The following is a 57117-nucleotide window of genomic DNA, read 5'->3' as shown; positions in this document are numbered from 1 at the left end:
TTGCTTGAGGGACAGGTTGCGCATGCGCTGTTTTTAGTTTTTTTGTAATCGGCCGCAAGAAGTTTTAGATTTCTTGCCCACAGGCGGCGTCGGTCCCTGGTGAAGGGCGACCCGCGTGCGGTATCCTGCCGGCTTTCGGGCAGGTAAGGCGTGCGGCAGGCGCCGTCGCACGCATGACGGCGCGGCAGGATCTCGGGCGGAAAGGCAAGCGGATGTCGACAGGTTCACCGGCACTCGGATCGCGGCTCGATGCATGCCTCGCCGAGGCTGTCGCGGCGGAGCCGCACTTGGCCGACACCGCCGCCGTGATCGCCGCGATCGCGGCGGCCTCCATCGACATCAGCGAGGTCATCGGGCGCGGAGCGCTCGGGGGCGACCTCGCGGCGGCCGGCGAGCACAACAGCGACGGCGACGTGCAGAAGGCGCTCGACGTGATCGCCCACCGGCGCGTCACGGAAGCCCTCCAGGGCGCGCCCGTCGCCGAGGTCGCCTCCGAGGAGGCCGAGGGCGTGATGCACCTCAACGCCGGGGCGCCGCTCGCGGTCGCGATCGACCCGCTCGACGGCTCGTCGAACATCGGCGTGAACATGGCGGTGGGCACCATCTTCGGCATCCGCCCGGCCGTGACCGCCGAGGGCGACCCGATCGCCTCCTTCACCACGCCCGGCACGGCGCAGACGGCGGCCGGCTTCGTCACCTACGGGCCGGCCACGGCGCTGATCCTGACGCTGGGCCACGGCACCCAGGTCTACGTGCTCGACCGTGCCGAGCGCGCCTTCCGCCTGACCCATGCCGCGCTCGAGGTGCCGGCGGCCGCCAAGGAATACGCGATCAATGCCTCGAACGCCCGGCACTGGGACGGCCCGATCAAGGCCTACATCGAGGATTGCCTGCGCGGCGCCGAGGGCCCGCACGACAAGGACTACAACATGCGCTGGCTCGGCTCGCTGGTGGCCGACGCGCAGCGCGTTCTGATGCGCGGCGGCGTGTTCCTGTACCCCGGCGACGGGCGCAAGGGCTACGCGCAAGGGCGCCTGCGCCTGCTCTACGAGGCTGCCCCGATCGCCATGCTGATGGAGCAGGCCGGCGCCGGCGCCACCGACGGCGAGCGCCGCATCCTCGACATCGCCGCCGCCGGCATCCACGAGCGCGTGCCGCTGGTCTTCGGCTCGGTCGAGGAGGTCGCCAGCGTCGCCAAGTACTACGACGGGCGCAACCACGCCGCCGGGCGCTCCCCCCTGTTCGGGCAGCGCGGGCTGATGCGCTCGTGACCTCGGGACACGCCCGGTAGCAGCATGTCGGCGCGGCATCCGATCATCTCGGTCACCGGTTCCTCGGGGGCCGGCACGACCTCGGTGCGCAACACCTTCGAGCAGATCTTCCGGCGCGAGGACGTGTCGGCGGTCTACATCGAGGGCGACGGCTTCCATGCCTTCGACCGCGAGACAATGCACGCGATGATGGCGGCGGAGCCGACGCTGTCGCACTTCGCGCCGCGCGCCAACCTCCTGCCGGAGCTCGAGGAGGTGTTCCGCACCTACGGCGAGTCCGGGCGGGGCCGGACCCGGCACTACGTCCACGACGTCGAGGACGCCGCGCGCTACGGGCGGCCGCAGGGCAGCTTCACCGAGTGGGAGGATTTCGCGCCCGGCTCCGACCTGCTGTTCTACGAGGGCCTGCACGGCTGCGTCGTCGACCAGACCCTGGACCTCGCGCGCTACCCCGACCTGAAGATCGGCGTCGTGCCGGTGATCAACCTCGAATGGATCCAGAAGCTGCACCGGGACCGGTCGTTCCGGGGCTATTCGACCGATGCGGTCACCGACGTGATCCTGCGGCGGATGCCGGATTACGTGCAGACCATCTGCCCGCAATTCTCCTGGACCGACATCAACTTCCAGCGGGTGCCCACGGTCGACACCTCGAACCCGTTCATCGCCCGCTGGATCCCGACGGCCGACGAATCGATGGTGGTGATCCGCTTCAAGGACCCCAAGGGCATCGACTTCTCGTACCTGCGCTCGATGCTCGAGGGCAGCTTCATGAGCCGGGCCAACTCGATCGTCATCCCCGGCGGCAAGCTCGACCTCGCGATGCAGCTCATCCTCACGCCGATCATCATGCAACTCGTCGAGCGCAAGCGCCGGCTCGCCTGACCGCACGGGTCGTCGCGGGCAAAAAGTCCGGCTGTTTTGGCCGGGCTTCCCCACCCCTCATCAGCCCGCGCGAGGGCGTGTCGGCCCCGCGCGTCTCGGAACCTGCCGCATGCCAAAGGCCATCATCGCCCCCTCGATCCTGTCGGCCGACTTCGCACGGCTGGCGGAGGAGACCCGCGCCGTGGACGCGGCCGGCGCCGACTGGATCCATCTCGACGTGATGGACGGGCATTTCGTGCCCAACATCACCTTCGGGCCCCCGGTGGTGAAGGCCTTGCGCCCGCACACGAAGAAGTTCTTCGACGTGCACCTGATGATCGCGCCGGCCGACCCCTACCTCGCGGCCTTCGCGGACGCCGGCGCCGACGGCATCACCGTCCACGTCGAGGCCGGGCCGCACAGCCATCGCTCGCTCCAGACCATCCGGGGCTTGGGCAAGCGCACCGGCATCGCGCTCAACCCGGGAACGCCCGCCGCGATGGTCGAGCCGCTGCTCGACCTCGCCGACATGGTGCTGGTGATGACGGTGAACCCGGGCTTCGGCGGCCAGAGCTTCCTCGGAAGCGCGCTGGAGACGGTGGCGCGGGTGAAGGCGATGATCGCGGGCCGCGCCATCGATATCCAGGTCGACGGCGGCGTCGACGCCGAGACGGTCGGCCGTGCGACGGCCGCCGGCGCCAACGTGTTCGTCGCCGGCAACGCGGTGTTCAAGGACGGCCCCGACCGCTACGCCGAGCGGATCGCCGCGATCCGCGCCGGCGCCGAGGCGGCGAGCGGCCGGGCGATCCGATGCTGATGGCGACCTCATGCTGAAGGCGCTGATCTTCGACGTCGACGGGACGCTGGCCGAGACCGAGGACCTGCATCGCCAGGCCTTCAATCACGCCTTCTCCGAGCTCGGCCTGCCCTGGCACTGGGACCCGGCGTGCTACGCCGACCTGCTGACGGTGATGGGCGGGAAGGAGCGGCTCGCCCACTACGTCGCGACCCGCCACGGCGATGCCGCGGGCCTGCGAGCGCGCATGCCGGAGATCCACACCCGCAAGACCGCGATCTACGGCGGCCTCGTCGCGGAGGGCGCGCTCGCGCTCCGCCCAGGCGTCGCGAGGCTGATCGCCGAGGCGCGGGCGGGCGACGTCCGGCTCGCGATCGCGACGACCACCACCCGCGCCAACGTCGACACGCTCCTCGCCGTCAACTTTCCGGCCGGCGACCGCCCCTTCGACGTGATCGCCTCGGGCGACGAGGCCGCCCGCAAGAAGCCGGCCTCCGACATCTTCGATCTCGCGGTGCAACGCCTCGGCATCGCGCCGTCGGAGGCGATCGCGTTCGAGGATTCCGCCGCCGGCATCCGCTCGGCGCTCGATGCCGGCCTGCCGGTGCTGGCGACCCGCAGCCGCTACACCGAGAGCCACCGCCTCGACGGCGCGTTCTCGGCGGTGTCGGATCTCGGCGAGCCGGGGCATCCGCACCGGCACGTCTTCGGGTTCGCGTGGGCGGACGGGGTCGTGACGCTCGCGGGCCTGAGGGAGTGGCACGCGAGCGCCTGACCCGTCAGTCGCGACAGGCGAGCCGGCGACCGGCCGACTGCCGGCGCGCATCGTGCCGCCCCTGCGCTTCCGTCGCGAACAGCGTCGTCCCCGCGACGAGGCCCAGTGCCGCGGCAAGGCCGAGCTTCAGCCATTTCGGGTCGGCGGCGGCGACGTGGCCGACGGCGCGGTCGTCGAAACGGCCATGGGCGCCGGGATCGGTGTCCACCGGCTCGTAGAGGTTGTCGGCTCGGTGCTTGTTGGCGCGCACGCTGGTCATCTCCCCGCGATATCCGTGACGGGCGAGATACCCGTCGATCCAGCCCGGGATCACCATGTTGCCGACGATCGCCTTCCAGGCCGACGTCCCGATCCAGAGCTCGCGCGGCGCTGCCTGCGCGGCCGCGTAGACGTGGCGGGCGATCGCCTCGGGCTGGTAGATCGGCGGCACCGGCTCGAGCTTGCGCGGCAGCACCGAGCGGGCCCAATCGAATTGCGGCGTGTTCACCGCAGGCAGCTGCACCATCGTCAGCCGTACCTTGCTGCCGTCGTGCAGCAATTCGCTGCGCAGCGAGTCGACGAAACCGCGCACCGCCGCCTTGGCCGCGCAATAGGTCGCCTGCAGGGGGATCGAGCGGTAGGCCAGGGCCGAGCCGATATGGACGATGGTGCCGGAATCCTTGGGCACCATGTGCTCGAGCGCGGCGAGCGTGCCGTGGACCTGGCCGAGATAGGTCACCTCGGTGACGCGACGGAACTCCTCGGCGGAGGTCTGCTGGACGGGCGCGTAGACCGTCACCATCGCGTTGTTGACCCAGACGTCGATGCCGCCGAACGCCGCGACGACCTCGGCGGCCGCCTGGCTCACCGCGTCCGCGTCGGCGACGTCGGCCGCGAACGCCATCGGGCGTCCGCCGGCCCGCACCACGTCCTCGATCGTCCCGTGGAGGCCGGCCTCGCCTCGGGCGATCAGGCCGACGTTCCATCCATGCCGGGCGAACTCGCAGGCGACCGCCCGGCCGACGCCGGCGCTGGCGCCCGTGACCACGACCGTCCGTTTCCGCTCAACCTGTTTTCGCATTCTGTCCTCGTCGGCGCGCCGGTCGGCCGCGGTTCGTGAACGCCCGTCGCCGCCGATCTTTCCGTCGTCGGCCGATCGCGTTCCCGTGTGCCGCCCGCGTTGCCTCCCCGCGCCGCACGCGCGTATAAACCGCGGCATCCCCGCCCGGCGGCGTCGAGGGCGCGAGCCCTCCGCCGCCAAGACCCAAAGAACGCGCGACGCCATGGCCGGCCATTCCCAGTTCAAGAACATCATGCACCGCAAGGGCCGGGTGGACGCCGTCCGCTCGAAGCTCTTCGGGAAGCTCGCCCGCGAGATCACGGTGGCGGCCAAGCTCGGCCTGCCCGATCCGGCGATGAACGCGCGCCTGCGCGCCGCGATCATCGCGGCCCGCGCCGAGAACGTGCCCAAGGATAACATCGAGCGGGCGATCAAGAAGGCGGCCGGTGCCGACGGGGAGACCTACGAGGAGATCCGCTACGAGGGCTACGGCCCGGGCGGCGCCGCGCTGATCGTCGAGGCGCAGACCGACAACCGCAACCGCACGGCCTCCGACGTGCGCTCGGCCTTCACCAAGTCCGGCGGGAGCCTCGCCGAGACCGGCGCCGTCGCGTTCATGTTCGACCGCGTCGGGGTGGTCGGCTTCGCGGCCTCGGTCGCCGACGCCGACACGATGCTGGAGGCGGCGATCGAGGCCGGCGCCGACGACGTGCGCTCGGACGAATCCGGCCACGAGATCACCTGCGCGCAGGACTCCTTCGGCGAGGTCACCAAGGCCCTGGAGGCGCGCTTCGGCGAGCCGACCCGCACCGGCCTCGTCTGGAAGGCGCAGAACACGATCGACGTCGACGACGAGACCGGCGAGAAGCTGATCCGCCTCGTCGAGGTGATCGAGGACCAGGACGACGTGCAGAACGTCTACGTCAACTTCGCCCTGTCCGACGCGCTGGTGGCCAAGCTCGAGGCCTGAGGCGTGGGCGTCAGCGGGGCGAGGCCGCCCCGCTGCGGTCGCAGCGGTAGGGCGCGACCCCGATCGCCGGGTCCTGCAGCACGCGGCCGCCCGAGGCCTCGCAGCGGACCTGGAAGGAATCGTGCGGCCCCCAGAAGCTCCAGATCGTGAACATCGGCAGCACCATCATCAGGCAGACGCTGCCGATGACCATGCCCGCCGCCCAGGCGTTGCCGCGCAGCGGTTTCGGCGGCTCCGGCCGCATCGGCGGCATCGGCGCGAGGAAGGCCAGGGTCGGCACCAGCCAATCGAGGGTGTTCATCCGCCAGCCCGCCCGAGGTTTCGGCCCGCATCGTGGCGCGCCGCGAAGCCGACGGTAGTTCGATCGCCTCAGTTTCGAAAGTCGGCCAGCCGCGACCGTTTGGCGAAACCCTTCGTTCACGCTATGTGCTCAGACAGAGCCGGTACGGCGTTCCGGCCGTGCGGCCAAGGTCCGGTTCATGACGCCCATCCGCATCCTCGGCATCGATCCGGGCCTGCGCCGCACCGGCTGGGGCGTCGTGACGGTGACGGGGGCGAAGCTCGCCTACGTCGATTGCGGCGTCGTCACCTCGGACGGCGACCTGCCGCTGGCGCTGCGCCTGCGCGAATTGCACGAGGGCATCACCCGGGTCGTGCGGGACTTCTCGCCCAACGAGGTTTCGGTCGAGGAGACCTTCGTCAACAAGGACGCGCAGGCGACGCTCAAGCTCGGGCACGCCCGCGCCATCGCGCTGCTGGTGCCGGCGCTCGCCGGCGTGCCGGTGTTCGAGTACGCGGCGAACCTGATCAAGAAGTCGGTCTGCGGCTCGGGGCATGCCGAGAAGGCGCAGATCCAGGCGATGGTGCGCTTCCTGTTGCCGAAGGCCGAGTTCAAGCTGGCGGATGCGGCCGATGCGCTCGCCATCGCCATCACCCACGTCAACCATCGCGGCGCCCATGCGCTCAAGCGCGCGAACCCGCCGCCCGGCGCGGCCGGGCCGGGCGCCGCGCGGATCGCGGCGGCGTTGGCCAAGCTCGGCTGAGGCAGATCAGTTCACCGCCTTGAACTCGCCTTCGAGGCGCAGGACGACCTCGTCGCCGAGCATCGGCAGGTAGGCGTCGATGCCGAAGTCCGACCGCTTCAGCACGGCGCGGCCGTCGAAGCCGACGGTGTAGGCCTTGTCGACGGGATGGATGCCGGCCTGGTTGAAGGTCGCGTCGAAGGCGACCGGCTTGGTGACGCCGCGCAGCGTCAGGTCGCCGGTGACGCGTGCCGTGGTCGGGCTCGTCGCCTCCACCGCGGTGGCGGCGAAGGTCGCGCTCGGGAACTTCGCGGTGTCGAAGAAGTCGGGCGTCTGGAGATGCGCGTCGAGCTTCGGGTTCACGCCGGTGATGCTGTCGGTGCCGATCGTGACCTTGAGCCGGATCTTGGTCGCGTCCTTGGGGTCGAGGGTCGCGTCGCCGGTGACGTCGGTGATCTGCCCGTAATAGGTCGAGAAGCCGAGATGGCTCAGCGACCAGGTGATCTTGGCGTGGTCGGGATCGAGGCGGTAGGTGCCCGGCCGGACCTGCGTCGGGTCGGCGCTGGGGGCAGTCGCGGTGTCGGCGGCCCGCGCCGGCGAGAGGGCGAGCGTCAGGGCGAGGAGAAGCAAGGGTCCGCGCATCGGGATCGCCTGGGTTGTAACCGACCGTTTCCCTGCCCTGATCCCACGAAGCTCGGCCGCTCTCAAGACTGGCCTGCAGAAAGACTCGCCACGGTTCGCCGGATGGCGGCGATGCGCGGCATTCTGTAGGCAGCGGACGGCACGCTGGACGCGGCGGCGCGAATGATCGGGATCTCATGATCGGGAAGCTCAAGGGCGTGGTCGATTCCTACGGCGAGGATTTCGTCCTCCTCGACGTCCAGGGAGTCGGGTACGAGGTGCATTGCTCGGCGCGCACGCTCCAGCGCCTGCCGAAGCCCGGCGAGCCGGCCGTCCTTTCGATCGAGACGCATGTCCGCGAGGACATGATCCGCCTCTACGGCTTCCGCTCGGATGCCGAGCGCGAGTGGTTCCGCCTGCTCCAGACCGTGCAGGGCGTCGGCTCCAAGGTCGCCCTCGGGCTGCTCTCGGTGCTGGAGCCGCCTCAGCTCGCCTCGGCGATCGCCATGGGCGACAAGACCGCCGTCGCGCGTGCGCCCGGCGTCGGCCCGCGGCTGGCCGCCCGGCTGGTGGCCGAACTCAAGGACAAGGCGCCGGCCTTCGCGCCGATCGATCCGGCGCTCATCGCCCTGTCGGGCGCGGTCGAGAACCGCTCCGCGCCCCAGCCCGTCGCCGACGCGATCTCGGCGCTGGTCAACCTCGGCTACGCCCAGCTCCAGGCCTCGGCCGCGGTCGCCGCTGCCTTGAAGGCTGGCGGCGAGGACGCCGAGGCGAAGGTTCTCATCCGGCTCGCGCTGAAGGAGCTGGCGCAATAGGGAGCCGCGAAACGCGACGACGCGATCCGATCGTGCGCTCGTGATCGCCGGAGCCTTGACCCATACGGTGCCGGATGGCATGTGGCGTTCGCTAACACGTTGAAAACGCTCAGTTTTCAAGAGTTCTAAACTGGCGACGGTCGAGGACCGGGACGACGCACGGTGAGCGCTCTCGAACGATTCGAAGGCGTCGAAGGAAACGAGCCTCCAGCCATCGGGTTTTGGATCGTATGATCGTCTGTTCCTGCAACGTCCTCTCGGATGGCGCCGTGCGCGGGTGTCTAGGCCCGGGTCCTGGCTGCCCGCGCACGCCGGCCCAGGTCTACGCCTGCCTCGGCTGCAGCCCGAAATGCGGGCGTTGCGCCCGCACGATCCGCTCGATCATGCAGAACGCCCTCGGCGCCGCGGCGCTCGAGGCGGGACAGGACGCCCATGCCTGCGCGACGGGTTGCGCAACCGGCTGCAGTTTGGGAAAGGTCCAGCCTGCAGAGGAGGGGATCGCCGCCTGAGGCGTAGCCCGGCTTTTCCCTCGCTCGGCCAAGGGGAGAACGGGTTTCATGAAGGGCGACATCAAGGTCATCGAGTATCTCAACCGCGGCTTGCGCAGCGAGCTGACCGCGGTGAGCCAGTACTGGCTCCACTTCCGGATGCTCAACGACTGGGGCTACATCGACCTCGCCAAGTTCTGGCGCAAGGAATCGATCGAGGAGATGAACCACGCGGACCGGTTCGTCGACCGGATCCTGTTCCTCGACGGCTTCCCCAACCTCCAGGAGCTCGATCCCCTGCGGATCGGCCAGAACGTCGAGGAGATCATCGCCTGCGATCTCGCCGCCGAGTGCGAGGCCCGCGCGCTCTACCTCGAAGCCGCCAAGTACTGCGATTCGATCAACGACCGGGTGTCGAAGCGCCTGTTCGAGGATCTGGCCGAGGACGAGGAAGGCCACATCGACTTCCTCGAGACCCAGCAGGAACTGATCCGCCAGATCGGCCTGCCGCTCTACGCCCAGCGCCACGTCGGCGGCCTGGAGCCGATCGCCCCCGAAGCCGAATGAACGGGAGGCGGGATCGCCGGGGACCCCCGGCGATCCCGCGCGATGCTCAGTAGAGCCGGGTGCGGTAGGCCTCCTCGGTCGAGCGCTCGGCATCGGCGACGCTCACGGTGCCGGTCTGCTCGGCGAGGATGCGCCCGAGGCTCGGGAAGCTCTTGCGCTCGACCTGCGCCTCCGGCGACCACAGCTTGGCCCGCATCAGCGCCTTGGCGCAGTGGAAGAACACCTCCTCCACCGCGACGCGCAGACCCGTCACCGGGATCTTGCCCTGGGCGACCAGGGGCGCGAGCATCTCGGCCGACGTGACCAGCGCCGCGCGCCCGTTCACCCGCAGCGTCTCGTCGATGCCCGGCACGAAGAAGATCAGCCCGACCCCGGGATTGCCGAGCACGTTGCCGAAGCTGTCGACGCGGTTGTTGCCGCGGCGGTCCGGGATCAGCAACGTCGCGTCGTCGAGGATCCGGACGAAGCCGGGAGCGTCGCCGCGCGGGCTCGCGTCGGCCCGGCCTTCCGCGTCCATCGAGGCGAGCACCAGGAAGGGCGAGAGCGCGATGAAATCGCGGGCGAAGTGATCGAGCCGCGGGAGCACCTTGTGCTCGGCCATCGGCCTGATCGCGCCGACATGCGTGCGCAACGCCTCGGGAACGCCGAGAATCGTGTCGTCGATCGTCCCGTTCAAGCGGCATCCTCCGGGTTCGGGCCGTCGCGGCCCTCTGACATGGCCTCGAGCCGGCCGGCACGCGCGAACGCCGCGCGAGACCGGACCGGCTCCGACCGAGCCTGCATCTCGGCCCCGGGCTGCACAACCCGCGCCACGGCCTGGCGACGGCCGACGCCGGTGTCCGTCGATGTCGTCGGCAAACCTGCATCGGAGTCTTGACGGCGCGACCGCCGGCCCTTGATCCTCGCCGCGACGATCGAGAGGCAGGGCGCATGGCCGAATCCGCATCGAACGAACGGCTGCCCCCGGCGCTGCTCGGCACGCTGGCCCTGCCGGTGATCGCCGCGCCGCTGTTCATCGTGTCGGGGCCCGACCTCGTGATCGCCCAGTGCCTGTCGGGCATCGTCGGGTCGTTTCCCGCGCTGAATGCCCGGCCGGCCGAACGCCTCGACACCTGGCTGTCGCTCATCACCGGCACGCTCGCCGCGGCGCGGGCGGCCGAGCCGACGCGGCGGATCGCGCCGTTCGCGGTCAACCAGATCGTCCACGCCTCGAACGACCGTCTGGCCCGGGACGTCGCCGCCTGCGTCGCCCACGCGGTCCCGATCGTCATCACCTCGCTCAGGGCGCCCGACGCCGTGGTGCGGCCGATCCACGGTTACGGCGGCGTGGTGTTCCACGACGTCACCACCGTCCGGCACGCGGAGAAGGCGCTGGAGGCCGGCGTCGACGGGCTGATCCTGGTCTGCGCCGGAGCGGGCGGGCATGCCGGCACGCTGAGCCCGTTCGCCCTGCTCGGCGAGGTGCGGCGCTTCTACGACGGGCCGATCATCCTGTCGGGGGCGATCACCACCGGCAGCGCGATCCTCGCCGCGCAGGCGATGGGCGCCGACCTCGCCTACATGGGCACGCGCTTCATCGCGACGGCGGAGGCCAACGCCGCCGACGGCTACAAGGCGATGATCGCGGAAAGCGCGGCCGCCGACATCCTCTACACCCCGTTCTTCACCGGCGTGCCCGGAAACTACCTGAGCCCCAGCATCCGCGCCGCCGGGCTCGATCCCGAGAGCCTGCCGGATGTCGACAAGAGCGCGATGAACTTCGGCAGCAGCCGGGCGAAGCCGTGGCGCGACGTGTGGGGTGCCGGCCAGGGCGTCGGGACGATCGCGGACGCGCCGCCCGTGGCGGACGTGGTCGCACGGCTCGCGCGCGAATACGCGGCTGCCCGCGCACGCCTGGGGGCCGCAGCCTACTCGGCTGCCTGAGGCCAAGGCAGTCGCCGGTTTCGGGCGGCCTGCACATCCGGACCGTCCGCCTCGGCCAGTTCCGTCCGGCTGCGGCCGTTGCGCTTGGCGCGGTAGAGCGCGAGGTCGGCCCGGCGCATCAGGTCGTCGAAACGCTCATGTCCCGGCGTGCTCACCGCCACGCCGATGCTGCAGCTGACCTCGAGGTGCGGCAGCATCGGCAGGCGCAGGGCGGCGAAGGCGCGGCCGAAGCGGACCGCCTCGCGCCGGGCGGCCTCCGGGGTCTGAGCCGGGATCAGGCACGCGAACTCCTCGCCACCGAGCCGGCCGAACGCGCGATCGCCCGGCAGCAAGGCCCGCCCCAGGGCGCAGAAACCGACCAGCACCCCGTCGCCGACCGCGTGGCCGTAGGTGTCGTTCACACGCTTGAAGTGATCGAGGTCGAACAGCAGCAGCGCGCTCGGCGAGGGCCGCGCCAGCATCGCCTCGGCCTCCAGCACGAAGGCGCGGCGGTTGGCGATGCCGGTCAGCGGATCGACCGATGCGGCGAGCCGCTGTGCCCGCTCGGCCCGCTCCTTGGTCAGCGCCATGAACGTGAAGGCGAGGGCGATCGTGAACAGCATCGCGGCAAAGCACAGGATCGCGACCCAGCGCGATTGCAGGGCGTCTGGGCTGGTCGGCAGGGGGGCGAGGAAGGCTGCGGGGATCCGGACCGCGTAGCAGAGCCCGTAGATGCACAGCAGGATCATCGCGGGGTAGCGCGAGACCAGCCGCTCCGCCCGGCCGCGCCAGATCTCGTAGGCGCTCGCCGCGCAGAAGAGGGTCGCGATCGACGAGGCGAGGACAACCCGCGCCGCGATCGAGCCGTAGAACGCCGGGACGAGGCAAGCCGTCGCGAAGGCGCCGCCGCTCAGGATCGCGATCGACAGGCGCAGGCTCCGCCCCTCGAAGGCCCGCACGCCGCTCCAGATCAGACCGTAGGCGGCGATCATCATCGCGTTGGCGACGCCGATGGAGAGCCAGTCGGGGATCGTGCCGCGCAGGGCCAGCCCGCCGGAGGCGATCGCGCCGACGAGGTGCGCGACGCCCCAGATCGCCAGAGCGTGCGTCCGACGTGCCTGGACCCACGACAGCACGAAGAGTACGCCCACGAGGAACGTGAGGACGAAGGTCACCAGTAGAAGGGTCGCGATGTCGAGACGCATGGTCCGCTTGACGTCTCCCGACGATCACTCCGATGGCCGAGACCACACCTGCGATACGGCACCCGAGACTGAGCACAACATCAAACTAGAGCATAAACAACATCTAAACGCCCGTATCAGACCTGACTGATATCAAAACTCCATAACATAGGTTATCGGGATGACGGGCCAAATCCCTCATCCGTCGCCACGCTTGCTCCCCGTCGGCTCCAGCGGCGTGATCCGCAGGGTCGTGATGCGATTCTTCGCCTTGCGCAGGACCTGGAAGCGGAAGCCGTGGAAGTTGAAGGCGGTTCCCTGGTCGGGGATGGCGCGCGCCTCGTGGATGACGAGCCCGGCGATGGTGGTCGCCTCCTCGTCCGGCAGGTTCCAGTCCATCGCCCGGTTGAGGTCGCGAATCGGCACGCCGCCGTCGGCGTTGACCGAGCCGTCGCCCTGCGGCCGCACGCCCGAGACGGCGACGTCGTGCTCGTCGGCGATGTCGCCGACGATCTCCTCGAGGATGTCCTCCAGGGTGATGAGGCCCATCACCTCGCCGTACTCGTCGACGACGAGGGCGAAGTGGGTCTTCTTCGAGAGGAAGGCCTTGAGCTGGTCGCGCAGGCTGGTGGTGTCCGGCACGAACCAGGTCTCGAGCGCCAGCGCCTCGACCTTGAGGCCGGACGCGTCGCCGCCGGCCGCGTCGAGGGCCCGGAGCAGGTCCTTGGCATGCAGCACGCCGACGACGTTCTCCGTGGTGCCGCGCCACAGCGGCATCCGTGTGTAGGGCGAGGCCAGCACCTCGCGCACGATCTCCTCGGAGGGCAGGTCGACGTTGATGATCCGCATCTTGGTGCGGTGGACCATCACCTCCGAGACAGAGAGGTCGTTGAGGTCGAGCAGGCCGCCGAGCATGTCGCGCTCGGCCTTGGCCACCCCGCCCTCGCGGTGCAGCAGCGCGACCTGCCCGCGGATCTCCTCGGTCGGCGACAGGATCGACTGGTGGTCGCCGATCGTGACGCCGAACGGGCGCAGCATCAGCCGCACCAGGCTCTCGATCGCGAGCGCCGCCGGGCCCATCACCGCGACCGCGAAGGCGACGGGGCGGGCCATCATCAGGGCCGCCTTGTCGGGCTTCGAGATCGCGAGCGTCTTCGGCAGCACCTCGGCGAAGACGATCACCAGCACCGACATGCCGACGGTGGCGTAGATGACGCCGCTCTTGCCGAAGACCGCGGTCAGCACGCTCGTCATGAAGGCGGAGGCGCCGATCGCGACGATGTTGTAGCCGATCAGCATCGCGCCGATGAAGCGCTCGCGGATCGCCAGGATGCGGTTGACGATGCCCGCCCGCGCATCCCCCGCCTCCTCCAGGGAATGCATCCGCGCGCGGGACGCGGCGGTGAAGGCTGTCTCCGCGCCCGCGAAGAAGGCCGAGAGCAGCAGCGAGATCACGACGATGCTCGCGGCCAGCCAGAGGTCGGTGTGGGTTTCCATCGCGCCGGGTTTTCAAGCTCGCAAGTGACCGCGCATACGGCTCGATGCGCAACGCTCGGCTCGTCCTATACCAATGGCCTCCGCCCGCGACGGTCAAATGTGGCCGCGGGCTCGGACCGCAGGCTCTTAACGTCCTATTCCACTGTCTGTGTCAGTTTCTCGGCGAGCACCGGGAGCCTTCCATGAAAAGGTCTGCGGAACGCCCGCAAGACGCAACGTGGTACCTCATCGGCGGCACCGTCGTGGTCTCGGCCGTCTGGATGGCGCGAGTCGGCTTGGCGTTCGACTGGAAGAGCGCCATCGTGCCGGTCCTCGCCTGCCTAGCGCTGGCCGGCGGTGTCGCGGTCTACAGCGTCTGGCGCCCAGACGAACGGTTGGCCGGTTGCCTGAACGCGACGGCGCAATTGATCGCGCTGACCGTCGTGGGTGAACCGTTGTCCTACGCGGTGGCGTGCAGCGGCGGACCCGCTTGGGACGCGACGTTCATGGCTTGGGACCGCATCCTGGGTCTGGATTGGCAGGCCTACCTCGCCTTCGTGAACGCGCGGCCTTGGCTGGCGAAGATCAACACGACGACCTACCAATCAGTCATGCCGCAGCTCATCGTGGTCGTCGTGGGGCTGAGCCTTACCGGCCGTCTGGAGGCCTGCCGGACGTTTGTGCTGGCGGTAGCGCTCACGGCCATCGCCGCGATAGCAATCTCGGGCCTGATGCCGGCCGAGACGGTGTTCATGCATCTCGGCCTATCCCAGGCCACTGCTCCGAACGTCCCCTTCATCGACGACACCCACATCCTGGCCCTACGCGACGGAAGCCTAAAAGTCGTCTCGCTCACTGATGGGCAGGGCATCATCGCGTTCCCAAGCTTCCACGCTGCGCTCGGGGCGATCCTGGCACGCGCCTTCTGGCACCTGCCCTGGGCACGGTGGCCGGGCCTGTTCGTCAACCTTGTCATGGTCGTTGCGACGCCGGTCTCCGGAGGGCACTACTTCGTGGATGTTTTCGCGGGGCTCGGCCTCGCCGGCTTAGCGATGGCGACCGCAAGCCTCGTCGAGCGGCACGGAGGCATCGCCCCGGCTTTCGGAAAGCGAATCGGGGCGGCGATCACGCCTCGATCTGCAGCTCGTCCTGCAGGAAGGCGCGCACCGCGTCCCGCTCGATTCCCGGCGCGATGAAGCTCCGGCCGATGCCGCGGGCGAGGATGAAGGTCAGCGCGCCATCCTTCACCTTCTTGTCCTGCGCCATCGCGTCGAGCAGCGCGTCGGCGTCGCCGCAGCCGCCGGGCACGGCCTGGAGGGTGGTCGGCAGGCCGGCGAGCGCGAGGTGGTTGGCGACGCGGCCCGCATCCTGGCCCGCGCACAGGCCGAGACGGGCCGAGAAGCGGAACGCCAGCGCCAGCCCGATCGCGACGCCCTCGCCGTGGACGAGGCGGGCCGACTCGTAGCCGGTGAGGCGTTCCAGCGCGTGGCCGAAGGTGTGGCCGAGATTCAAGAGGGCGCGCTCGCCGTCCTCGCGCTCGTCGCGGACGACGACGCCGGCCTTGGCGCGGCAGCAGATCGCCACCGCCTCGTCGCGGTCCGGCCCGCCGGAGAAGATCCCGCGCCAATGGGCCTCGCACCAGTCGAAGAAGCCGGCATCGCCGATCAGCCCGTACTTGGCGACCTCGGCGTAGCCCGCCCGCATCTCGCGCTCCGAGAGCGTGTCGAGGGTCGCGGTGTCGGCGAGCACGAGGCGAGGCTGGTGGAAGGCGCCGATCAGGTTCTTGCCGAGCGGCGAATTGATCCCGGTCTTGCCGCCGACCGAGGAATCGACCTGGGCGAGCAGGCTCGTCGGCACCTGCACGAAGCGCACGCCGCGCCGCAGGGTCGCCGCGGCGAAGCCCGCGAGATCGCCGACGACGCCGCCGCCGAGGGCGACCACGAGGTCGCCGCGCTCGACCTTGTGGGCGAGCAGGCCGTCGCAGACCGACGCGTAGGTCGCGTAGGATTTCGAGGCCTCGCCCGGCGCCACCGCGACGAGTGCGGAGCGCAGGCCCGCTTCCTCCAGGCTCCTTCGCAGGGCGTCGCCGTAGAGCGCCGCGACGGTCTCGTCGCTGACGATCACCGCCGCCTTGCCGCCCAGCGCCGCCACGCGCGCGCCGGCGCCGGCGATGAGGCCGCGCCCGATCAGGATGTCGTAGTCGCGGCCCTGGTCGAGGGGGACGTGGACGGCGAGGGGCTCGGTCATGACAGCTTCACTGCGCGGCGACCGCGCGGCTCTCGTCCGGCGGGTTGAGGTAGGCGTCGAGGGCTTCGAGCACGTCCTGCACGACGCGGTCGTGGGCGACGTCGCGGGACAGCGCGGTCACGTCGGAGGCGGCATAGACCGGATGGCGCAGGTCCATCAGGTCGCGCATGGTCCGCTCGGGATCCTCGGTCTGGAGCAGCGGGCGGTTGCCGCGCTTGCGCACCCGCCGCATCAGCACGTCGAGCTCGGCCTTGAGCCAGACCGACACGCCCGATTCCGCGATTCGCGCGCGGGTCGACTCGCGCATGAACGCGCCGCCGCCGGTGGCCAGGACCAGCGGCCCCGCCCGCAGCAGGCGCGAGATCACGCGCTCCTCGCCGTCGCGAAAGCTCGGCTCGCCGTAGATCGCGAAGATGTCGGGGATGGTCAGGCCCGCGGCCGCCTCGATCTCGATGTCGGCGTCCTTGAAGATCAGGCCGAGCCGGCTCGCGAGGCGGCGGCCGACGGTGCTCTTGCCCGCTCCCATCAGGCCCACGAGCACGATCGAGCGCGAGCCGAGGGCCCGGCGCAGGCGCGCTTCGATCGGATCGCCCATCGGCTCGGGCGTGGTCATCGGGCGGGGCTCGGCATGGACGGCAAAGGGCGGGTCGGCGACGGGGCTGGAAGCGGGTGCGGCGGTGTCCCGGGTCTTATACCAAGTCGGCGGGGTTATCACCCATGCGCTCGGGCCCGCGGCCGCCGCCCCCTGAAATCTCGGAAAGGGCCCGGAGACGGCATGGAGCCGGCCCGATGCGCCGGCCCGTCGTCGCGGCGAGACGGGCGCAGGATGTGGCCTTCCGGGCCTTGCCAGCGCGGCGGCGGCATGGTGCAACCCGGGTCGCCGCGGCGCAAAACTTAAGTCCCCGCTGCGCCCTGCTCCATCGCGTCCGCGTGCCCCGAGGTTCGACCGCTGTGCCGACCCTATTCCGTTTCTTCGCCACCCTCGCGATCCTGGCCGGCCTCGTCTTCGCCGGCATGTTCGCGCTCGCGACCTTCGTGACGCCGACGCCGCGGGAAATGAGCGTGACCATCCCCGCCTCGAAGCTCCAGCCGGGCGGCCGGTGAGGGAGGAGCGTCCGCCCGAGGCCGAGCGGCGGACGCCGCCCGAGATCGCGGCCTACCTCGACATGCTGGCCGCCGAGCGCGGGGCGGCGAAGAACACCCTCGAAGCCTACCGGCGCGATCTCGACGACTACTTCGGTCACCTCGCCGACGAGGGCCTCGACCTCGCCGAGATCGAGGCGGCGGACCTCCGCGCCTACGTCGCCTCCCTCGAGCCGCGTGGCCTGAAGCCGGCCTCCGCCGCCCGGCGGCTCTCCTGCATCCGCGGCTTCCACAAGTTCCTCTACGCGGAAGGGCTGGCCGAATCCGATCCGAGCGCGCCGCTCACCGGCCCGCGCCGCGGCCGCGCGCTGCCGAAGGTGCTGTCGGTCGCCGAAGTCGACCGGCTGCTCGCGACGGCGCGCGCACAGATCGATGCGGCGGTCGAGGCCGAGGCGCCGGGCCAGGCGCGGCGGGCGCAGCGGATGCTGTGCCTGCTCGAGCTGCTCTACGCCACGGGCCTGCGCGTCTCCGAGCTGATCGCGCTTCCGCGCTCGGCCGCCTCGACCCGCGAGCGCTACCTCGTGGTGCGGGGAAAGGGTGGGCGCGAACGGCTCGTGCCGCTCACCGAGCTGGCGCGCGACGCGATGCGCCGACACCTCGCCGCCTCGCCGAGCGATGCGCCGTGGCTGTTTCCCGCCGACAGCGAGAGCGGCCATCTCACCCGGCAGGCCTTCGCCCGCGACCTGAAGGCGGCGGCGGAGGCCGCGGGCCTGCGCGCCGACAAGGTCAGCCCGCACGTGCTGCGCCACGCCTTCGCCAGTCACCTGCTGCACAACGGCGCCGACCTGCGGATCGTGCAGGAGCTGCTCGGCCACGCCGACATCTCGACGACGCAGATCTACACGCACGTCCTCGACGACCGCCTGAAGAGCATGGTCCGCGACCTGCATCCGCTGATGGACGAGCCCTCCGGCCCCGACGGCGCAACGGAGGTGCAGCCGTGAGGGCTCCGATCCGCCGCTTGCGGCGTTGACCGGCTCAGGCGACGGAAGCGGGCGATCGGCGATGGGAGTGCGTTTGCGGCGTTGGAGGAAGGGCGCGGTCCGGGCGCTGAAGCTCGTCGCCCGCCCGGTCCGCCGGGCGCAGGGGCGCGGCGGCATCGTCATCGAGCCCTATCGCGGCTACGGCTCCGCCGACGAGATCTTCCTGATCGGCCGCATCTTCCGCCAATCCCACCCCGATACGGCACCGGGCGACGAGAGCCTGCGCGCGCAGCTGCGGGACATCGCCCGGCGGATCGCGCGGCGGGCGCTGAAGGACGCCGCCGTCACCGCCCGCTTCGGCGGCGCGCAGGCGCGGGTCGAGACCGACCGCGACGGCTACTTCCGCGTCCATCTCAGCCCGGAGGCGTTGCCCGCGGGCGACCATGGCTGGCACGACGTCGACCTCACGCTCGAGGCGGAGCCGCCAGTGCGGGCGCGGGGGCAGGTGTTCGTGCCGCCGGGAGCCACCGGCTGCGTCGTCGTCAGCGATATCGACGACACGGTGATGCGCACGGGCGTCGCCAACAAGGCCAAGATGCTGTGGCGGCTGTTCGTGGAGGATGCCGAGAACCGCGTCGCCTTCCCCGGCGTCGCCGCGCTCTACCGGGCCCTCTACGTCGGCCCGGACGGCATCGAGACCAACCCGATGCTCTACGTCTCGCGCGCGCCGTGGGGCCTGTACGAGATGCTGTCGGAGTTCTTCACGATCCAGGGCATCCCGGTGGGCCCGATCCTGTTCCTGCGCGAATGGGGCCTGTCGTGGAAGCACCCCCTCCCCCGCCGGGCGGAAGATCACAAGCGCGCCCTGATCGTCCACATGCTGTCGCTGTATCGCGACCTGCCCTTCGTGCTGATCGGCGACAGCGGGCAGCACGATCCGGAGGTCTACGGCCGGATCGTCGCCGACCATCCGGGCCGGGTGAAGGCGGTCTACATCCGCAACGTGTCGCGGGACGCCGACCGCGTCCGCGAGATCGAGGCGCTGGCGCAGGTCGTCGCGGCCGCCGGCAGCCACCTCGTCATCGCCGCAGACAGCACCGCCATCGCCCGGCACGCAGCGGGCCTCGGCCTGATCGCACCGGGCGCGGTCGCCCTGGTGGCGGACGAGCACGCGGCCGGCGGCGAGCCGGCGGAGCTGACCGCGGAGACCGCCCTGCCGGGCGACCTCGGCTCCGTCCTCGGCGGCGCCGGAGGAACCTTGCCGCCGAGCGTCGTCGTCGAGGCGTCGGCGCAGGACGGATCGCATGTCTCGACCTAACGCCACCGTGCGCGCCGTCGCTGTCGCCGCCGGGTCACACTTCACAGGAGCGTGATTCCGGCCGTTGACTCTTCGGGACCGCGGAAGCCACTTGGCGGGGACGGTTCCCCTCGGGGATCAAAAGGGAACGCGGTGAGGACGAGGCTCCGAGGAGCCTTTCCGATGCCGCGGCTGCCCCCGCAACTGTAAGCGGCGAGCCTCCATCAACACGTCACTGGGTCACGGCGCCTGGGAAGACGATGAGGGGCAGCGACCCGCGAGCCAGGAGACCTGCCGTCAGTCGTGGTCACACGCGAAACGCGTCGGGCGGGGTGCCTCGACGGGTGTCGAGACGCATGGGCCCGCGCGGCGCATACGGGGCGGCCTCGTTCGCGGTGACGTGCCACCACACGCGTCCGCACGTCCCTTCCATGCCCTTGCCGACCGCGAGACCCGCGCCGAACGACGCACAGGAAGCCGCCCGGCATCCGTGCGCCGGCGGCCGAGCCGCGTTCGGCCGATCGCCTAATTGTAACATTGTTACATTCGATGTAGATCGAGGGTCGGGCAGGCCGTCGCGTCGCGCCGATAGAGCCGAATCCGATCCATGCTCGTTCTTCTGCAAACCGCTCGTTCCCTCGGGCGCGCGATGCGCTGCCCGCTCCTCGCCGGCACGGCGCTCGTCATCCTCGCTCCGCCGCGAGAGGCCGGCGCCCAGCCGGTCGCCGGCGAATCGGCGAGCGTCGTGCTCGACACCCTCACGGTCGCGGGCGACGGCGTCGGCTTGAGCCGCACCGCGCCGGTCGGCCTCAACCTGCGCACGCCCGACCGCGGCGCGAGCCGCCTCGGCCTCACGCCGCTGGAGACCCCCGGCAGCGTCGACGTCATCTCCGGCGAGACCGCGCGGCTGCGCGGCCAGGACACGATCGCGGACGCCGTGACGCAGAACGCCACCGGCTTCACCACCATCGCCTCGCCGGGCAACGGCAACGGCGCCTTCACCAGCCGCGGGTTCTCGGGGCCGAACTCGATCCAGCAGCTCTACGACGGCACGCGGCTGTTCGTCGGCGCCAACACGGTGACTTTCCCGTTCGACACCTGGAACGTCGAGCGCATCGAGGTGCTGCGCGGGCCGGCCTCCGTGCTCTACGGCGACGGGGCGATCGGCGGCGTCATCAACGTGGTGACGAAGAAGCCGACCTTCACGCCCATCAACGTGGTGCGGGCCGGCGTCGGATCGGACGGCATCGCGCGGCTCGCCCTCGATTCCGGCGGCCCGATCGGCGACGCGGTGGCCTATCGCCTTAACGTCAGCGGCAACCGCGCCGGCGGCTGGATCAGCCCGGACGGCGACTTCCGCAACCTCGCGGTCTCGGGCGCGATCCTGCTCCAGGCCACGCCCGACCTCGCCTTCACCCTGAGCCACGACCTCGGCTATCAGGAGCCGGCGCGCTACTGGGGCACGCCGCTGGTCGACGGGCGCATCCCGGATTTCATCCGGTTCAAGAACTACAACGTGCGCGACGCCAAGATCACCTGGGCGGACAACTGGACCCAGCTCAAGACGGAGTGGACGCCCACCGCCGACATCACGGTGCGGAACACCGCCTACCGGCTGCAGAGCAGGCGCCACTGGCTCGACGTCGAGACCTACAGCTTCGACCGATCGACGCGATTGGTCGACCGGAGCGACTACACCGAAATCTACCACCAGCAGGAACAGCTCGGGAACCGGTTCGACGCCGCGTTCAAGGGCACGCTGTTCGGCTTCCGCAACGAGTTCCTGGCCGGCTTCGACGTGAACCACATCGACTTTCGGCACATCAACAACTTCTCGACCGTCGGATCGGGCCTCGTCACCAGCGTCCCGCTGACGGATTACGACCCGGGCTCGTTCCCGCTGAACGGCCGCGCCAGCCCGGCCTACGCGACGAGCACCGACCAGGCCTCGGTCTTCGCCGAGGACCGGCTGATCCTCACCGACCAGCTCTCGTTCCTGTCCGGCGTCCGGTTCGACGCCTCGACCCTGCAGCGCGAGAACCTGATGAGCAACGCGCAGTTCGAGAAGTCCTTCCAGGGCCTCGGCTACCGCTTCGGGCTGGTGTTCAACCCGACGCCGGACACCGCGCTCTATGCGCAGGTCGCCACCGCCACGGACCCGGTGAACAGCCTGATCACGCTGTCGCAATCGCTGGCCGGCTTCACGCTCTCCACCGGCGAGCAGGTCGAGCTCGGCGCCAAGGGCGTGTTCTGGGACGGCCGAGGCGAGTGGACGCTCGCCGGCTACCGCATCGTCAAGGACAACCTGATCTCGGCGGTGCCGGGCCAGCCGAACGTCTCGACGCAGGTCGGCCGGCAATCCTCCTAAGGGGTCGAGGCGGCGCTCTCGCTGCAGGTCACGCCGCTCTGGCGGGTCGACGCGAACCTCGCCCTGCTGCACGCGCAGTACGATTCCTTGAACCAGGCCGTGAACGGCGCGACGATTTCGTACGCCGGCAACCGGCCGATCGACGTGCCCGAGCGGGTCGCCAACCTCTGGCTCAATTACGCCTTCGCGCCGGCCTGGGAAGCACGGGTCGGGTTCCAGTACGTCGGCGAGGTGTTCAGCGATTTCGGCAACACCGCGCGACGCCCGGCCTACGGGCTGGTCAACCTCGGCCTCGACCATCAGGTCACGCCGGCCTCGCGCCTGTCCTTCCGCGTCTTCAACCTGTTCGACAAGGTCTACGCGATCAGCGGAAACGCGGTGGACGGGGTCGGCACAAACTGGCTCCTCGGGCGACCGCGCTCGTTCGAGGTCGCCTTCACGACGGCGTTCTGAGATGGCCTCCGCGGCGCGCACGCTCGCCAAGACGGGAAAGCGGTGGCTGCATCTCGGCCATCGCTGGCTCGGCATCGTCACGGGACTGTTCTTCACGACGTGGTTCGTGAGCGGCGTGGTGATGATGTACGTCGCCTACCCGTCGCTGACCGAGCCCGAGCGCCGGGCCGGGCTGCCCGCGATCGCCTGGGACGCGGTGCGGGTCTCGCCGGACGCGGCATTGGCCGACGAGCCCGGCTTTCCCCGGGCGCTGAGCCTGTCGATGCGGGGGGCCGAGCCGGTCTACCGGGTCGCGCGTTGGGACGGGTCCCGCCGCGCCGTCTCCGCGGTCGACGGCCGGGCGATCGGCCCCGCGTCACCGGACGAGGCCCTCGCCATCGCCGGCCACGATCCGCGCAGCCTGCGCCCGGCCTACCGCGACACGCTCGCCTACGACCTGTGGACGGTGCACCAGCGCTACGATGCGGTGCGCCCGCTCCACCGCATCGCGCTCGGCGATGCGGACGGCACCGAGCTCTACGTCTCGCAGCCGACCGGTGCCGTGGTGCTCGACACCACGGCGCACGAGCGGTTCTGGAACTGGTTCGGCGCCGTCCCGCACTGGCTCTACGTCGCGCCGCTGCGGGCGCAGGCCGCGCTGTGGCGCACGGTGATCGTGTGGGTCTCGGGGATCGCGATGGTCGGGGCCGTCACCGGGTTCGTGCTCGGGCTCCTGCGGATGCGGATGCGGATCGCCCGACGCTATCGCTCCGGCGCGGTGACGCCCTATCGCGGCCTCGCGCGCTGGCATCATCTCGGCGGCCTGATCGGCGGGCTCGCGCTGTTGAGCTTCATCGTCAGCGGCTGGCTCTCGATGAACCCGAACCGCTGGTTCTCCTCCTCCAGCCCGTCGCAGGCGATGCTCGAACGCTACGCCGACGCACCCGGCGCCCGCACCGGGCTCGACCGCGCCGCGATCCGCCAGCGCGCCTGCACGGACGCGGCGGAGGTGCGGTTCACCTGGCTCGGCGGTGCGCCGCTCGCGGTGATCGCCTGCCGCGACGGACGGGAGATCGCCTGCTGCGGAACGGCGCCGGTCGCGCCCGACCGGCTGGACGCCTCCGCGCGCCGCCTGGTCCCGGAGGCTCGATCGATGACGACCTCTCGGCTCGAGCGCGAGGACTTCTACTGGACCTCGCACCACCGCGCCCGGCGCCTGCCGGTGCTCCGGGTGGTGTTCGACGACCCGGCGGCGACGTGGTTCCACATCGATCCCGAGACCGGCGAGATCCTGAACCGGCTCGACCGGTCGGGCCGCGTCGAGCGCTGGGGCTTCGACCTGCTGCACACCCTCGATCTCGGGATCCTCCTGCGCCACCGCCCCGCCTGGGACGGGGTCATGCTGCTGCTGCTCGCGGCCGGATCGGTGATCGCGGGCTCGGGTGTGGCGATGGGCTGGCGCCGGCTGAGACGGCCGGCGGCCGGATCGCGCCCGGCTTAAGTGCGGGCCGATCCCCTCGCTCGGCTCGGCGAGGCTTGCTCAGCGAGGCTTGCTCAGCGAGGCTTGGCCCGCACGGGGCGGCAGCGCTACCATCGCAGCGAAGGGCCCGGAGCGGTTCGCGAACAGACAGGGACGGACGCTGCCATGGCGCGCGCGCGAAAAGTCATCATCACCTGCGCCGTCACCGGCGCGATCCATACGCCGAGCATGTCGCCCTACCTGCCGGTGACGCCGGAGGAGATCGCCGACGCCGCAATCGGCGCGGCGGAGGCAGGCGCGGCCATCGTCCACCTGCACGCCCGCAACCCGCAAACCGGCGAGCCCGACCAGACGCCGGAGGCCTTCGCCAAGTTCCTGCCCGTCATCAAGCAGCGCTCGAGCTGCGTGGTGAACATCACCACCGGCGGCGCGCCGACGATGACCATCGAGGAGCGCGTGCGCCCGGCCGCGACCTTCAAGCCGGAGGTCGCCTCGCTCAACCTCGGCTCGATGAACTTCGGCCTGTTCGGGATGCTCGACCGCTTCAAGGATCTCGAGCACGAATGGGAGCGGACGTATCTGGCCAACAAGGACATCATCTTCCGCAACTCGTTCGGGCAGATCGAGCACATCCTCACCACCTGCGCCGGCAACGACACACGATTCGAGTTCGAGTGCTACGACACCGCCCACCTCTACAATCTCAAATACTTCTTCGACCGCGGCCTGGTGAAGGCGCCGCTGTTCATCCAGACCGTGTTCGGGTTGCAGGGCGGCATCGGCTCGCACCCGGACGACGTGATGCACATGAAGCGTACCGCCGATCGGCTGTTCGGTGACCAGTACCGCTGGTCGGTGCTAGGCGCCGGGCGCAATCAGATGAACATCGCGGCGATGGCGGCGGCGATGGGCGGCAACGTCCGCGTCGGGCTCGAGGACAGCCTCTGGGCAGGCCCGGGCCGGCTCGCGCAGTCGAACGCCGAGCAGGTCGCCCAAGTCCGCCGGATCATCGAAGGGCTGGGGCTCGAGGTCGCGACGCCGGACGATGCCCGCGAGATGCTGTCGCTGAAGGGCGGCGACCGCGTCGGGTTCTGAGGCCCGTCACCCGGCGGGGTTCGCGAGAATCTTGCCGGGATTGAGGATGTTCCTCGGGTCGAGCGCGCGCTTGACCGCGCGCATCGTCGCGATCTCGGCGGTCGAGCGCGAGAGCCCGAGCTTGCCGCGCTTCTCCAGCCCGATGCCGTGCTCGGCCGAGACCGAGCCTTGAAGCGCGGCGAGCGGCTCGTAAATCGCCGCCTCGACCTCTGCTTCGAGGGCGGGGTCCGGCAGGCGCGCGGTGTTCCAGTGGATGTTGTTGTCGCCGATATGCCCGTAGGCGACGCTGGCCGCGTCCGGGTGGATCGCGGCGATCCGCGCGCGCGCCTCGGCGACGTAGCCGGCCATGGCCGAAAGCGGGACGCTGACGTCGAACGGGCGGGCGAGCCCGGCCTCGACCAGGATCTCGACGCGGTCGCGGATGCGCCACAGTGCGCGGCGCCGCTCCTCGGACGCCGAGACCACGGCATCGTGCACGACCGCCTCGGCCATCAGGGTCTCGAGCAGGCTCAAGAAGCGCGGTTCCTCCTCGGGCACGCACTCGACCTCGATCAGCGCGTAGTACGGGTGCTCCCGGGGGAGCGGCGGGGTGAAGCGGCCGGGCGCGGTCATCGTCCGGTAGAAGTCGGGCCACATGCCCTCGAAGGACGACACCCGGCCCTGGAACGCCCGCTGCGCGCGGGCGAGAATGGCGGCGGCGGCGTTCACGTCGGCGCAGGCGACGAGCGCGGTGGCGTAGCCGGCCGGCGCCGGGCGCAGGCGCAGCACCGCGCGGGTGACGACGCCGAGCGTCCCCTCCGTGCCGACGAAGAGCTGCTTCAAGTCGAGCCCGGTGTTGTTCTTGATCAGCGGCCGCATCGACGAGACGATCGTGCCGTCGGCGAGCACCGCTTCGAGGCCGAGCACCATCTCGCGCATCATCCCGTAGCGCAGCACCCGCAGGCCGCCGGCATTGGTGCTGATCGTGCCGCCGATCGTCGCCGAGCCGCGGGCTCCGAGATCGAGGGGAAAGAACAGGTCCGCCACTTCCGCTGCTGCCTGCACCGCCTCGAGCGTGGTGCCGGTGCGGACCACCATCGTCATCGCCAAGGGATCGAGCGCCTCGATCCCGGTCATGCGCTCGAGCGACAGGGCGATGTCCCCGGGCGCGCAGAGGATGCCGTCGACGAGGCCGGTGGCGCCGCCGCGCGGGACGACGGCGCGCCCCGCCGCGTGGCAGGCGGCGAGCACCGCCGAGACGTGCTCGGTGCTGCGGGGGCGGACGAGCGCGGCCGCGGCGCAAGGCTCGTCGGCACGGGTCCAGCTCGCGGGTCGGCTCGCGAGCTCGTCGCCGACGACGAGGCCGTCGGGTCCGAGGATGTCGGTGAGCCGGTCGAGAAGCGGGTCCGTCATGGGCGTGCGCGGCGTTCGGCGATCATGGGGTCGGGCGACGACGGTCTACACGATCGCGTGCGCGGCCGAAGCCGGCGGCGTGACATTCCGCACCTGCGTTCGGGGGATCGATGCGGCTCCCGCGGGCAACCGCCGCCCGCCGCATTGCAGCATCCCACCCCTCGCCCTTCCACGGCCGGAAAGAGCTCATACGGTCCGGCGCTTCGAAAACCGCGGAGCGCGCCATGGGAACCTACACGCTCGCCATCGCCGACGGCGTCCTGTTCGCCTGCCTGCCGGACGAGGCCGACATCGGCTCGGCCATCACCGAGGCGACGGCGACCAATTACGGTTTCGGCATCGCGCTCAGCATCGTGCGCGGCACCGAGCTGACCGATGCGGCGCGGCCCGAGGACGACGTGGTCTGGCGCGAGACCTCCGACAGCGAGCTGCTCGACGCGGAGGGGCGCCGCTATCGCTACGCCGTGCGCCGGGCGGCCTGACGCCCCGCGCCTGGCTGCGACCAGGATCCCCGGATCACAGGACGTTCGTGCGACGGGTGCCGTCGCAGGGGGCGAGCCGGCGCCCGGCTCGCACGAACGTCGGCTAGCGGCAGGAGCGCGGCAGGCGCCGCTTCCAGCGCTGGCCCGGCGCGAGGGCGGGTTCGGTCGATCGCGACTTCGTCGGCCTGCGCATCACGACAGGCGCTGCGGCGACCGGAGCGACGGCGGTCACCGGCGGAGCCGGGATCGCCGGGGCAGCGACGGCCGGCTCCGAGGACGCGTCCGCGATGTCGGCGAACGACCAGATCGCATCGGGGCGCACCATTTCGGATCGTGCCTGATCCGAACGGCCGGCTTCGGAGCGCGGGCTTTCGGACCGCATCTGCGGAGGCTTCACCCGCTTCACGCGCGGAAGCCGAAGCTCGCGCTCGATCACGGGTTCGGCCACCTCGGGCTCGGGCTCCGCCACCATCAGGCTCTGCAGGATTCGCCGAGGCTTCTCCGCCGGCACCGGCGGCGCGGGGGCGGCGGCCTGGTCGGGCCAGACCGTATCGAACGGCGACGGCGTCTCGGGCGCCGGATCGAGCGCGGCCCAGTTCAGGGGCGCCGGGGTAGGATCATCCGGCCAGGACAGGGAGTGGCGGTTCTTCGACTTGACCTCGACGGTAAAGGACCGTCGCACACGGCTGCGCAACATGCGGCGTATGATTCTCTTGGATTTGGACAGGAACGCGCGGACGCGTACCGTATTCCATGACGCTTCTTCGGCATTTTGTCGAGACGACAGTGCAGAATCGGTTTCCAACACGGAAATTCCAGGCAGAAAGCCGGCGTTTCACGCGCCGCCTCAGGCCGAACGCGCGGTCGGCACCGAGACCTCCGGCTCCGGCGCGGTCTCGACGCGGACCGAACCGGTCGTGTCGAAGCGCAGACGAACCGGGAACGGCGCCGCCTCGGCTTCCGTCGCCGCGACCGCGACGAGGCTGATCTGCGGCCCGCCGCTGGTGACGGCCGCGATCAGGGCCGATGCGCCGCCGTCGAGATGCGGGATCGTTCCGTCGACCACCAGGATCTCCGGCCGCCGCAGGATCGCGCGGGCGAGGTCGACGAGCGCCTGCTGGCGCGGGGTGAGCAGGCGGCCGCGGTTGCCGACGGGGAAATCCAGCCCGCGCAGGCGGATGCGGCGTTCCAGGTCGAACTCCTGCACGACGAGGCGGACCTGGCGTTGGATCTCGGCTTCGCCGTGCATCCGCGCGGTGTTGATCCGCCCGAAGAGCAGCGCATCGAGGATCGAGCTGTGCCGGTTGATTCGCTCGGGATCGTAGGGCTCGACGTCCTCGGTGCCGTCCTCCCGTCGAAGCGCCTCGCGGACCGTGTAGCGCGCCGCCACCAGCCGCGCCCGATAAGGCGCATCGAGGAGGCCGAGCCGCTGGCGCGGCTCGACGTAGGCCAGGGCGAGGGCGAGGAACGCCTCGTTGTCGGCCGCCGGCGGCGCCTCGTCGGCACCGAGGGCCGAGAGCCGCTGCTCGAAGACCGGCAGCTCGTCCGGCGCGATCAGCGAAAACCTGCGGAACAGCGGATGGCCCGGTGGCACGTCGCGGAAGATGTCGACCAGGTTCCGGGCGATCGCCACGCCCATCCGGGCGAGGTCGTCGAGCAGGAACAGCTTGTCGAGCGCAGCGCGGAAGCGCGGTTCGGACGCGAGGTTGCGCCCGGTCAGTTCCGGAACGGTCGGCACGCCGAACAGGAGGTTCTCCGCGATCGTCGCCTGCTCGTTGTAGCGGCGCGGATCGAACGGGATCACGAGGTCGGCCATGCCCGCGGCCGCGAAGTGCTGCTGCAGGTGCCGGCGCGCGGCGACGACCCGACGCCCGGGCTCGGACTCGTGGTGCACCAAGCTGTAGGCGCTGAGGCCGAAGCGGTAGAGGTCGTCGCCCATCCCGAGGCGCTGCAGCAGGTCGAGCATCTGCGCGTCGAGGGCGGCGGCGTCCGCCAGGCCCAGGGCGGCGTAGTCGATCCAGGGATCGCTCGCATCCTCGACCGGGTTTCCGGTCCGCCGCGCCTCCGCGCGCCGGCGCCGTGCACGCTCCGGGCTGCCGGCGTCGTCGCGGATCACCGGGCGCCGGCGCAGGCCGTAGGCGAGGTTGTCGCGGATCGTGCCGGGAAACAGAACCGGCTCCGGCCCGGCATAGGCGAGCGCGCGGGCCCGGCGGGCCTGCGGCAGCGTGGCGACGTCCGCGCCGCCGATCCGCACCGTTCCGCCCTGCGGCGCCTGCAGCCCGGCGACGAGCCGCGCGACCACGTGGCCGAGGCCGCCCGCGGAGGCGAGGATCGCGGCCTGCACCGGCATCGGCAGACTGACGGCCCCGAGCTCGAGCGCCGGGCCGCCGAGGGGATCCTTGAGGCTGACGCCGTCCAGCTCGAGCGGGCCGCCGAGGGGCCGGACCAGGCCCTGGCCCTCCGGCTCGGACGGCCGCAGCCGGTGCGGCGCGAAGTGGGCGGCGACGGTCTCGTACTTCACCTCGACGTCAAGGCGCTGCTGGTCCCAGTCGATCAGCTCCTTGAGCGGCGGCGGCAGATCGCGATAGGCGGCCAGCACGGCCACGAGCTGGCCGATGTCGAGCTCGCCGCGCAGCGCGAACAGGCCGCCGATCGCGTAGAAGAGGAAGGGCGTCACCTGCGCGAGCAGGTTGTTCAGGTACTTCACCAGGAACTTGCGCCGGTAGATCCGCAGGCGCAGGTCGTAGAGGCTGAACAGCCGCCCGCCGATCTCGGCACGCTCCCAACGCCCGGTGTCATTGACGGTGACCGCCTCGAGCCCGTCCAGCACCTCGCCGACCCGGCCGGCGAAGCTCCGCGACGCGATCTGGCGCTTCCGGCTCAAGCGGATGATCTCGCGGCGCAGGCGCGGGATCACAACGATCTGCACGAGGACGATCGAGCCGGCGACGAGCCCGAGCCACAGGTTCTGCATCAGGATGAAGATCAGCGCGGTCGCCGCCTGCGTGCCGAGGAAGCACGGCACCACGATCGCGTCGCCGATGAAGGCGCCGATCGGCTCGACCTCGTCGCGGATGATGGTCGCCGTCTCCGACGACTTCACCTCGCGCGTCGTGTCCGGGGTGAAGCGGAGCATCAGCGAGAACAGCTCGAAGCGCAGGCGCCGCAGCATGCGCTCGCCGAGCACGCCCTTGCTGAGGTTGATCCAGAACTTGAACGCGCCGTTGATCAGCACGAGGGTGAGGAACAGCCCGGAGAGCCCGAACAGCAGCCCGGTGCGGTCGACCTCGAAGCCGGAGAACAGCACCTCCTGCTCGCCGCCGAGCCAGCCGGGCCAGTGGATGATGAGGTCGAGGAAGTCGACGGTCTCGCGCCCGCCCTTGAACGCCTTGCCGGAGATGGCGTCGTTGACGATGCGCTTCGGCAGGTCGAGCGAGGCGAAGTAGAACGGCAGCGATGCGAGCACGACGGCGCAGATCGCGAACTGGTCGCGCTTCGAATGTCGCCAGATATAGCCGAACAGCGTCGGCTCCAGATCCCGCATCGCCCGTCCCCGGCCCCCGTTCCGGCTCCCATACCCTCTCGCGAGCCCGCACGTCACACGCATGTCATCGTGCAACGAAAAGGCGAAGCCCGAGCGTGCGCGGACTCACAGCCTCGGGCCTCCGTCACTCCGGAATGCGGGGTCGCCCCACGCGAGGCATTGTCACGGCGGCCCGGCTTGTGCGACCGCAGACCGGCTGCGACGCTGCGCCTGCACGCGCTGCGCGTGCCGGGGCGCGGATGGCGGCGGCGCGAGGGGGCGTTCGAGGATGAGACCGTGATGCGCCCGAGCCGCGTCCTGATCTACAGCCACGACACGTTCGGGCTCGGGCACCTGCGCCGCTCGCGCACCATCGCGAACGCACTGGCCGGCACCGGCGAGGTCGAGGCGATGATCGTCTCCGGCTCGACGGTGGTCGCCCGCTTCGCCTTCGCCCGCGGCGTCTCCTCCGTGCGCGTGCCCGGCGTGACCAAGCGCGCCGACGGCAGCTATGCCGGGCTCGACCCGCAGGCGTCGCTGCAGGAGACGGTCGCCCGGCGCGCCGACATCGTCCTGCGCACCGCCCGCGACTTCCGGCCGAACCTCGTGATCGTCGACAAGGAGCCGACGGGCTTCCACGGCGAGATGCTGCCGACGCTGGAGCACCTGCGCGCCCGCGGCTGCCGTGTGGTGCTGGGCCTGCGCGACGTCCTCGACGACCCCGACCGCCTCGTGCCGGAATGGGAGCGCAAGGGCGCTTCGGAGGCGGTCCGCCGGTTCTACGACGAGATCTGGATCTACGGCCTCGCGCGCATCCACCGGCCGCTGGCCGCGCTTCCCGTGGGTGCGGAATTCTCGGACCGGACGACCTACACCGGCTATCTCCACCGCGCCGCGCCGCGCCCCCGACCGGACCGGGCCGAGCCCGGCGTCGCGGCCGAGCCGTTCATCCTGGTCACCCCCGGCGGCGGCGGCGACGGCGACGGGCTGATCGACTGGGTGATCTCGGCCTACGAGGCCGATCCCGCGATCCCGCTTCCCGCGCTGATCGCCTTCGGACCCTTCCTCGCCTCGAAGAGCCGGGCGGCGTTCCTGGGCCGGATCGCGCGGCTGCCGGGCCGGCTCTCCGCGATCACCTTCGACAGCGAGATCGAGCTCCTGATGGAGAAGGCGTCGGGCGTCGTGGCGATGGGCGGCTACAACACGTTCTGCGAGATCCTGTCCTTCGACAAGCGAGCGCTTCTGGTGCCGCGCACCACGCCGCGGCGCGAGCAGGAGATCCGCGCGGTGGCCGCCGAAGGCCTCGGCCTCGCCCGCACCGTGCTGGAGGCGGACGGGCGCGACCCCATGCGCATGGCGGCGGCGCTCCGGGCCCTGCCGGACCAGGCGCCTCCGTCGCGCGCGCGGATTCCCGACCTGCTCGGCGGCCTCGACCGGATCGCCGAGCGCGTCCGCGTGCTGAACGCTGGCGCACCCGTCCTCGCCCTCGGTGACAGGCCGTGAGTGAGGCGCGCATCGCGATCGTGCTGAAGGGCTATCCGCGATTGTCGGAGACCTTCATCGCGCAGGAGATCCTGGCGCTCGAGGGCCGCGGCCTCGCGCTGGCGATCTGGTCGCTGCGCCGCCCGACCGACGCGAGCCGCCATCCGATGCACGACGCGATCGCGGCGCCGGTGGCCTACCTCCCCGAATACCTGCACGAGGCGCCCCTGCGGGTGCTGCGCGGGCTGGCCTGGGGCCTCCGCCGCCGGCGCTTCGTCGCGCTGGCCCGGCAATTCGCCACGGACCTTCTCCACGACCCGACTGCTTCGCGCATCCGCCGCCTCGGGCAGGCTCTGGTGCTGGCGCGGGAGCTGCCCGAGGCGGTCCGGCACCTGCACGCGCATTTCCTCCACACGCCGGCCAGCGTCGCGCGCTACGCCGCGCTCCTGACGGAGCGAAGCTGGAGCTTTTCCGCGCACGCCAAGGATATCTGGACGACGCCGGACCGCGAGCTGTCCGACAAGCTCTCCGACGCGGCCTGGGGGGTGACCTGCACCCGCGACGGCCTCGGCCGCCTGCGGGCGGTGTCGGCGGGTCGGGCGGCAGCGGAAGCCGGCTCCGTCGCGCTGGCCTATCACGGCCTCGATCTCGCCCGCTTTCCGGCGCCGCCCCTCCGGCCGCCGCGCGACGGCACGGATGCGCAGGATCCGATTCGGATCCTCAGCGTCGGCCGGCTCGTCGCCAAGAAGGGGCACGACGACCTGATCGACGCGCTCGCGGCCCTTCCGCCGGACCTGCATTGGCGCCTCGACCTGATCGGCGGCGGCGAGCTTCGGGAGGACCTGAAAGCCCGCGTCGCGGAGCGCGGGCTCGGCGGCCGCGTCGCCTTCCGGGGCGCCCTGGCTCAACCGGCGGTGATCGCGGCGATGCGGGCGGCCGACCTTTTCGTGCTGCCGACCAAGCCTGCGCCGTCCGGCGACCGCGACGGCCTGCCCAACGTGCTGATGGAGGCCGCCTCGCAGGGGCTGCCGATCCTCGCGACCGCCTTCGCGGGCACGCCGGAATTCGTCACCGACGGCGTCGAGGGATGCCTGGTCGCGCCGGGCGATCCCGCGGCGTTGTCCGCGGCGATCCTGCGGCTCGCCGGCGATCCGGTGCGGCGCCGGAGCTTCGCGGACGCCGCCCGCGCGCGCCTGCTGCGGGATTTCTCGCTCGATGCCGGCATCGACCTGATCGGCGGGCGGCTCGCCGCCTCGGCGGGAATCGCGCCGCCGCGTCCCGCATCGGTGCCCGAGCGAGCGGAGGCCTGCGCATGCGGGTGCTGATCGCGGTCACGCATCTCCTCGGCGCCGGTCACTTGACCCGCGCCGCCGCGATCGGCCGCGCCTTCGCCGCCTCGGGCCATGCGGTGACCCTGGTCTCGGGCGGCGGCCCTGCGCCGATGGTGCGGCTCGACGGCCTGCGCCTCGTGCAACTGCCGCCGCTGCACATCGTCGGCACCGCCTTCGCGCGGCTTCTTGGCGCGGACGGGCACGCGGCCGGCGCCGACCTGCTCGCGGCACGCCGGGCGCTGCTTCGGCAGGCGCTGGCCGAGACGGCTCCGGACGTGGTGATCACCGAGCTGTTCCCGTTCGGCCGCCGAGCGCTCGAAGCCGAATTCCTCGACCTCGTCGAGGCGGCATCCGAGCGGCGCCCGCGACCGCTGATCCTCGCCTCGATCCGCGACGTGCTCGTCGCGCCGGAGAAGCCGCGGAAGATCCGCATCGCGCATGCGCGCGTGGCCGGGATCTACGACGCGGTGCTGGTGCACGGCGACCCCGATCTCGTTGCCCTCGACGCCTCCTGGCCGGTGGACGAGGATCTGCGCGCCAAGCTGCGATACACCGGCTACGTCGACGAGGACGCGGCGCCGATCGAGGATGCGGATGCCCGCGCGGGCGTCCTGGTCTCGGCCGGGTCGAGCGCGGCCGGGCTCGGCCTCTGCCGCGCCGCCGCGGACGCGGCGCGGCGGAGGCCGGACCTCGGCTGGCGCATCCTTGCCGGCCACGGCATCGCGCAGGCCGAGATCGATGCCATGCGCGCGAAGCTGGCCGACGGCGTCCTGACGCGGGCGCAGCCGAATTATCGCGCGCTTCTGGCGCGGGCTGCGGTGTCGGTGAGCGCCTGCGGCTACAACACCGCGGTGGATCTCCTCGCCACCCGGACGCCCGCCGTGCTGGTGCCGTTCGCGGCAGGCGCCGAGACCGAGCAGAGCCTGCGTGCCCAGCACCTCGCCGCCCGCGGCCTGGCCCGGATCGTGCCCGAGGACGCACTTTCCGCGGCGACGCTGCTCGACGCCATCGCGTCTGCAGCCGGAGCGCCGATCCCGGTAGACCACGGCATCGCGCTCGACGGCGCACGGCGCACGGTCGCCATCGTTGAAACGCTCCTCGCCGCGAAGAAACGGAGCGCCCGTGCGGAGAAGACCCCGCTCGACCGCCTGCGCGCCGTCCTCGACGAGTCCGGCGCGCGCGGCCGCCGCGTGCCGATCTGGTGGCGGGACGACGATGCCGTCGCCGCGACGCCCGCCCTGGACCGCCTGCTCGACCTCTCGGACACCTTCGCGTCCCCGCTGCTCGTCGCGGCGATCCCGGCAGGCATCGAGCCGTCCCTCAGCGAGCGTCTCGCCGACGCGCCACGCGTCAGCCTCGCCGTGCACGGGCTGGCCCACACCGATCACGCCGCACCCGGCAACAAACCGTCAGAGTTCGGCGCCGACCGGCCCCTGCCGCTCGCGATCGCGGACGCCGCGGAGGGCCTGCGCGTCGCCCGCGCGCGGCTTCCGGCGGACCGGCTCCTGCCGGTGTTCGTGCCGCCGTGGAACCGCCTCGCCCCCGAAATCGCCGCCGCCCTTCCGGCGCTGGGCTATCGCGGGCTGTCGTCGGTGCCCGGAGCGGCGGTGCCCGGCCTGATGCGGGCCGATGTCGCGATCGACCCGATCGACTGGCGCGGCACGCGCTCGCTCGTCGATCCCGCACGGCTGATCGACACCCTGTGCCGGACCATCGCGGAGGGAAACGATCGGCCGGTCGGGCTGCTCACCCACCACCTCGCCCACGACGAAGCGATCTGGGACTTCCTCGGCGCCCTGTTCGCGATCCTGTTCCGGCATCCGGCGGTGACGCTCTCCGACCCGCGGCATCTGTTCCGGCCGCCGGCGGTGGACGGGGCGGTGCCGGCGTGGTGGACTTGCCCGGCCGACGCGCCTGCGAGGATCGCTTGAGCCCGCTCCTGTCCATCCAGAACCTGCAGGTCGATTTTGGCGGACACGGTGCGCCGTTCCGCGCCCTGCACGGCCTGTCGCTCGACGTGATGCGCGGGCGGACCCTGGCGCTCGTCGGCGAATCCGGCTCGGGCAAGTCGGTGACCGCACAGGCGATCCTGCGCATCCTGCCCCGGGTGGCCACGATCAGCGCCGGCCGCATCCTGTTCGACACCGGCCGCGGGGCGACCGACATCGCGGCGCTGCCCCCCGACGGCCCGGCGATGCGCGCGATCCGCGGTGCCGGCATCGCGATGATCTTCCAGGAGCCGATGACCTGCCTGTCGCCGCTCCACACCATCGGCGACCAGGTCGGCGAGGCGCTGCGCATCCATGGCAACGCCACCCGGGCCGAGGCCGACGCGCAGGCCAGGGACGCATTCGCCCGCGTCGGCTTCCCCGATCCGGCGCGGGCGCTGCACACCTATCCGTTCGAGCTCTCCGGCGGCCTGCGCCAGCGGGCGATGATCGCGATGGCGCTGATCCTCAAGCCCGCCATGCTCGTCGCCGACGAGCCGACGACGGCCCTCGACGTGACGACCCAGGCCCAGATCCTAGCGCTGCTGACCCGGCTGCAGGACGAGACCGGCATGGCGATCCTGCTGATCACCCACGACCTCGGCGTCGTCGCCAACGTCGCCCACGACGTGGCGGTGCTCTATCGCGGCCGCCTCGTCGAGTCCGGCCCGCGCGGCGCGGTGATGCGCGACCCCGGCCACCCCTACCTCAAGGCGCTGCTCCACGCCGTGCCGCGCTTCGACATGGCGCCGGGCGAGCGCTTGACGCCGATCCGCCCGGCCAAGGCGGTGATCCCGCCGGCGCGCAGGCCGGCGGCGATCGACGGGCCGATCCTGCGCGTCGAAGGGATCTCGAAGGTCTTCACCCTGCGCTCGGGGCGGTTCGGCGGGCCGCCGCGGGTCGTGCGGGCGGTCTCCGACGTGTCGCTCGACCTCGTGCCCGGCAGGACGCTCGGCCTCGTCGGCGAATCCGGCTCGGGCAAGACCACCGTGTCGAAGATGGTGATGCGCGCGCTCGCGCCCGATGCCGGCCGCGTGCTGTTCGACGACGGCACCGGCCCGCGCGACGTCCACGCCCTCGCCGGCGCCGACCTGTTCGCCTACCGCCGCGCCGTGCAGTTCGTGTTCCAGGACCCCTACGCCTCGCTCGATCCGCGGATGACCGTGCGCCAGATCCTCACCGAGCCGATGGAGATCCACGGGATCGGCGGGCGCGAGCGCCGGGCTCGGGTCGAGGCGCTGATGGCGATGGTCGGCCTCGAAGCCGGCGCGCTCGGGCGCTATCCGCACGCCTTCTCCGGCGGCCAGCGCCAGCGCATCGGCATCGCCCGGGCGCTCGCCCTCGATCCGAAGGTGCTGGTGCTCGACGAGCCCGTCTCGGCGCTCGACGTCTCGGTGCAGGCCCAGATCCTGAACCTGCTGAAGGACTTGCAGGCCGCGCTCGGCCTGACCTACCTCATCGTCTCCCACAACCTCGCGGTGATCGACTACATGGCGGATACCATCGCGGTGATGTGCCGGGGGCGGATCGTGGGGCAGGCCCCGAAGGCCGCCCTGTTCCGCAACCCGGTCCATCCCTATACCCGCGCGCTGCTCGCCGCGGTGCCCGACCCGAGCCTCGACCACCCGCTCGATTTCTCGGCGGTCACCGGCGACCATTCCGACCCGGGCCGCTGGCCGGAGCCCTACCGGCTGGCGCCCGACGAGGCCGGCCATATGGTCGAGATCGAGCCGGGCTACCACGTCCGCCACGGCGCGGCCGATGCGCGGCGGGCCGCATGAGCACGCCCCGCCCCTCCCGCACGCTGGAACGGCTCCGCCGCAGCGTGCTCGCGCCGTTCTTCGACCGGCTCGGCTACGACCTCGTGCCCGCCGCCCCCGACTGGTCGCACCGCCCGACCTCGCCGCGCGAGGTCGACCAGTTGCTCGGCTCCGCGGCCGACAGCCTGCAGCGCGACCTCGCCGCGTCGGGCATCGCGACCGGCCTCGACGTGCCCGCGGCGGTGCGGCGGTTCTGGACGCTGATCCCGACGGCGCCGGTGCGCCAGCGCCGCGGCGGCAGCGGCTTCAACGGCGCGCTCCAGCTCTACGTGGCGATGCGCGCGCTGGCGCCGGCCACGGTCATCGAGTCCGGGGTCTTCCGCGGGCTCACCACCTGGGTGATCCGGCAGGCCTGCCCGGACGCGACGATCCATTGCCACGACCCGGACCTGTCGAACCTGCATTATCGCGACCCGGAAGCGCATTACAGCACCGCCGACTGGTCGACGGCCGACTGGTCGCAGCTCGATGCGGCGACGACGGTCGCGTTCTTCGACGACCACGTCTCGCAGGGGCGGCGGGTGATCGAGGCGAGGCGCCTGGGCCTCACCCGCCTTCTGTTCGACGACGACGCCGCCGGCCATCGCATCCATGCCCATGGCGGCCCGGCGCATCCCACCATCGCGATGATCGAGACCTTGCGTGACGAGGCTGGGCGCGACGAGGCTCGGCGCGTCAGGGCCGAGCCGATCCGCTGGCAGCGCAACGGCCGCAGCTTCGAGCAGCCGGCCGACGACCCGCTCGCCCGCGAGGCCGCAGCCGGCATCGCCCACGCGCACGCCTTCGACGACCTGCACCGCGCCACCGGCTACTCGCCGGCCCGGCTGACCTACGTGGCGCTGCATCCGCCGAAGCGAGGAATAGCCGCTTGATCGGGCTTCGGAACGACGAAAGCGCGGGCTCCCCCTCCCCCCCTGCTGCGCAGGGTACCCTCTCCCGCAAGGGGGGGAGGGAGACGCGCGCCGAGGCGGCGCGCCCATCGGATGCCGGGATTTCGCGCCGTGCATTGTTGATCGGCGTCGCGACTGCCTCGACGGTTTTCGCCGCTCCACGTTTCGCCCGCGCGGATACCCCTCGGACGGGGCAGCCCGAAACCCCGCTCGTCGTCGATCCCGCCGCCGCCGCGCGCAAGCTCGGCACCAGCGGCGGGACGATCCGCACCCTGATCGCCAAGGCGCGGGACGTGCGCTACCTCTCGGTCTACGGCTACACACGCCTCGTCGGCTACGATGCGGACCTCGTGTTGAAGCCCGACGTGCTGGCGGCTGTCGCGGTCGAGGGCGGGCGCTTCACCTTCACCCTGCGCAAGGGCCATCGCTGGTCCGACGGCGAGCCCTTCACCACGGAGGATTTCCGCTACTACTGGGAGGACGTCGCCAACGACAGGGATCTGAGCCCCGGCGGCCCGCCCGATTTCCTGCTGGTCGACGGCAAGCCGCCGACCGTCGAGATCGTCGATCCGGTCACCGTGCGCTTCACCTGGGATCGGCCGAACCCGCGCTTCCTGCCGGCCCTCGCCGCGCCGCGCGACCCGCTGATCTACCGCCCGGCGCATTACCTGAAGCCGGTCCATCCGCGATACGTCGGGCGCGAGAAGGCCGAGGCCGCGGCCAAGGCGCAGAAGCTCCGCGGCTGGGCGGCGCTGCACAACCGGATGGACGACAACTACGAGCTGAACAATCCCGACGCCCCGACCCTGCAGGGGTGGCGGCCCCGCACCCGCGCGCCGGCGACGCGCTTCGTGTTCGAGCGCAACCCCTACTACCACCGCATCGACACGGCCGGCACGCAGCTCCCCTATCTCGACCGCATCGTCATGGACGTCGCCTCGAGCGGGCTGCTCGTCGCCAAGACCAATGCCGGCGAGGCCGACCTGATGTTCCGCGGCCTGACGATGGCCGACATCCCGAGCCTCAAGGAGGGCGAGCGCGCGCACGGCTACCGCACCAACCTGTGGCCGCTCGCGCGCGGCTCCGAGATCGCGCTCTACCCGAACCTGACGACCCTCGATCCCGGCTGGCGCGCCCTCAACCGCGACGTGCGCTGGCGCCACGCGCTGTCGCTCGCCATCGATCGCCGCACCCTCAACAACACCCTGCTGTTCGGCCTCGGCACCGAGGGCAACGACACGCTGATCCCCGAGAGCCCGCTCTACGCGCCCGAGATGCGCACGCTGCATGCGGGCTACGATCCGGCGGCGGCCGAAAGACTGCTCGACGCCGCCGGCCTCGACCAGCGCGACCCCTCCGGCATCCGCCTGATGCCGGACGGCCGGCTGCTCGAGCTCGTCGTCGAGAGCGACGGCGAGGTCTCCATGGTGCTCGACGGGCTGCTGCTGATCGGCGAGTTCTGGCGCGAGGTCGGGATCAAGCTCGTGGTCAAGCCGCAGGAGCGCACGAACCTGCGCCGTCGCTCGGTGGCCGGGATGACGGTGATGGTGGCGGCGCAGGGGCTCGACCTCGCGGTGCCGACGGCGATCATGCCGCCGACCGAGCTGAGCCCGGCGCAGAGCGACCATTATTCCTGGCCGCGCTGGAGCCTTCACGTCGAGACGCACGGGGCGAGCGGCGAGGCGTGCGACGTCGAGGCCGTCCGCCGCCTGATCGACCTCGACCGCCAGTGGCGCGACACCGACGACGCGGGCAGGCAGGCGGCGATCTGGCGCGAGATGCTGATGAACCACGCCGAGAACACCTGGGTCATCGGCACGGTCGGGGGCGCGCTGCAGCCGGTGGTCGCGGCAAGCCATCTCGCCAACCTGCCGGCCAAGGCGCTGTACGCCTTCGAGCCGACCGCGATGATCGGCGTCCAGCGCCTCGACGAGATGTTCTGGGACCGCCCGGCCGAACGCCAGGCCCCGCTATGACGATCGCCGTGCTGCGCCGCGTCCTCACCATGGCGGTGACGCTGCTGGTGATCTCCGCCCTCGTCTTCGCAATCATCAAGCTGCCGCCGGGCGACTTCCTGACGAACCGGATTATGGAGCTGCGCTCCATGGGCGAGGCGGCCTCGGTCGCCAAGGCCGAGCTGCTGATCCGGCAATACGGCCTCGACCGGCCGGTCTACGAGCAGTACCTGATCTGGATCGGGCTGATGCCCGGCCCGGCGGGCTTCTCCGGGCTGCTGCAGGGCGATTGGGGCTGGTCGTTCGAGTACGATCGCCCCGTTTCCGAGGTGGTGGGCGATGCGCTCTGGCTGACGCTGGTGGTCAACCTCGCGGCCCTGGTCTTCGTCCATTTGGTCGCGATCCCGATCGCGATCTACTCGGCGACGCATCGCCATACCGCGGGCGACGCGGTCGTCACCGTGCTCGGCTATGTCGGCCTCGCCGTGCCCGGGTTCCTGCTGGCGCTGATCCTACTGTTCTACGCCAACATCTGGTTCGGCCTGTCGATCGGCGGCCTCTACGACGCATCCTTCACCGGCAAGCCCTGGGACTGGCCGAAGGTCCAGTCGCTGCTGGCCCACCTCGCCGTGCCGACGCTCGTGATCGGGCTCGGCGGCACGGCGGCGATGATCCGGCGGATGCGGGCGAACCTGCTCGACGAGCTCGCGAAGCCCTACACCGTGACCGCGCGGGCCAAGGGCCTGCCGCCGCTGCGGGCGCTGCTCAAGTATCCGTTCCGGATGTCGCTGAACCCGTTCGTCGCCGACATCGGCAACCTGCTGCCGCACCTCGTCTCCGGATCGGTGCTCGTCTCGCTGGTGCTGAGCCTGCCGACCGTCGGCCCGCTGCTGCTCGACGCGCTGAAGAGCCAGGACCAGTTCATGGCCGGCTTCATCCTGATGTTCGTCGCGCTGCTGACGCTCGTCGGCATGCTGATCTCGGACCTCATCCTGGTCTGGCTCGATCCGCGCATCCGCATGGGGGCACGCTGATGGTGCCCGAGACGGCACCCGTGGCACCTCACTTCGTCGACCCGGCGCCGTTCGATCCGGAGGCCGGCGGCGGACGTGATTCCGGCACGGCCTACGCCTCGGCTTGGCGGCTGATCTTCCGGAAGTTCCTCGGCCACCGCATCGCCGTCGCCTCGGCGCTCGTGCTCCTGGCGCTCTACGCCGCCGTGCCCTTCGTCGAGTTCCTGGCCCCCTACGAGCAGGCGAAGCGCAACGGCGACTACCTGTTCGCGCCGCCGCAAGCGGTGCACCTGTTCCACGAGGGGCGGTTCGTCGGGCCGTTCGTCTATCCGTACCGGGCCGAGCTCGACATGGAGACCTTCCGCCGCGGCTACGTCACCGACGCCGCCACGCCGCAGCCGCTGCGCTTCTTCTGCCGCGGCGACGCCTACACCCATCTCGAGCTCGGCCGGGGCGACCTTCACCTCGTCTGCCCGTCCGAGGGCGGGACGCTCTATCTGCTGGGTACCGACCGGCTCGGCCGCGACCTGCTCTCGCGCATGATCTACGGCGCGCGGGTCTCGCTGGTGATCGGCCTCGTCGGCGTCGCGATCTCGTTCGCGCTCGGGCTCCTGCTCGGCGGCATCGCCGGCTACTTCGGCGGCTTCGTCGACGCGGCGGTGCAGCGGCTGATCGAGGTGGTGCGCTCGCTGCCCGAGCTCCCGCTCTGGCTCGCCCTGTCGGCGGCGCTGCCGCCAAGCTGGAGCCCGCTCTGGGTGTTCTTCGGCATCACCATCATCCTCGGGCTGCTCGATTGGCCGGGCCTCGCGCGCGCCGTGCGCGGCAAGCTGCTGGCGCTGCGCGAGGAGGATTTCGTGCAGGCGGCGGAGCTGATGGGCGCCTCGCCCGCCCGCGTCATCGGCCGGCACCTGATCCCGAACTTCATGAGCCACCTGATCGCCTCGGCGACGCTCTCGATCCCGACGATGATCCTGGGCGAGACCGCCTTGTCGTTCCTCGGCCTCGGCCTTCGGCCGCCGGTGACGAGCTGGGGCGTGCTGCTCAACGACGCCCAGAACCTCTCGGCGGTGCAGCTCTACCCCTGGCTGCTGCTGCCGGTGGTGCCCGTGCTGGTGACGGTGCTGGCGTTCAACTTCCTCGGCGACGGGCTTCGGGACGCCGCCGACCCGTATCATTGAGGCACGCCCCGGCAGGGCTCGCCCCGGGCCGCGCCGTGCCGCATAAGGCGGCGAGATCGCTCCCGAGGACCGCCCCGTGACCGTCACCCAGATCACCCATCACGACCTCGACGGCTACGGCGCCGTGGCGATCGTCGGCAACCACGTCGACGTCGCGCGGATCGTCCACGTGCCCCGCTACTCCGATGTCGGCCCGGTGGTCGAGGAGGAGCTGAAGCGCCTGTCGAAGGCGGAAGCCTCCGAGACGCTGATCATGACCGATCTCGGGCTCGAGCCGGTGGCGGTGAAGTTCCTCAAGAGCTTCGTCGCGATGAACCGCAAGCGGGGCGAGGATGCCCGCCACCGCCTGATCGTCCTCGACCATCACGCCTCGTCGATCGACCAGCTGCGCCAGCACGGGGTCGAGCCGGTGGACGAGGCGGCCTCGCCGAAGCGCTTCGAGCTCGACGACCCGGACGTCGTCGTCCTGATCGACGAGACCTGCTGCGCCACGCGGATGGCGCACGCCAACCGCAGCCTCTACGCAACGCGCGACGGCGAGGATCTCACCGCCCTGGTCGAGGCTGTGGACGCCCTCGACCTGTGGAAGAAGGAGCGCCCGACCTTCGCCGGCGGGCTGATGCTCGACGAGGTGTTCTGGGACAACGTCGGCAACCTCGTGCCGGTCGGCCACCCCTGGCACGACCGCTTCGTCGTGGCGCTGCTCCGCGCGGTCTCGGGGCTGATCGACGAAGGCCTGGCGCCCGCCGAGATCGAGACCCGGGTCGCCGCGCTGCGCCGGCAGGTCCTCGATCGGCTCCTCGATGGGGAGGCCGACGACGACCGCAACCTGACCACGCGGATGCGGATCGCCCGCGTGCTCGCGCGCTCGGACGTGCTGTTCCGCCCGCTCTCGGACGGGACCCTGCTCTCGTTCGGCCTCGATTCGGGCACCTTCCAGCGCGTCTCGGACCTGATCATGGATCGCGGCGGCGCCAAGCGGGTGTGCAACGTCCAGCGCACGGGCTCCCTGTCGTTCCGTTCGAACGACGAGACCGCCCTGGATGCCGCGCGCAAGTTCCGCGGCGGCGGCCACAAGGACGCCGCCGGCGGCAAGCTGCCCGCCGGCTCGGCCTTCTCGCTCGCCGACGCGATCGCCCAGGTCGAGCCGATTCTCAATCCGCCGCCGCCGGATCGCTCGGGCAGCCCCTTCGCCGCGCTGAAGGATTGGAAAGGGTAGTCCGTCTCGAAAAGCCGCAGGATGATCGCATAGATTGTACAATCGCTCCGTGCTGGCTAAGATATTGCCCGACCGAGATACTGCGTCAGATCTGTGCCTACGCCTGACCGAATTCGTGCTGGGATTTGACCAGCGTCGTCAACCGGAGTCGAAAAGCCCATGTCCGTTTGGCAAGGCTCGCAGCGGCGAGCGCCGAGGAAGCCCGCAATCGTCCCGGAGGCGTCCGCGGACTCGCAGCGCCTCGACAACCAGCTTTGCTTCGCCGTCTACGCCGCGGCGCATGCCTTCGGCCGCGCCTATCGCACGCTGCTGGGCCAGCACGACCTCACCTACCCGCAATATCTCGTGCTTCTCGTCCTGTGGGAGGAGGAAGGGTTGTCGGTGAAGGAGATCGGGACGCGGCTGTTCCTCGATTCCGGGACGCTCACGCCGTTGCTGAAGCGGCTCGAGGCGTCGGGCCGGGTCCGGCGCGCCCGCGACCGTGCGGACGAGCGCCAGGTCAGCATCTTCCTGACCGATTCCGGCCGGGCCCTGCGCAAGCCGCTGGCCTGCATTCCCGATCAGGCCGGCGGCATGACCGGCCTCGACGTCGAGGGGCGCCGCGCCCTGCTCGACCATCTCGTCACCCTCCGCACCGGCCTGCACGACGGCACCGACGCCTGATCGGGCCGGCAATGTCGACTCCTGCGAAACTCGGCGACCGCAAAGAAAAAAAGCCGTCCCCGCGCGAGCGGGAACGGCCCTCGGCCTGACCTGAATGGCCGGGTCGTCGATCGCTCAGGTCTTGGACTTGAGGTAGGCGATGATGTCCTCGACCTTCTTCTCGTCCTTGATGCCCGGGAAGACCATCTTGGTGCCGGGGACCTTCTTCTTCGGGTCGACCAGCCACTCCTTGAGATTCGCCTCGTCCCAGGTGATGCCGGAGTTCTTCAGCGCCGCGGAGAAGGCGTAGCCGTCGCGGCCCTCGCCGGCCTTCTCGCCGACGATGCCCTTGAGGTTCGGGCCGACGCCGTTCTTCTCAAAGTTGTGGCAGGACTTGCAGGGTGCGAACGCCTTCTCGCCGGCGGCCGCATCGCCTTCCGCCTGGGCGGCGATCGGCAAGAGCAGGGCAAGGGCGGCGCCGAGGATGACATGACGCATCGGGATTTCCTCCATTATGACGGCTATGGCCGTCAGGCTTATGGCAGAGCTTGGTCGATTGGAACAGGTCGAAGGTGCAAACGCCGTTCACGCCGATGTGCCGGTGCGACCAAACGTTGCAGTAGCCTCTCAGTCGCCTTCGAGCCGCCCCTTCGCCCGACGGTGCGGACCCGCCGGGAGTGCGATAGACTGATCTCCAAACGGTCCCGCACCGCCGCGGAACCCGTCTAGGCCCACGCTCCTGAGCGGCGGCTGAAGGGCCTGAGGCGGTGACGATCGGATCGACGAAATCCGGAGGTTTCGCCATGTCCATCCGCTTCCCCGAGCCCGATGCCGGCGTCGTCGCCCGCCGCGACGCGATCGTCGCCGGCCTGCGGCCGCTGGTCGGCCCCGAGGCCCTGGTGACCACGGAGGACGAGCGCCGCGCCTTCGAGACCGACGGGCTCACCGCCTACCGCAAGATGCCGCTGGCGGTGGTCCTGCCCTCCACCACCGCCGAGGTCTCCGCGGTGATGGCCTATTGCCACGCCCACGGCGTCCGCGTGGTGCCGCGCGGCGCCGGCACGTCGCTGGCCGGCGGCGCCATCGCGCAGGAGGATGCGATCATCCTCGGCGTGGGGAAGATGACCCAGGTGCTCGCCCTCGATTTCGAGAACCGCATCGCCCGCGTCCAGAGCGGGATCACCAACCTGGCGATCTCGGGCGCGGTTGGCCACGAGGGCTTCTTCTACGCGCCCGACCCGTCGAGCCAGCTCGCCTGCACCATCGCCGGCAACATCGCGATGAATTCCGGCGGGGCGCACTGCCTTAAGTACGGCGTCACCACCAACAACTTGATGGGCGTGACGCTGGTGATGAACGACGGCACCGTGGTCGAGATCGGCGGCGACCATCTCGATGCCGGCGGCTACGACCTGCTCGGGCTGATCTGCGGCTCGGAGGGGCAGCTCGGCATCGTCACCGAGGCGACCGTCCGGATCCTGCGCGCGGCCGAGGGCGCGCGCCCGGCGCTCGTCGGCTTCTCGTCGGTCGAGGATGCCGGCGCCTGCACCGCGGCGATCATCGCCGCCGGCATCATCCCGGTTGCGATCGAGTACATGGACCGCGAGGCGATCCTGATCACCGAGGATTTCGCGCAGGCCGGCTACCCGCGCGACGCCGAGGCGATGCTGATCATCGAGGTCGAGGGCTCGGACACCGAGTGCGAGGCGATGCTCGCCCGCATCGCGGCGATCGCGCAGGATTTCCGCCCGACGAGCATCCGGGTCTCGAAGTCGGAGGCCGAATCCGCCGCGATCTGGAAGGGCCGCAAGTCGGCCTTCGGCGCCACGGGGCGCATCTCCGACTACATCTGCATGGACGGCACGATCCCGACCGGGCAGCTCTCCGTGGTGCTGGAGCGCATCGGCGCGATCTGCAAGGCGCAGGGGCTTCGCGTCGCCAACGTGTTCCATGCCGGCGACGGCAACCTGCACCCGCTGATCCTGTTCGACATCAACAAGCCCGGCGAGCTGCAGAAGGCCGAGACCGCGGGCGACGAGATCCTCAAGCTCTGCGTCGAGGTCGGCGGATGCCTGACCGGCGAGCACGGCGTCGGCATCGAGAAACGCGAGCTGATGCGCTTTCAGTACACGCAGGCCGACTTGGAGCAGCAGATGCGGGTGCGCAACGTCTTCGACCCGCACTGGCTGATGAACCCGGCGAAGGTCTTCCCGCTCGAAGGGCGGGTCGCCACCTGAGAGCAGGACCCGCCGGAGCCGCGTTGACACCCATCGGACTTGCCGACATCCCTCCTGCGATGTTCCGGACCGACGTTTCGACAGCCACCGCCCGCCAGGAACGCCGCCTCGGCCGACGTCCGGATCGCGACCGGACCGTGCCGAGACCGACCCTGTGACGATCGGCATCGAGGACCCGAAGTTCCGCTTCCTCGCCGAGGGCGGCGAGACCGGCCGCGAGATCCTGATGAAGGATTGGTCCGGCTCGGTGCTCGGCCCGCTGGCAGAATGGCCGGTGGCGCTCCGCACCACGCTCGCGACGATGCTCGCCTGCCCGGTGCCGATGTTCCTGGCCTGGGGGCCGGACCTCGTCAGCTTCTTCAACGACGCCTATCGCGAGGTGCTGGGCGATCGCATCTCCCGTGCGCTCGGCGTGCGGTTTCCGGAGCTGTGGGCGGACCTGTGGCCGGAGATCGGGCCGCTCTGCGCCCGGGCGCTCGCGGGCGAAGGCGTGTCGGTGCGCGACCTGCCGCTGACGATGCACCGCCGCGGGCAGCCCGAGCGGACCTGGTGGACCTTCTCGTACTCGCCGGTCCACGACGACGACGGCGCGGTCGCAGGCATGATCTGCATCACGCGGGAGACCACGGCGCAGATCCTGGCGGAAAAGGACCGCGAGGACAGCCGCAGCCGGCTCGACCTCGCGCTCTCGGCCGGCGACGGCATCGGCACCTGGGACTGGGACGTCGCGGCCGACCGCGTCACCGCGGATGCCCGCTTCGCCCGCCTCTACGGCGTCGATCCCGACCGGGCCGCCGCCGGCGCGCCGATCGCCGAGTTCTTCGGCGGCATCCATCCCGACGACCTGCCCGCCGTGCAGGAGCGGATCGCGGCGGCGATGCGGACGGGCGGCGACTTCGCGGCCGAGTACCGGCTCGTCCAGCCGGACGGCGTGCGCTGGGTCGCGGCGCAAGGGCAGTGCGTGCTCGATGCGGACGGCCACCCCGTTCAGTTCCCGGGCGTGACCTTCGACATCACCGAGCGTCGCGACGCCGAGGACGCGGTCCGCGCGGCTGCGCGCGAGCTTCGCCTGGTGGCCGACGCGCTCCCGAGCCTGATCGCCTTCATCGATCCGACGCTGACCTACCGCTTCGCGAACGCCGCCTACGAGACGTGGTTCTCGCGCCCGCTTTCCGAGGTGATCGGCCGTACCGTGCGCGACCTCGTGGACGAGGACGGCTTCGCGCGGCGTGAGCCGGCCTTCACCGCGGCGCTCGGCGGGGAGGATGTCCGCTTCGAGATGGAGTGGCCGCATCCCGACGGGCGCGAGCGCGTCGCGGACATCCGCTACATCCCGCGGCGGGATGGCGACGGCGCCGTCGACGGCTTCTACGCCTTCGTGCAGGACATTACCGACCGGACGCGGATCGAGGCCGCGCTGACGCGGGAGGTCGAATCGCGCACCCGCGAGCGCAACCGGCTCTGGGAGACCACGACCGACTTGATGGGCACGGCCGGGCTCGACGGCTACCTCAAGGCGGTCAACCCGGCCTGGACGCGGGTGCTCGGCTGGAGCCGCGAGGAACTCCTCGGCGAGCCGTTCGCGACGATCATCGACACCGCCGACCATGCCGAGACCGCCGAGGTCGTCGCGCAGCTCGCCCGCGGCGAGACCGTCGACGGCTTCGTCGACCACGTCATCCGGAAGGACGGCGAACGCCTCACCATCTCCTGGAACGCGGTGCCGGAAGGCGACCTGTTCTACATCGTCGGCCGCGACATCACCGAGCAGCGTGCGGTCGAGGAGCTGCTGCGCCAGGCGCAGAAGATGGAGGCGGTCGGCCAGCTCACCGGCGGCATCGCCCACGACTTCAACAACCTGCTCACCGGCATCGTCGGCTCGCTCGACCTGATGCAGACCCGGATCAAGCAGGGCCGGACCGAGCAGATCGAGAAGTACGCCACCGCGGCTTTGTCCTCGGCCAACCGCGCCGCCGCGTTGACCCACCGCCTGCTGGCCTTCGCCCGCCGCCAGCCGCTGGAGCCGAAGCCCACCGACGCCAACGGCCTGATCGCCGGCATGGAAGACATGCTGCGTCGGACGCTGACGGAGCAGGTCAACCTGGAGATCGTCACCGCCGGCGGCCTGTGGCTCACGCTCTGCGACCCGCACCAGCTCGAGAACGCGCTGCTCAACCTTGCGATCAACGCCCGCGACGCGATGCCGGACGGCGGCCGCCTCGTGATCGAGACCTGCAACACCCACCTCGATCGGGCCTACGCGCGGCTGCATCCGGAGGTGGAACCGGGCCAGTACATCTGCGTCTGCGTAACCGATACCGGCACCGGCATGAGCGCGGACGTGGCCGCCAAGGCCTTCGACCCGTTCTTCACCACGAAGCCGCTGGGCCAGGGCACCGGCCTCGGCCTGTCGATGATCTACGGCTTCGCCAAGCAGTCGGAGGGGCACGCCAAGATCTACTCGGAGCTGGGATCGGGCACGACGATCAAGATCTACCTGCCGCGCTACCGCGGCGAGGCGGCGGCCGAGGGCACCGGTCCCGGGATTGCCACGGCCCTGCGCGCCGAGCGCGGCGAGACGGTGCTCGTCGTCGAGGACGACCCGGTGGTGCGCGACCTCATCGTCGAGGTGCTGGGCGAGCTCGGCTACCACGCCCTCGAGGCCGCCGACGGGCCGGCCGGCCTGCGCATCGCGGAATCGCGCGCGCGGATCGACCTGATGGTCAGCGACGTCGGCCTGCCCGGCCTCAACGGGCGCCAGCTCGCCGACCGCGCCCGGCTGGTGCGGCCCGGGCTGAAGATCCTCTTCATCACCGGCTATGCCGAGAACGCGATCTTCGGCAACGGCGGCCTCGACCCGGGCATGCAGATGATCACCAAGCCGTTCCCGGTCGAGGTGCTGGCCAGCCGCATCCGCGAGATCATCGAGGGATAGGGCACACCGCGTCCCGGGCTCGCCTATTCGGCGGCCGAGAGGTTGAGGGCGAGCGACCGGGCGGCCCGCGTGCGGCCGCCGGGGCGATGCTCGGCCCCGGCGGAAAGCCCGCGTCGGCCGTCGTTGATCGCCGCGTGGACCCCGTCCACCGCCAGGATCAGGGCGCTGACCGTGCGCGCGTCGATCGAGCGCTCGCGGGCGTAGCGCACCACGTCGGCGACGAGATCGTCCACCTCGATCGCCAGGGCGTCGAGTTCGGCCATCGTCGGCGCGGCGCGGACCTCGCGCATCACGTCGAGCAGGCGGTCGAGCACGATGTCGACCCGCTCGCGCCGCTTGCGGGCGAGGCGCTGGCCGAGCCAGGCGACGGCGGAGCCGATCGTGCCGCCGAAGAAGGCGAGCAGGTAGATGTAGTCCTCGTAGCGGTCGAGGAACGTCTGCTGCTCGCGCTCGAAGTAGTCCACCGCACCGGGGTGGTTGGGCAGGCGCGCCGAGGTGGCGGCGACCGTGGTGTCGAAGTCGGGCGCCTTCATCAGCCTGACGATCGGCGCGGCCGCCGCGAGGCGCGAGCGCCACTCGAACAGGTGCTGCGTCGCGGAGGCGACGGCGACCCGGCTCACGGTGCCCCGCGCCATCAGGCGATACGAGGCGCCGACGGTCTTGACCTCCTCGGCCGGACGCTTCGGGCGCCCGCCGAAGGTTCCGGCCGGGATCGTGACGGATTGCAGCTCGGGATAGCGCTGGAGGATCGCGTCGCCGTCCGGCACCGAGACGAGGCCGACCTTCTTGTCGGGAAGGCCGATCTCGACGGCGTGGACCATGGCGCCCGCGGCCTTCGAGGTCGGGCTGGCGATGATCGCCACCGCCTCGACCCGCTTCTCGGCGATCGCGGCGGTGACCTCGGACGGCTTGAGCGGAACCAGCACGACCTGCCCCGGCGGGGCTTCCTCGCCGTCCGGGATGTCGGCGGCGGCGGGGACGAAGTCGTAGAAGGTCAGTAGGTTAGTAATGAACGGGATGTCGGCGCTGTGGCGCACGACGATGCCGAGGCGCCGGCGTGCAAGGTCGGGAAAATCATCGATCTCGCCGGCCTCCGAGGCGGCGACGATCAGGGCCTCGTCGTGCAGGATGGCGAGCGTCAGGCCGTTCTCGGGCAGCAGCACGTCCGGCCGCACCACCGCGAGGTCGGCCTTGTTGGCCTGGAGCGCGGCCGCGCTGTCGCGCACGTCGGCGTAGCGCACCACCTTCAGGCGTACGTCCTCGCGGGCGCGGGACAGGGCGTTGGCGTAGGCCTCCATCAGCGCGGCCTCGGGGCCGTCCTGCGGCCCGACCGCTACGGTCAGCGTGGTCGGACGGGACAGGTAGACCACCGCCGCCGCGGTGGCGGCGAGCCCGAGAGCGAGCAGCACGAGGAGCCACTCGCGTCTCAACAGGATGGCCGATGCTGCGGGGAGGAGACCATGACCGATCCTGCCGCGTTGCCTGGGTTCCATGGCTGATCCATGAAACCGAAACCTGTCCGGATCGTGAAGAACCCGTGAAACGCGCAACCGTTGCAGACTCCGGTGCGGCCCGCACTGCAAGGCCCGCGCCGCCCGTCACGGCCGCCTATCTCGAGCGGGCGGCGTTGCACTACCTCGAGCGCTACAGCGCCTCGGTGGAGATGCTGCGCCGGACGCTGCGGCGGCGGGTCGAGAAGCGCGCCCGGGCCCGCGGCGAGGAGGCGAGCGCCTTCTTCGAGATGATCGAGGCGACCGTGGCGCGGGCGGTCTCCGCCGGGCTGGTCGACGACGCGCGCTTCGCGACCGCGCGGCTCGCGACGTTGCGCCGGCGCGGCACCTCTTCCCGCGGCGCCTCGGCCAAGCTGTCGGCCAAGGGCCTGTCGCGCGATGCGGTCGAGACCGCGATGGAGGCCGAGCGCGAGGCCGTGCCCGAGGCGGATTCGGCGGCGATCGAGGAGAAGGCCGCCTTCGCCTACGCCAAGCGGCGGCGGCTCGGGCCGTTCCGCCGCCCGGACATCCGCGCTCTCCACCGCGACCGGGATCTGGCGGCGCTGGCGCGGGCCGGCTTCGGCTACGATCTCGCGCGCCGCACCGTCGACGCCGAGGAGGTGCCCGACGGGGCCTGAGCCTGGAACTCGCCGGAGCCTGCGCCACTTGGCCGGTCATCGACGGTGACGTCGCGCACGGTCGTGCGCGCCACCGCGAACCCTGGAGAGCTTCGATGATCAACCGCAAGGCGCACGCTGTCTGGCAGGGCAATGGCAAGGACGGCAAGGGCACGATCACGACCCAGTCCGGCGTGCTCTCGCAGCAGCCCTACGGCTTCAACACGCGCTTCGAGGACAAGCCCGGAACCAATCCGGAAGAGCTGATCGCGGCGGCGCATTCCGGCTGCTTCACCATGGCGCTGGCGTTCCAGCTGCAGGAAGCCGGGCTGGCCGCGACCGAGATGACCACCGAGGCGGTCGTGACGCTCGAGAAGGACGGTGCCGGCTTCAAGGTGACGAAGTCCGCGCTGACGTTGACCGCGGCGATCCCGGGCATCGACCAGGCCAAGTTCGACGCGCTGGCGCATGCCGCCGAGATCGGCTGCCCGATCTCGAAGGTTCTGGACTGCGAGATCACCCTGAAGGCCACCCTCAAGCAGGGCTGATCGGTCTTCGGAGCCGCGCCCCGCGAAAGGCAGGCGGGGTGCGGCATCGCCGCCCGGGGGCAACGCCGGCCGACGCCTTGTATTCACGCTCCCCGGGTTCATTGTTTGTTCGATGGATGAAACGCTCGCCAAGAAACTGCGCATCCTCGCCGATGCCGCCAAGTACGACGCCTCGTGCTCGTCGTCCGGCGCGCCGAAGCGCAAGGCCGGCAAGGACGAGCTCGGCTCGACCACCGGATCGGGGATCTGCCACGCCTACACTCCGGACGGGCGTTGCATCTCGCTGCTGAAGATCCTGCTGACGAACTACTGCCTGTTCGATTGCGCCTACTGCATCAATCGCCGCTCCTCGAACGTCGAGCGGGCACGCTTCTCGGTACAGGATGTCGTGACGCTGACGGTGGAGTTCTACAAGCGCAACTACATCGAAGGGTTGTTCCTCTCCTCCGGCATCATCAAGTCGCCCGACTACACGATGGAGCTGCTGACGCGGGTGGCGAAGTCGCTGCGGCGCGACCACGGGTTCCGCGGCTACATCCACCTCAAGTCGATTCCCGAGGCGAGCCCATGGCTGATCGAGGAAGCCGGCCTCTACGCCGACCGCCTCTCGATCAACGTCGAGCTGCCGACCGAGGCGAGCCTGCAGAAGCTCGCCCCCGAGAAGGACGGCGCGACGATCCTCGGGGCGATGGCGCAGGTGGCCGAGCGCATCGTCGAGGCCAAGGCCGAGCGGCGGCGCTTCTCGCCGGCTGGGCAGTCGACGCAGGTGATCGTCGGGGCCGACGCGACCACCGACGAGGCGCTGATCCGCAAGAGCGCGCATCTCTACGGCAGCGTCGGGCTCAAGCGGGTGTACTACTCGGCCTTCAGCCCGATCCCGGAAGGCTCCGGCATCCTTCCGCTGAAGGCGCCGCCGCTCCAGCGCGAGCATCGGCTGTACCAGGCCGACTGGCTGATCCGGTACTACGACTTCTCCGCCGACGACGTCGCCGATGCGGCGGACGACGGGATGTTCTCCCTCGACATCGACCCGAAGCTCGCCTGGGCACTGAAGAACCGGCATCGTTTCCCCGTGGACGTGAACACCGGCGACCGCGAGATGCTGCTGCGCGTCCCCGGCCTCGGGGCGCGGGCGGTCGACAAGATCATCCGCGCGCGCCGCCACACGCGCCTGCGGCTCGACGACGTGGCGCGGCTGTCCTCGGCGCTGAAGCGCGCCCGCCCGTTCCTGATCGCGGCCGACTACACGCCGGGCGGGCTCACCGATCGGCTCGATCTGCGCAGCCGTCTGGTGGAGCCGGCGCAGCAGCTGAGCCTGTTCTGATGGATGCGCGCGACCTCGTCCCTCTCCCCTGTGCGGGGGAGGGTAGGCCTCGCGTCAACGAGGGTCGGGAGAGGGGAGCGCCGTATCCGGAAATGCCGCTCCCCACTCCCGACCCGCTGCGCGGGCCACCCTCCCCCGCAGAGGGGGGAGGGACAGACAGCGCGCATCGCACGATCCACCTGCGCCCCGGTGCCGATCTCGATGGCTTCCGCGCCACCCTGCGCCGGCTGGTCGCCGACGGGGTTCCGCCCGATCGCGTCACGTGGTCGGCGGGCGATGCGCCCGGCTTGTTCGGCACGTCCGCCAGCGACGAGCCCGACGCGCCGCCGGTCGCGCTGCCGAAGCCCGTGGCCGGGCTGATCCCGATGGTGGTGCCCCACCGCGATCCCGAGCGCTACGCGCTGCTCCACACCCTGGTCTGGCGCGTGCTTCGCGGCGAGCGCCACCTGCCGGAGGTGGCGAGCGACCCGCTGGTCCACCGCCTCAACGGGATGCGCAAGGCGATCGCCCGCGACCTGCACAAGATGCACGCGTTCCTGCGCTTTCGCCGTATCGAAACCGATACGGGCGAACGCTTCGTCGCGTGGTTCGAGCCGGACAACCACATCCTTGAGGCCGCGGCTCCGTTCTTCGTCGACCGGTTCCGCGCCATGGACTGGACGATCCTGACGCCGGACGGCTCGGCGCATTGGGACCGCACGGCGCTGACCTTCGGACCGCCGGGCGACAAGGCGCAGCTGCCGGAGGGCGATGGCTTCGAGGCCGGCTGGCGGGACTATTACGAGAGCACGTTCAACCCGGCCCGCACCAACCTCAAGGCGATGCGGGCGGAGATGCCGAAGAAGTACTGGCACAACATGCCGGAGACCGCCGCCATCCCCGGCCTCGTCCGCGCGGCCGCGACCCGAACCACGCAGATGATCGAAAGGGCCCCCCAGATGACGATCAAGCGCGATCCGGCCAAGGCGGTGGCGGCGATGTCCGACCAGGCGCCGAAGACCCTCGAGGCGCTGAACGCGATCATCAAGCGTTCCGAGCCGCTGGTGCCGGGCGCGACGCAGGCCGTGCTCGGCGAGGGCCGCATCGGCTCGACCATCGCCTTCGTTGGCGAGCAGCCGGGCGACCAGGAGGACCGGCAGGGCCGCCCCTTCGTCGGGCCCGCCGGCCAGCTGCTGTCGCGGGCGATGGCGGAAGCGGGTCTCGACCGCGCGGCGAGCTACCTCACGAACGCCGTCAAGCACTTCAAGTTCGAGGAGCGCGGCAAGCGTCGCATCCACCAGAAGCCGACCGCGGGCGAGGTCAGCCACTACCGCTGGTGGCTCGATCGCGAGCTGGACTTCGTCGCCCCGAAGCTCGTCGTCGCGCTCGGCGCGACCGCCGTCCTGGCGCTGACGGGCAAGCAGATCCCGATCACCCGCGCCCGCGGCCCGTTCCGGTTCGAGCGCCTCGACGACCGCTTCCAGGGCTTCATCACCGTCCACCCCTCCTACCTGCTGCGCCTGCCGGACGAGGCGAAGGAGGAGGCCTACGCGACCTTCGTCGACGACCTGCGTCGGGTCGCGGAATTGGGGCGCGCGCTGGCGGCCTAGGACGACGCGGCCGGCGCTCACCCCGCCGCCGGCTCCTCCTTGTGCGGCCGGAGTTCCGGCGATGGGTCGATCTCGGCCTCCGTCGGCGCCTCGGCGCGGCTGTCGGCGCGGCTCGCATCGACGAAGAGGCGGGCCTCGCCCTCGGTCAGGCCGAGGCTGCGCAGGGCATAGAAGGTCATGCCGAAGGCGAGCTCGCGCTCGGCCATCAGCACCAGCCCGACCTTCTCCTCCTCCATCCGGCGGCGCTCGGCGTCGCTGTGGGTGCGGATCAGGGTGTCGATCCGCGGGTTCGCCTCCCGGGCGATCTCGACCAGCCGGCGCGCATGGTGCGAATCCGGCGTCGCGATCACCAGGAGGCGGGCCTGCGCGATGTCGGCGGCGGCGAGGATGCCCGGCGCCAGCGCATCGCCGAACACCACCTCCAGGCCCGAGGCGCGCAGGTCGAGCACCCGCCGGCGGTCGCGATCGACCACGACGAAGGGCAGGTCCCAGGCGTCGAGCGCCTTGCCGATCCCGCTGCCGACCCGGCCGTAGCCGACGATGATCGCGTGGCCGCGATGGGGCTTGGCGGGCTCGGCGACGGCGATCGCATCGGCGCCGCGCCGCTCGAACCGGCGCGCGAGGTCGGGCCTGTCGGCAAGGTAGCGCTCCACCCGCGCGGCGAGCACGAAGAACAACGGGTTCAGCGTGATCGACAGCAGCGCCCCGCCGAGGATGAGGTCGCGCCCCTCCTCCGGCAGCAGCTTCAGCGACAGGCCGAGCCCGACGAGGATGAAGGAGAACTCGCCGATCTGCGCCAGGCTCGCGGCGATGGTGAGCGCGGTGCCGACCGGATGCTTGAACGCCAGCACGATCGCCACCGCGGCGATCGACTTGCCGAGCAGGATCACGCCGAGCACCGCCAGCACCGAGAGCGGCTCGCGCACGAGGATGCCGGGGTCGAACAGCATGCCGACCGAGACGAAGAACAGCACCGCGAACGCGTCCTGCAGCGGCAGGGAATCGGCCGCGGCCTGGTGGCTCAGGTCGGACTCGGCGAGCACCATGCCGGCGAAGAAGGCGCCGAGGGCGAAGGACACGCCGAACAGCTCCGCCGAGCCGAAGGCGATGCCGAGCGCGAGCGCGAGCACGGCGAGGGTGAACAGCTCGCGCGATCCCGTGCGGGCCGCCTGGTCGAGCAGCCACGGCACCATGCGGCGGCCTGCGACCAGCATCAGGGTGGTGAAGACGCCCACCTTAGCGAGCGTCAGCCCGAGGGTGAGCCAGATGCTGTCGCCGAGATAGCCGGAGAGCGCCTGCGCGAGGGTGTTGCCCGTGGCATGGTCGCCCGTACCGGCACTCCCGCCGAGCGAGGGCGCCAGCGCCGGCAGCAGCACCAAGGCGAGGACCATCGCGAGATCCTCGACGATGAGCCAGCCGACCGCGATGCGGCCCTTGTCGCTGTCGAGCAGGTTGCGCTCCTCCAGCGCCCGCAGCAGCACCACCGTGCTCGCCACCGACAGGGCGAGGCCGAACACCAAGCCGGCGCCGAGGCCCCAGCCCCAGGCGAGCGCCAGGCCGCCGCCCATCGCGGTCGCCACCGCGATCTGCACCACGGCGCCGGGCAGCGCGATCGTGCGCACCGCCATGAGGTCCTTGATCGAGAAGTGCAGGCCGACGCCGAACATCAGCAGGATGACGCCGATCTCGGCGAGCTGGCCGGCGAGCTTCTGGTCGCCGACGAAGCCCGGCGTGAACGGCCCGATGGCGATGCCGGCCACGAGGTAGCCGACCAGCGGCGGCAGCCGCAGGCGTTGCGCCAGCATGCCGAACACGAAGGCGATCACGAGGCCCAGGGCGATGATGGCGATCAGCTCGGTCGCATGCGGCACGGATCGGTGGTCTCCTGGCGTCGGCGTCGGGACGGGCGTTCCTGAACGCCCTAGCGGAATCGCGCATCGAATTCCGTACGCGATGGCACCCGGGGGTGTTCCGGCGCACAGGCACGTTCGGGTCGGCCGGATCGGGTTGGCAGGCCGGCACCGAGCCTATACCCGTGATCCTCGGATCGAAGGACGGCGAAGACGATGCGGCTGGTGGTGGTGGGCGCCGACGGGCGCATGGGGCGGATGCTGATCCGCGCGGTGGCGGAAGCCGAGGGCTGCACGCTCTCGGCCGCGATCGAGCGCGAAGGCTCGGACGCGATCGGCCACGATGCCGGGACGCTCGCCGGCCTCCACCCGCTCGGCGTGCCCGTCACCGACGACCCGCTGACGGCGTTCGCGGCCAGCGACGGCGTGCTCGATTTCACCGTCCCGGCGGCGACGGTGCAGTTCGCCGAGCTCGCGGCGCAGGCCCGCATCGTCCACGTGGTCGGCACCACCGGCCTGTCGGAGGACGACCTCGCCAAGCTCCGGGCCGCCGCCTACCACGCCCGCATCGTGCGCTCCGGCAACATGTCGCTCGGGGTCAACCTGCTCGCCGCCCTGGTGCAGCGGGTCGCCGCCGCCCTGGGGCCGGAATTCGACATCGAGATCGCCGAGATGCACCACCGCATGAAGGTGGACGCGCCCTCCGGCACCGCCCTGCTGCTCGGGGAGGCCGCCGCGGCAGGCCGCGGCGTCGACCTCGCCGACGTCCGCGTCTCGACCCGGGACGGCCATACCGGCGCGCGCCGGGCCGGCGACATCGGCTTCGCGACGCTGCGC

The 57117-nt window shown here is 71.1% G+C and carries 49 protein-coding genes, 1 pseudogene and 1 riboswitch (2 of these 51 running past the window's edge); of the genes and pseudogenes, 35 read left to right on the top strand and 15 right to left on the bottom strand.

Annotation, left to right across the window (positions count from 1 at the left end):
• Positions 1–24, bottom strand: partial view of a LysR family transcriptional regulator gene (locus tag MKK68_RS14890; protein ID WP_147727027.1) — the start only. It extends 939 nt beyond the left edge of the window; 24 of the gene's 963 nt are visible here — the first part of the coding sequence; it begins with the start codon at positions 22–24; the stop codon falls past the left edge of the window.
• A gap of 188 nt (positions 25–212) precedes the next feature.
• On the opposite strand from MKK68_RS14890, the gene MKK68_RS14885 reads away from it, so the two are divergent.
• From MKK68_RS14885 to MKK68_RS14870, 4 genes are all read left to right on the top strand, one after another.
• A complete protein-coding gene (locus tag MKK68_RS14885) occupies positions 213–1271 on the top strand; it encodes a class 1 fructose-bisphosphatase (protein WP_244030935.1) in 1059 nt (352 codons plus the stop codon).
• 24 nt (positions 1272–1295) lie between these two features.
• Positions 1296–2156 carry a phosphoribulokinase gene (locus MKK68_RS14880; RefSeq protein WP_147727025.1) on the top strand — a complete coding sequence of 287 codons (861 nt, stop codon included), beginning with the start codon at positions 1296–1298 and terminating at the stop codon, positions 2154–2156.
• A gap of 109 nt (positions 2157–2265) precedes the next feature.
• Positions 2266–2952 (top strand): ribulose-phosphate 3-epimerase, encoded by a 687-nt coding sequence (rpe, locus tag MKK68_RS14875; protein ID WP_244030934.1) that lies wholly within the window; start codon positions 2266–2268, stop codon positions 2950–2952.
• A gap of 10 nt (positions 2953–2962) precedes the next feature.
• A complete protein-coding gene (locus tag MKK68_RS14870; protein ID WP_147727023.1) occupies positions 2963–3706 on the top strand; it encodes an HAD-IA family hydrolase in 744 nt (247 codons plus the stop codon).
• A 4-nt stretch (positions 3707–3710) separates the two neighbouring features.
• On the opposite strand, the gene MKK68_RS14865 is transcribed toward MKK68_RS14870, so the two are convergent.
• Positions 3711–4766, bottom strand: coding sequence for an SDR family oxidoreductase (locus MKK68_RS14865; protein ID WP_244030930.1), 1056 nt, complete (start codon positions 4764–4766; stop codon positions 3711–3713).
• A gap of 202 nt (positions 4767–4968) precedes the next feature.
• Between MKK68_RS14865 and MKK68_RS14860 the strand changes: the two genes are divergently transcribed.
• Entirely contained in the window at positions 4969–5715 is a 747-nt protein-coding gene (locus MKK68_RS14860; protein ID WP_147727021.1) for a YebC/PmpR family DNA-binding transcriptional regulator, read from the top strand.
• A 10-nt stretch (positions 5716–5725) separates the two neighbouring features.
• Here the strand turns inward: MKK68_RS14860 and MKK68_RS14855 are convergent, their stop codons facing one another.
• Entirely contained in the window at positions 5726–6016 is a 291-nt protein-coding gene (locus MKK68_RS14855; protein ID WP_147841609.1) for a hypothetical protein, read from the bottom strand.
• A gap of 178 nt (positions 6017–6194) precedes the next feature.
• Here MKK68_RS14855 and ruvC point away from each other — a divergent pair, with 178 nt between their 5' ends.
• Positions 6195–6758: a crossover junction endodeoxyribonuclease RuvC gene (gene ruvC / locus MKK68_RS14850; protein ID WP_244030928.1), complete on the top strand. Its 564-nt coding sequence runs from the start codon at positions 6195–6197 to the stop codon at positions 6756–6758.
• A gap of 6 nt (positions 6759–6764) precedes the next feature.
• Here ruvC and MKK68_RS14845 read toward each other — a convergent pair whose 3' ends face one another.
• Entirely contained in the window at positions 6765–7379 is a 615-nt protein-coding gene (locus tag MKK68_RS14845) for a YceI family protein (protein WP_244030926.1), read from the bottom strand.
• 176 nt (positions 7380–7555) lie between these two features.
• Between MKK68_RS14845 and ruvA the strand changes: the two genes are divergently transcribed.
• The 3 genes from ruvA (at position 7556) to bfr (ending at position 9228) form a co-directional block, all read left to right on the top strand.
• Positions 7556–8173 carry a Holliday junction branch migration protein RuvA gene (ruvA, locus tag MKK68_RS14840; protein WP_243935490.1) on the top strand — a complete coding sequence of 206 codons (618 nt, stop codon included), beginning with the start codon at positions 7556–7558 and terminating at the stop codon, positions 8171–8173.
• 230 nt (positions 8174–8403) lie between these two features.
• Entirely contained in the window at positions 8404–8682 is a 279-nt protein-coding gene (locus MKK68_RS14835; protein ID WP_243951119.1) for a bacterioferritin-associated ferredoxin, read from the top strand.
• Between the two features lie 48 nt (positions 8683–8730).
• Complete coding sequence (gene bfr / locus MKK68_RS14830; protein ID WP_147727192.1) at positions 8731–9228, top strand: bacterioferritin; 498 nt, start codon at positions 8731–8733, stop codon at positions 9226–9228.
• A 46-nt stretch (positions 9229–9274) separates the two neighbouring features.
• Here the strand turns inward: bfr and MKK68_RS14825 are convergent, their stop codons facing one another.
• A complete protein-coding gene (locus MKK68_RS14825) occupies positions 9275–9904 on the bottom strand; it encodes a pyridoxamine 5'-phosphate oxidase family protein (RefSeq protein WP_279605352.1) in 630 nt (209 codons plus the stop codon).
• A gap of 254 nt (positions 9905–10158) precedes the next feature.
• Between MKK68_RS14825 and MKK68_RS14820 the strand changes: the two genes are divergently transcribed.
• Entirely contained in the window at positions 10159–11151 is a 993-nt protein-coding gene (locus MKK68_RS14820; protein ID WP_244030924.1) for an NAD(P)H-dependent flavin oxidoreductase, read from the top strand.
• Here the strand turns inward: MKK68_RS14820 and MKK68_RS14815 are convergent.
• Complete coding sequence (locus MKK68_RS14815; RefSeq protein ID WP_244030923.1) at positions 11136–12335, bottom strand: sensor domain-containing diguanylate cyclase; 1200 nt, start codon at positions 12333–12335, stop codon at positions 11136–11138. The two genes, MKK68_RS14820 and MKK68_RS14815, sit on opposite strands and share 16 nt — an antisense overlap.
• 177 nt (positions 12336–12512) lie before the next feature.
• A complete protein-coding gene (locus MKK68_RS14810) occupies positions 12513–13811 on the bottom strand; it encodes an HlyC/CorC family transporter (protein ID WP_244030921.1) in 1299 nt (432 codons plus the stop codon).
• A gap of 275 nt (positions 13812–14086) precedes the next feature.
• Here MKK68_RS14810 and MKK68_RS14805 point away from each other — a divergent pair, with 275 nt between their 5' ends.
• Positions 14087–14986, top strand: coding sequence for a phosphatase PAP2 family protein (locus tag MKK68_RS14805; protein WP_244030918.1), 900 nt, complete (start codon positions 14087–14089; stop codon positions 14984–14986).
• Here MKK68_RS14805 and aroB read toward each other — a convergent pair.
• Both aroB and MKK68_RS14795 read right to left on the bottom strand, forming a co-directional pair.
• Positions 14916–16037: a 3-dehydroquinate synthase gene (gene aroB / locus MKK68_RS14800; RefSeq protein WP_244030916.1), complete on the bottom strand. Its 1122-nt coding sequence runs from the start codon at positions 16035–16037 to the stop codon at positions 14916–14918. The genes MKK68_RS14805 and aroB overlap by 71 nt on opposite strands.
• A 7-nt stretch (positions 16038–16044) precedes the next feature.
• Complete coding sequence (locus MKK68_RS14795; RefSeq protein ID WP_147727186.1) at positions 16045–16650, bottom strand: shikimate kinase; 606 nt, start codon at positions 16648–16650, stop codon at positions 16045–16047.
• 338 nt (positions 16651–16988) lie between these two features.
• Between MKK68_RS14795 and MKK68_RS29760 the strand changes: the two genes are divergently transcribed.
• From MKK68_RS29760 to MKK68_RS14765, 6 genes and pseudogenes are all read left to right on the top strand, one after another.
• Positions 16989–17141 (top strand): histidine kinase, encoded by a 153-nt coding sequence (locus MKK68_RS29760; protein WP_147730042.1) that lies wholly within the window; start codon positions 16989–16991, stop codon positions 17139–17141.
• On the top strand, positions 17138–18124 hold the full coding sequence (locus MKK68_RS14785) for a site-specific tyrosine recombinase XerD (protein WP_313899231.1): 987 nt from the start codon (positions 17138–17140) through the stop codon (positions 18122–18124). Before MKK68_RS29760 ends, MKK68_RS14785 begins: the two co-directional genes overlap by 4 nt.
• 61 nt (positions 18125–18185) lie before the next feature.
• On the top strand, positions 18186–19421 hold the full coding sequence (locus MKK68_RS14780; protein WP_244030914.1) for an App1 family protein: 1236 nt from the start codon (positions 18186–18188) through the stop codon (positions 19419–19421).
• Between the two features lie 84 nt (positions 19422–19505).
• Positions 19506–19714: riboswitch (cobalamin riboswitch) on the top strand.
• A 335-nt stretch (positions 19715–20049) separates the two neighbouring features.
• Positions 20050–22221 (top strand): annotated as a pseudogene (locus MKK68_RS14775) (TonB-dependent receptor).
• Position 22222: 1 nt separating this feature from the next.
• Entirely contained in the window at positions 22223–23701 is a 1479-nt protein-coding gene (locus MKK68_RS14770) for a PepSY domain-containing protein (protein ID WP_244030913.1), read from the top strand.
• 144 nt (positions 23702–23845) lie between these two features.
• The gene (locus MKK68_RS14765) at positions 23846–24775 is read left to right on the top strand and encodes a 3-keto-5-aminohexanoate cleavage protein (RefSeq protein ID WP_243984786.1); all 930 of its coding nucleotides are present in this window, start codon (positions 23846–23848) and stop codon (positions 24773–24775) included.
• A 6-nt stretch (positions 24776–24781) separates the two neighbouring features.
• Here the strand turns inward: MKK68_RS14765 and MKK68_RS14760 are convergent, their stop codons facing one another.
• Positions 24782–26167 (bottom strand): FAD-binding oxidoreductase, encoded by a 1386-nt coding sequence (locus MKK68_RS14760; protein WP_244030912.1) that lies wholly within the window; start codon positions 26165–26167, stop codon positions 24782–24784.
• Between the two features lie 224 nt (positions 26168–26391).
• Between MKK68_RS14760 and MKK68_RS14755 the strand changes: the two genes are divergently transcribed.
• A complete protein-coding gene (locus MKK68_RS14755) occupies positions 26392–26649 on the top strand; it encodes a hypothetical protein (RefSeq protein ID WP_147729370.1) in 258 nt (85 codons plus the stop codon).
• 103 nt (positions 26650–26752) lie between these two features.
• Here MKK68_RS14755 and MKK68_RS14750 read toward each other — a convergent pair whose 3' ends face one another.
• Together MKK68_RS14750 and MKK68_RS14745 are read right to left on the bottom strand one after the other, a co-directional pair.
• Entirely contained in the window at positions 26753–27454 is a 702-nt protein-coding gene (locus MKK68_RS14750) for a hypothetical protein (protein ID WP_244030910.1), read from the bottom strand.
• A gap of 42 nt (positions 27455–27496) precedes the next feature.
• The gene (locus tag MKK68_RS14745; protein ID WP_244030908.1) at positions 27497–30193 is read right to left on the bottom strand and encodes an ABC transporter ATP-binding protein; all 2697 of its coding nucleotides are present in this window, start codon (positions 30191–30193) and stop codon (positions 27497–27499) included.
• Positions 30194–30370: 177 nt separating this feature from the next.
• Between MKK68_RS14745 and MKK68_RS14740 the strand changes: the two genes are divergently transcribed.
• From MKK68_RS14740 to MKK68_RS14695, 10 genes are all read left to right on the top strand, one after another.
• The gene (locus MKK68_RS14740) at positions 30371–31675 is read left to right on the top strand and encodes a glycosyltransferase family protein (RefSeq protein ID WP_313899230.1); all 1305 of its coding nucleotides are present in this window, start codon (positions 30371–30373) and stop codon (positions 31673–31675) included.
• Complete coding sequence (locus MKK68_RS14735; protein WP_244030906.1) at positions 31672–32979, top strand: glycosyltransferase family 4 protein; 1308 nt, start codon at positions 31672–31674, stop codon at positions 32977–32979. Before MKK68_RS14740 ends, MKK68_RS14735 begins: the two co-directional genes overlap by 4 nt.
• Positions 32967–34916, top strand: coding sequence for a glycosyltransferase (locus tag MKK68_RS14730; RefSeq protein WP_244030904.1), 1950 nt, complete (start codon positions 32967–32969; stop codon positions 34914–34916). Before MKK68_RS14735 ends, MKK68_RS14730 begins: the two co-directional genes overlap by 13 nt.
• Positions 34913–36754 (top strand): ABC transporter ATP-binding protein, encoded by a 1842-nt coding sequence (locus tag MKK68_RS14725; RefSeq protein WP_244030901.1) that lies wholly within the window; start codon positions 34913–34915, stop codon positions 36752–36754. The genes MKK68_RS14730 and MKK68_RS14725 overlap by 4 nt, the downstream gene beginning before the upstream one ends.
• Positions 36751–37665 carry a hypothetical protein gene (locus tag MKK68_RS14720; protein ID WP_244030900.1) on the top strand — a complete coding sequence of 305 codons (915 nt, stop codon included), beginning with the start codon at positions 36751–36753 and terminating at the stop codon, positions 37663–37665. The genes MKK68_RS14725 and MKK68_RS14720 overlap by 4 nt, the downstream gene beginning before the upstream one ends.
• Before the next feature lie 137 nt (positions 37666–37802).
• A complete protein-coding gene (locus MKK68_RS14715) occupies positions 37803–39659 on the top strand; it encodes an ABC transporter substrate-binding protein (RefSeq protein ID WP_244030898.1) in 1857 nt (618 codons plus the stop codon).
• Positions 39656–40672: an ABC transporter permease gene (locus tag MKK68_RS14710; protein ID WP_244030896.1), complete on the top strand. Its 1017-nt coding sequence runs from the start codon at positions 39656–39658 to the stop codon at positions 40670–40672. The genes MKK68_RS14715 and MKK68_RS14710 overlap by 4 nt, the downstream gene beginning before the upstream one ends.
• The gene (locus MKK68_RS14705; RefSeq protein ID WP_279605351.1) at positions 40672–41829 is read left to right on the top strand and encodes an ABC transporter permease; all 1158 of its coding nucleotides are present in this window, start codon (positions 40672–40674) and stop codon (positions 41827–41829) included. Before MKK68_RS14710 ends, MKK68_RS14705 begins: the two co-directional genes overlap by 1 nt.
• A 76-nt stretch (positions 41830–41905) precedes the next feature.
• A complete protein-coding gene (locus tag MKK68_RS14700) occupies positions 41906–43048 on the top strand; it encodes a dimethylmenaquinone methyltransferase (protein ID WP_243951147.1) in 1143 nt (380 codons plus the stop codon).
• Positions 43049–43207: 159 nt separating this feature from the next.
• The gene (locus tag MKK68_RS14695; RefSeq protein WP_244030894.1) at positions 43208–43711 is read left to right on the top strand and encodes a MarR family winged helix-turn-helix transcriptional regulator; all 504 of its coding nucleotides are present in this window, start codon (positions 43208–43210) and stop codon (positions 43709–43711) included.
• A gap of 114 nt (positions 43712–43825) precedes the next feature.
• Here the strand turns inward: MKK68_RS14695 and MKK68_RS14690 are convergent, their stop codons facing one another.
• Entirely contained in the window at positions 43826–44188 is a 363-nt protein-coding gene (locus tag MKK68_RS14690) for a c-type cytochrome (RefSeq protein ID WP_147725000.1), read from the bottom strand.
• Between the two features lie 305 nt (positions 44189–44493).
• Here MKK68_RS14690 and MKK68_RS14685 point away from each other — a divergent pair, with 305 nt between their 5' ends.
• Together MKK68_RS14685 and MKK68_RS14680 are read left to right on the top strand one after the other, a co-directional pair.
• Positions 44494–45927 carry an FAD-linked oxidase C-terminal domain-containing protein gene (locus MKK68_RS14685; RefSeq protein ID WP_244030892.1) on the top strand — a complete coding sequence of 478 codons (1434 nt, stop codon included), beginning with the start codon at positions 44494–44496 and terminating at the stop codon, positions 45925–45927.
• 226 nt (positions 45928–46153) lie between these two features.
• A complete protein-coding gene (locus MKK68_RS14680) occupies positions 46154–48862 on the top strand; it encodes a PAS domain-containing sensor histidine kinase (protein ID WP_244030969.1) in 2709 nt (902 codons plus the stop codon).
• A 23-nt stretch (positions 48863–48885) separates the two neighbouring features.
• Here the strand turns inward: MKK68_RS14680 and MKK68_RS14675 are convergent, their stop codons facing one another.
• Entirely contained in the window at positions 48886–50292 is a 1407-nt protein-coding gene (locus MKK68_RS14675) for a TAXI family TRAP transporter solute-binding subunit (RefSeq protein WP_243935511.1), read from the bottom strand.
• 107 nt (positions 50293–50399) lie between these two features.
• Between MKK68_RS14675 and MKK68_RS14670 the strand changes: the two genes are divergently transcribed.
• From MKK68_RS14670 to MKK68_RS14655, 4 genes are all read left to right on the top strand, one after another.
• Entirely contained in the window at positions 50400–50990 is a 591-nt protein-coding gene (locus tag MKK68_RS14670; RefSeq protein ID WP_244030890.1) for a regulatory protein RecX, read from the top strand.
• A 95-nt stretch (positions 50991–51085) separates the two neighbouring features.
• Positions 51086–51517: an OsmC family protein gene (locus MKK68_RS14665; protein WP_147725009.1), complete on the top strand. Its 432-nt coding sequence runs from the start codon at positions 51086–51088 to the stop codon at positions 51515–51517.
• A gap of 112 nt (positions 51518–51629) precedes the next feature.
• Positions 51630–52841 carry a putative DNA modification/repair radical SAM protein gene (locus tag MKK68_RS14660; RefSeq protein ID WP_147725011.1) on the top strand — a complete coding sequence of 404 codons (1212 nt, stop codon included), beginning with the start codon at positions 51630–51632 and terminating at the stop codon, positions 52839–52841.
• Between the two features lie 92 nt (positions 52842–52933).
• Positions 52934–54430, top strand: coding sequence for a UdgX family uracil-DNA binding protein (locus MKK68_RS14655; protein WP_244030887.1), 1497 nt, complete (start codon positions 52934–52936; stop codon positions 54428–54430).
• Positions 54431–54447: 17 nt separating this feature from the next.
• Here MKK68_RS14655 and ybaL read toward each other — a convergent pair whose 3' ends face one another.
• Positions 54448–56301 (bottom strand): YbaL family putative K(+) efflux transporter, encoded by a 1854-nt coding sequence (gene ybaL / locus MKK68_RS14650; protein ID WP_243935515.1) that lies wholly within the window; start codon positions 56299–56301, stop codon positions 54448–54450.
• Positions 56302–56496: 195 nt separating this feature from the next.
• On the opposite strand from ybaL, the gene dapB reads away from it, so the two are divergent.
• On the top strand, positions 56497–57117 hold the 5' portion of the coding sequence (gene dapB / locus MKK68_RS14645) for a 4-hydroxy-tetrahydrodipicolinate reductase (RefSeq protein ID WP_147841221.1). The gene runs 177 nt beyond the window's last position; the window shows 621 of its 798 coding nt (coding positions 1–621); its start codon is at positions 56497–56499; its stop codon lies beyond the right edge, outside the window.

It is taken from the genome of Methylobacterium sp. E-016, from assembly GCF_022829745.1.
Classification (GTDB): domain Bacteria; phylum Pseudomonadota; class Alphaproteobacteria; order Rhizobiales; family Beijerinckiaceae; genus Methylobacterium.
This window is presented reverse-complemented; position numbering and strand designations above follow the sequence as displayed.

Bases quoted from the DNA above. Each gene is read 5' to 3' on its own strand.
- MKK68_RS14885 (WP_244030935.1), top strand. From the start codon at position 213: ATGTCGACAGGTTCACCGGCACTCGGATCGCGGCTCGATGCATGCCTC.
- MKK68_RS14880 (WP_147727025.1), top strand. From the start codon at position 1,296: ATGTCGGCGCGGCATCCGATCATCTCGGTCACCGGTTCCTCGGGGGCC.
- rpe (WP_244030934.1), top strand. From the start codon at position 2,266: ATGCCAAAGGCCATCATCGCCCCCTCGATCCTGTCGGCCGACTTCGCA.
- MKK68_RS14870 (WP_147727023.1), top strand. From the start codon at position 2,963: ATGCTGAAGGCGCTGATCTTCGACGTCGACGGGACGCTGGCCGAGACC.
- MKK68_RS14865 (WP_244030930.1), bottom strand. From the start codon at position 4,766: ATGCGAAAACAGGTTGAGCGGAAACGGACGGTCGTGGTCACGGGCGCC.
- MKK68_RS14860 (WP_147727021.1), top strand. From the start codon at position 4,969: ATGGCCGGCCATTCCCAGTTCAAGAACATCATGCACCGCAAGGGCCGG.
- MKK68_RS14855 (WP_147841609.1), bottom strand. From the start codon at position 6,016: ATGAACACCCTCGATTGGCTGGTGCCGACCCTGGCCTTCCTCGCGCCG.
- ruvC (WP_244030928.1), top strand. From the start codon at position 6,195: ATGACGCCCATCCGCATCCTCGGCATCGATCCGGGCCTGCGCCGCACC.
- MKK68_RS14845 (WP_244030926.1), bottom strand. From the start codon at position 7,379: ATGCGCGGACCCTTGCTTCTCCTCGCCCTGACGCTCGCCCTCTCGCCG.
- ruvA (WP_243935490.1), top strand. From the start codon at position 7,556: ATGATCGGGAAGCTCAAGGGCGTGGTCGATTCCTACGGCGAGGATTTC.
- MKK68_RS14835 (WP_243951119.1), top strand. From the start codon at position 8,404: ATGATCGTCTGTTCCTGCAACGTCCTCTCGGATGGCGCCGTGCGCGGG.
- bfr (WP_147727192.1), top strand. From the start codon at position 8,731: ATGAAGGGCGACATCAAGGTCATCGAGTATCTCAACCGCGGCTTGCGC.
- MKK68_RS14820 (WP_244030924.1), top strand. From the start codon at position 10,159: ATGGCCGAATCCGCATCGAACGAACGGCTGCCCCCGGCGCTGCTCGGC.
- MKK68_RS14815 (WP_244030923.1), bottom strand. From the start codon at position 12,335: ATGCGTCTCGACATCGCGACCCTTCTACTGGTGACCTTCGTCCTCACG.
- MKK68_RS14810 (WP_244030921.1), bottom strand. From the start codon at position 13,811: ATGGAAACCCACACCGACCTCTGGCTGGCCGCGAGCATCGTCGTGATC.
- aroB (WP_244030916.1), bottom strand. From the start codon at position 16,037: ATGACCGAGCCCCTCGCCGTCCACGTCCCCCTCGACCAGGGCCGCGAC.
- MKK68_RS14795 (WP_147727186.1), bottom strand. From the start codon at position 16,650: ATGACCACGCCCGAGCCGATGGGCGATCCGATCGAAGCGCGCCTGCGC.
- MKK68_RS14780 (WP_244030914.1), top strand. From the start codon at position 18,186: ATGGGAGTGCGTTTGCGGCGTTGGAGGAAGGGCGCGGTCCGGGCGCTG.
- MKK68_RS14770 (WP_244030913.1), top strand. From the start codon at position 22,223: ATGGCCTCCGCGGCGCGCACGCTCGCCAAGACGGGAAAGCGGTGGCTG.
- MKK68_RS14765 (WP_243984786.1), top strand. From the start codon at position 23,846: ATGGCGCGCGCGCGAAAAGTCATCATCACCTGCGCCGTCACCGGCGCG.
- MKK68_RS14760 (WP_244030912.1), bottom strand. From the start codon at position 26,167: ATGACGGACCCGCTTCTCGACCGGCTCACCGACATCCTCGGACCCGAC.
- MKK68_RS14755 (WP_147729370.1), top strand. From the start codon at position 26,392: ATGGGAACCTACACGCTCGCCATCGCCGACGGCGTCCTGTTCGCCTGC.
- MKK68_RS14745 (WP_244030908.1), bottom strand. From the start codon at position 30,193: ATGCGGGATCTGGAGCCGACGCTGTTCGGCTATATCTGGCGACATTCG.
- MKK68_RS14730 (WP_244030904.1), top strand. From the start codon at position 32,967: ATGCGGGTGCTGATCGCGGTCACGCATCTCCTCGGCGCCGGTCACTTG.
- MKK68_RS14720 (WP_244030900.1), top strand. From the start codon at position 36,751: ATGAGCACGCCCCGCCCCTCCCGCACGCTGGAACGGCTCCGCCGCAGC.
- MKK68_RS14710 (WP_244030896.1), top strand. From the start codon at position 39,656: ATGACGATCGCCGTGCTGCGCCGCGTCCTCACCATGGCGGTGACGCTG.
- MKK68_RS14705 (WP_279605351.1), top strand. From the start codon at position 40,672: ATGGTGCCCGAGACGGCACCCGTGGCACCTCACTTCGTCGACCCGGCG.
- MKK68_RS14695 (WP_244030894.1), top strand. From the start codon at position 43,208: ATGTCCGTTTGGCAAGGCTCGCAGCGGCGAGCGCCGAGGAAGCCCGCA.
- MKK68_RS14690 (WP_147725000.1), bottom strand. From the start codon at position 44,188: ATGCGTCATGTCATCCTCGGCGCCGCCCTTGCCCTGCTCTTGCCGATC.
- MKK68_RS14685 (WP_244030892.1), top strand. From the start codon at position 44,494: ATGTCCATCCGCTTCCCCGAGCCCGATGCCGGCGTCGTCGCCCGCCGC.
- MKK68_RS14680 (WP_244030969.1), top strand. From the start codon at position 46,154: ATGAAGGATTGGTCCGGCTCGGTGCTCGGCCCGCTGGCAGAATGGCCG.
- MKK68_RS14665 (WP_147725009.1), top strand. From the start codon at position 51,086: ATGATCAACCGCAAGGCGCACGCTGTCTGGCAGGGCAATGGCAAGGAC.
- MKK68_RS14660 (WP_147725011.1), top strand. From the start codon at position 51,630: ATGGATGAAACGCTCGCCAAGAAACTGCGCATCCTCGCCGATGCCGCC.
- MKK68_RS14655 (WP_244030887.1), top strand. From the start codon at position 52,934: ATGCCGCTCCCCACTCCCGACCCGCTGCGCGGGCCACCCTCCCCCGCA.